The following is a 57,671-nucleotide window of genomic DNA, read 5'->3' on the forward strand; positions in this document are numbered from 1 at the left end:
GGTCGAGCAGGACGAGGCACGGATCACCGGCAGCCGCCGGTCCAGCCAGTCGCTGGGCGAGGTCTTCGTCGAGTTCTGGCGGCACCCGTCGCCGTACCTGCTCGCGGTGCCGCTGATCGCCGCGATCGTCGGCCGGGTGCTGGTCGGCCCGGGCGAGTGGTGGGAGCTGCTGATCCCGGTCGGGCTGGTCGCGATCATGCCGGTCGTGGAGTGGCTGATCCACGTCTGCATCCTGCACTGGCGTCCGCGCCGGGTCGCGGGCCTGAGGATCGACCCGCTGCTCTCGCGCAAGCACCGGGCTCACCACCGCGACCCGCGGGCGATCCCGCTGGTGTTCATCCCCTGGCAGGTCGAGCTCGCGCTCGGTCCGTTCGCGTTCCTGATCGCCTGGGCGGTCACGCCGACCTGGTCGTCGCTGTTCACCCTGCTGGTGGCGAACTTCGTGCTGCTGGCGGCGTACGAGTGGACCCACTACCTCCTGCACAGCGACTACCGGCCGAAGTCGAAGTGGTTCCGGCTGGTCTGGCGCAACCACCGGCTGCACCACTACAAGAGCGAGCACTACTGGTTCACGGTCACGACGGCCGCGACCGCGGACCGCCTGTTCGGCACCTACCCCGACCCCGCGACCGTCAAGACCTCGCCCACAGCGCGGAACCTCCACGGTCTGGCGGAGTGACCTGACACGATGGGGCGCGTGCGGGTCCACCACCTCAACTGCGCCACGATGCGGCCGCGCCTGTCGCCCACGATGGTCGCCCACGTCCTCCTCGTCGAACGCGACGAGGGTCTGCTCCTCGTCGACACCGGCTTCGGCACCGGCGACCTGGCCGACCCGAAGCGGCTGCCGGGTCCGTTCCACTTCCTGGTCCGGCCGGCCCTCGACCCCGGCGAGACGGCGCTCGCGCAGGTGAAGGCGCTCGGCTTCTCCGCCGACGACGTCACCGACATCGCGCTCACCCACATGGACCTCGACCACGCTGGCGGGCTGGGCGACTTCCCCGCAGCGCGGGTCCACATCCACCAGCCCGAGCACGACGCGATGACGCACCCGACGATGCGCGAGAAGCAGCGCTACATCCCGGCGCAGTGGGCGCACGGGCCGCAGTGGGTCCAGCACGCCGAGCCCGGCGACGACTGGTTCGGCTTCCCGTCGGTGACCGCGCTGTCCGACGACGTGCTGATCATCCCGCTGCTCGGCCACACCCGCGGTCACGCCGGGGTGGCCGTCCGCGACGACTCGGGCCACTGGCTGCTGCACGCGGGCGACGCGTTCTTCGACGGCAACCAGGTGCAGACACCGCCGTCCTGCAACCGCAGCCTCGCGGGGTTCCAGGTGGTGATGGCGGTCTCCAACAAGCTGCGCCGCGACAACACCGAACGGCTGCGTGAGCTGGTCGCCGGCCACGGCGACGAGGTCACCGTGTTCTGCGCTCACGACAAGGCGCAGTACGACGCGCTCGCCGGGCGCGGCTGAGCCCTTCGGACTCGACGGTCCGGCAGCGCTGACGGTCCGGCAGCCCTGGCGGCTCAGTCGCCGCAGACCGCGAACGGCAGGTGCCGGTCCTGGACCAGCTCGGCGACGGCGGCGGGCCGCTGCACGTCGTACCCCAGCCGGCCGGTGGACGGGTCGGCGACGCCGCGGGCGAATCCGGCGCCGAACTCGGGTCGGATCGCCGGCATCACCTCGGCGAGCCGCAGGCGGTCGAACGCGTCGGACCGCTCCTCGCCCAGTCGCACGGTGACCAGCTCGGCCCCGATCGCGACCGAGAACCCCTCGAGCGGGTCGAGCGCGATGAGCGCCGCGCGGGGCGCCTCCGCGAGCTGCGCCGCCATGCCGTCGCCGAACACCGTGTCGAACGACAGGCACGACCGCTGGACGAACGTCGAGTTCGCCGACTGCCCGACGAGGCCGACGACCTCGTCCATCGCGGCCCAGCTGTCCTCGCCCTCGGGCGGCTCGCCCGAGGTGACCACCGCACGCTCGAGGTCGAGGACGGCACCGGACAGCACGCCGACGTCGGCCCGGATCGCCTGCTGGACGTCGCCGAGGGCGACGTCGTCGTGGAACGCGATCACCCAGCCGTCGGCGCCGTCGCTGTACGTCGCCTCCCAGGCGACGTCGTCGGGCCCGAAGCCGTAGGGCTCCAGCTCCGCCTCGTCCGGCCGGAGCAGGCCCTGCGAGAGGGTCGCCGCGTTCTCGAGCACCCGCCAGAAGCGGGCCCGCTCGGGGGCCGGCGAGCGCCCGTCGAGCGAGCCGAAGCCCAGCGTCAGCCGCAGCTGGTCGAAGTCGGTGACCTCCAGCGTGGTCGCGTCGGCCGGCACCAGGGACAGCACCGCGGCGGACGGCTCGAGCGTGGGGTCGTAGTCGGTCGAGATCGCCGACGTGTCCGGATCGGGTGGGTAGACCAGGTCGTCGGAGCCGCTGCATCCCGACGCCAGCAGCGCCACGAGCGACACCGCCCAGCGAACCCCAGATCTCACGGCGCTGAGTCTGCCATGACCTAGCAGGTTCTCAGGTTCCAGCGGCGCCGAGGGCGGCGACCGTTGTCCACGATGTGGTGCGGATCTCATCCCCGGAATTCGCGCTCGGTGGAATTCCGCTTATGGTCCTTGGAGCCACAAACCAGGAGGGGTCTCCTTGATTCGCACCATCAGCACGTTCCTCGTCGCGCTCGTCGCCGGCCTTGCCGTGGGCATCAGCCCCGCTTCGGCCGACCACCCGCCGCTCATGCTCGGCCCGGGCGACGCCGGCGTCAGCGACCTCGGCGGGGCCGCGATCATCCGCTACTCGAAGTACGGTCCGGTCTACATCTCCGGCCAGCACAACCAGCACCTCCGGGTGACGTACGTCGACAAGCTCAACTCGATCCGCTTCCGCGACACCCGCACCGGCCGGTTCAAGACCGCGCTGCCGGACCGCTGCTTCAAGGAGCAGGTCAAGGTCGGCGTGTCGGCGGTCTGCAAGGTTCCGCCGCGCTTCGCCAAGAAGCGCATGTTCATCCAGGTGTGGCCGCGCCTCGGTCACGACTACACCGACGGCCGCACCCTCGGTGCCCGGTTCCGGCTCTGGGTGCTGACCGACGCCGGCAACGACGTGGTCTACGGCGGCGACGGCGCCGACTTCGTCAACGGCGCCAAGGGCAACGACCGCATCTACGGCGGCAAGGGTTCCGACTGGCTGCGCGGCGGCCCCGGTGCCGACAGCATCGTCGGCGGCGACGGCAGCGACCGCGTCTCCCACGGCTGACCCGCACCGACACCGCACCGCATCGCGAAGCCCGAGCCGAACGGCTCGGGCTTCGCTGCGTTCGGCGGGAGTCGGCGTCCCCTGCCGCCGCGGGACCTTCGCCTACCGCCCCGGCAGGCTTTCGCCTCTGGGTCCGGGGCCGCTCGCCACGGAGAGTAGGAGGCAGCGATCCATCGGAGGGGTGGGTCCCTAGGGGAGGGGTCACCATGAGGGGACCGAGCAGCAGAACCAGCCGGGTCGCGACCGTCGTCGCCACGCCCGTGGCGATCCTGGCAGCGTCGGCACTGATCTGGCAGTCGTCGTACGCCGCATTCACGAGCACGACGCGCAACTCCGGCAACGACTGGGCCACCGGCTCGGTCGCCCTGACCGACGACGACGCGGGTTCGGCGCGGTTCCAGGTCACGAACATGACGCCCGGCGACACCCAGACCAAGTGCATCTCGGTCACGGCGACGACGAGCGGCTCCGGCACGGTGAAGGGTTACGCCGTCAACCCGGTCACGTCTGCGCAGGGTCTCGAGGACCACATCATGGTGCAGGTCAACGAGGGCACCGGCGGCGGCTTCGGATCGTGCGACAACTTCGTGTCCGCGGGCGAGGTCATCCCGACCATGTCCCTGACCACGCTGGCCACCTTCGACAGCTATGAGGACGGCGCAGGCGGTTGGACGGTGACCGCCGGCACGCACTCCCGGACCTACCAGGTCACCTGGACGTTCGACACGACCGGCTTGTCGCAGAACGAGGTCGACCAGCTGCAGGGTGCCCACACCGGGATCGACTTCCAGTGGGAGCTCCGCACCGACTGAGGCGGTTCGCCACGGTCGGGGAGGAGGTCCGTCGTGACCCTTGAGCTAGCGGTCGCCCCGGACACGGGTGACTCCGGAGCGCCCTCCCCCGCACCCGCCGCCCGGGCCGGCGCCGGGCGCGCCTGGCTCGCGCTGTTCGTGACGATCCTGACCCGTGGCTACCGGGCGTTCCTGCTGACGTTGCTGGTGGCCGCCCTGCTCCCCACGCTGTGGAGCTGGTCGAGCTACGTCGTTCGCAGCGGTTCGATGGCGCCTGCGCTCGCGGTCGGCGACGTGGTGGTCGCGCAGCCCTTCCCGAGCTCCGATCCCGTGCCCGTCGGCCGGGTGATGGTGTTCGAGAACCCGGCGCCGTCAGCCGGCAACACCCTCCTGGTGCACCGGGTGGTCGAGTACCTGGGCCGCGGGGAGTACGTCACCGCCGGCGATGCGAACCGGGACCCGGACGTCACGCCGGTCCCGAGCGAGAGCTTCCGGGCCCGCGCGCGGATCCTGGTGCCGTACGTCGGACTGCCGCTGGTGTGGCTGCGCGGCGGCGACTACCTGCTGCTCGGTGGCTGGCTGCTCCTCACCGTCGCCGCGTTCGTGCGCGCCTGCTTCCGGGGCCGCACCGACGAGGACCGGCAGAGCAGGAAGAGCAAGAAGCACAAGGGCACCGTGGTCGGCCGCGCCACGTCGGTCACCGCGCTGGTCGGCCTGGTCGGCCTGATCGGCGTCGCGCTCGGCGCTGGGATCGGGAACGGGATCGTCCCCGCCGGCGCGGCCTTCACGGCGAGCACCGGGAGCTCCGCCAACAGCTGGACGGTCGGGCAGTTCGTGGCGACGTACAACGAGACGGTGCTGGCTGACGACCCCTACGTCTTCTACCTCGTCGACGAGGCGAGCGGGCCGGCCGCGCTCGACGCGGCGCCCGGCCACCGCACCGGCACGTTCGCCTCGATCGCGGCGTACCGCCAAGCCGACGCCCTGCCCAACAACCCCGGCTACTCCGTGCGCCTCGGCTCGACGACCGGACGGCTCGTGAGCGGCGGGAGCGCGGTCGCCGATCCGGACCGGTTCTCCCTGGAGCTGTGGTTCCGCACCACCACCACCGCCGGCGGGAAGCTGATCGGGTTCGAGTCCACCCGCAACGCCTCGTCGCTGCTCTACGACCGGCACGTCCTGATGGACCCGAACGGCCGGCTCGTCTACGGCGGCTGGACGGCGAACACGGTCCGGAGGATCACCTCCCCGCAGGCCTACAACGACGGCGCCTGGCACCACCTCGTCCTGACCGCCGTTCCGCGCGGCAACCAGCAGGACTCCGTCATGTACGTCGACGGTGATCTCGTCACCTTTGGCACCACGACCCGGATCTCCGCCTACAACGGCTGGTGGCGGGTGGGCTACGGAAGTCTCCCGATCGGCCCCGGCTACCCGGCCACGGCCGGCTTCGCCGGCAGCATCGACCAGGTGGCCGTCTACCCCACTGCGCTGGGCCCGGGCCGGGTGGCGGCCCACTACGACGCACGCTGAGGGGCCGCCTGTCGGGCCGTCGAACGATGGAGCGCGGAGCCCGGCTCTCACTCCACGTAGTTCGCGGAGGTCTCCTGGCAGCTGCTCCAGCCCTTGTGGTCACCCTCGTCGTGACCGCCCGGGCCGTTGCTGGCCTTGACGTGCGCGGCGAAGTCGGAGTTGCCCGGACCGCCGTTGTCGGCGCAGTGTCCTGCCGATGCCCCGCCGGCAGACCCCAGCGAGATGCCACCGGCGATGGCGATGACGGCGAACGAACGAGCGAGGTTCCTGCGCATGACTGCTCCTTTGGGAAGGGATTGGTAGTCATGGTTCGTTGCCGGTCGCCCCATCGGATTGCCCGCAGCTGCACCGTCGGTCCCGTCGGTGCCGTGCGTCCGGTTCCTGATGGACCGCTACCACCCGGCTCGCAAGGCCGCCGGCCGCGAGGACCTGACGATCCACGGTCTGCGGCACACCGCACTCACGATCGCCGGCCAGCATGGTGCGACGGGTGCCGAACTTCAGGCCCGCGCCGGCCACGCCTCCCAGGCAGCGATGGCGCTCGACCAGCACGCCACCCTCGACCGCGACAGGGCCTTGGCCGAGAAGATCGGCCAGACGTACGCCGACTGGCAAGCCTCCCGGAGGCCGAAGTGACCGGAGTGTCGGGGCCCTGCGGCAGATTGTCGCCCCAGCGGCGCACAGATGTTTCCGACTCGGAGGAACACGATGAGTGAGCTCGTACCTGGCGACGACATTCCGCAGGACGAAGATGCCCTGCTCCCCTACGTGGTCGACCTCGTCGAGCGCGGCCAGCGTGTCGCAGCCACCCAGGTCAACGCCACGCTCACCATGACGTATTGGCTCGTCGGCCGCGCGATCTCGATCAACACCCTCCGCGACGGACGCGCGGGCTACGGCAAGAAGATTCTTGGGACGCTGTCCCAAGAGTTGAGCGCCCGGTTCGGTGCGGGCTTCGACAAGACCAACCTCAGCCGGATGGTCCAGTTTGCGCGCCAGTTCCCCGACTACGCGGAAGTCGCCGAACTGGTCACGCGCCTCTCCTGGTCGCATGTCTACACCCTGCTAGCAATCAAGTCCGACGACGCCCGCGACTTCTACGCCGCGGAGGCGGTCACCAAGCGGCTGAGCGTGCGCGAACTCAAGAAGGCGATCTCTCGCAAGGCATACGAGCGACGCGAGATCGCGAACTCCCGGATCCCCGAGGGGTCGGCCGTCCCGCGCGACACCTTCCGCGACCCCCTGATCCTCGATGCGCTTGGCCTCCACGACAGCTATCTCGAGAAGGATCTGGAGGCCGCGATCCTGCGTGACGTCCAGGCCTTCCTGCTCGAGGTCGGCCACGGCTTCGCCTTCGTCGCCAGCCAGAAGCGGATGACGATCGACGGCGACGACTTCTACCTCGATCTCCTCTTCTTCAGCCGGCCGCTGCGACGCCTGGTCGCTGTCGAGCTCAAGATCGGGAAGTTCGACGCTCGGTTCGAGGGCCAGATGAAGCTGTACCTGAAGTGGCTCGACCGCTACGAGCGCCAAGAGGGTGAGGACGAACCCGTTGGCCTCATCCTGTGCACCGCGGTCAGCCGCGAGCAGGTCGAGCTGCTCGAGATGCACAGGGACGGCATCGTCGTCGCGGAGTACTGGACTGCACTTCCTCCCAAGGCCGAGCTCGAGGCCAAGCTCGCCGAGATCGTGCGTGACGCCCAGGAGCGCCTCGCGCGCCGCGGTCTCGCCGCCGTTCCCGAGAGCGAGGACGACAACGACCGCAGGGCGGCAGCCGATGAGCTGACTCAGCTCAACCAGGACATGGGACTCATCTAAGGCCAGGCACCGGCAGGCGCGTCCCGTGGCCGCGCCGCCGGCGGGGCCGTCTGGCTGCACGTCCCGGGCCGCGTCACTGTACTTCCGAGGCGCGTCACCGTGCTCAGTGAGGCTTCAGTGACGTTCACTGACGTCACGCGCCAGCAACGAGCAGGGTGCCCACCTAGGATCACCCCGTGCCTGCAGGTGACGCCGACGACCTCCGCCGTCAGTTCGACGCTCTGATCTCGGGCGCCGAGTTGGGCGACCTGCGCACGCTCGCCGACCAGATGTCGGTGGTCTCAGGCAATGTCTTCGCGAAGCGGACGAGCAACCCGAACCTGCGCCACCCCAAGCGGGACGAGCCCGCAATCTTCCGTGTGCGGGTCGACCTCAATGACGCGCACCCGCCGATCTGGCGGCGACTCGACCTGCGCTCCGACCTCACGCTCGCCGCGGTCCACCAGGCGTTGCAGGCGGCGTACGAGTGGACCGACTCCCACCTGCATCGGTTCTCCATCGGCGGCGACACGTTCGACATGGGTGCTGAATGGTTCCTCTGCGAGTACGACGTCGAGGAGGGCGAGGACGAAGGCACGCCTGACGCCGAGGTGACACTCGACGAGACCCTGGTCGAACCGGGCGACGTCTTGCACTACGTCTACGACTATGGCGACAACTGGGATCTGACGATTCGCCTCGAAGAGGTCCTCCCGCTGACGAACGACGCGCCCCGAGCGAGGTGCGTCGACGGACAACGGGCCGCACCGCCGGACGACTGCGGCGGACTGCGCGATGCCGAAGACCTCGCCCAGGTCGTCGACGACCCCGCTGCGTTCGATGTCGCCGAGCTCAACGAACGCCTCGTCTCACCTGCCGGCGGACTCACCGACTGGGGAGTGCGCCCGGACCTCGTTCTCCTGCTGAACCAGCTCCAACGGACGCCGGTCGGCGACGACTTCATCGCCCGCACCCTCGCCATCGGCACTCCCGAGCAACCCGACGTGCCGACCCTGAGGGCCAACCTCCGCGCGTACCAGTGGTTCCTCGATCGTGCAGCCGGCGACGGCATCCCACTGACTGCAGCCGGCTATCTCAGGCCCGCCGACGTCGAGGCCGCGTCGGAGGTTGTTCCCGTGGTCGGGGACTGGATCGGGAAGCGCAACCGTGAAGACCTCACGATCCCGATGCTCGAGTTCCGCCAGTCGCTCCAACAGATCGGGCTGCTGCGGAAGTACAAGGGCAAGCTCCTGCTCACCAAGCTCGGTAAGGCCGCTCACACCGACCCGGTCATCTTGTGGCGCCACCTCGCCGACCGTCTCGTCGACGGCAACGAGGACAGCTTCACGACCCAGGCTCGACTGCTCGCCCAGCTGTGCCTTGCGTCTGAACCTGAGGGAAAGCACGACGAGCGATTGGCCGAAGCTCTGACCTACCTCGGCTGGCGACAGCGCGATGGACGACCCGTCAGTGTCGACCAGTCCCGATGGGCCATCAGGGAAGCCACCCACGCGCTGGCCAACATCGCGTCGGAGCAACGTGATCGTGGGCTCCCTCGACTCGATCGTCGGGCACTCACGCCACTCGCCGTGCTGATGGCACGGACCGCCCTCTCGACCCAGGCCACGATCGGCGGAACACGCTCGAGCGGCTAGTCGCATCGGCTCCCAGTCGCCCTATGTCATCCCGCCCACTATGGGCGGCGCGGACGAGCAGGCGCTCGCACACCAGAGAAATGCGGTGGGCCGGGGCCGGTATCGCACCCGCCGCTCCCCGCGAAACGACGCGAGCCGCTCCCCGCGGAACGACGCGAGCGGTGGGATGCCGCACAGAGCCTGCTCTTTAGGACCGCAGGCTGACCTGCGGTTTCATCGGGTGGAGCCTAGGGGACTCGAACCCCTAACCCCCTGCTTGCAAAGCGGGGTGGCAGCCGGTCCCGCGCTCGGGCGATGGGACGCTGACCTGCGGTTTTGCGGTCATAGATGGACACCAGTGGTCGTCCATCTGGCACCAATCTGGCACCACTTGAGGTAGTCTGGCACCACCGAGACGGGTGGTGGTGACCCATGGCAGGCAAGGCCGCTGCGGGCAACGTGCGCAAGATCCACCTGCGCTCCTGCCACCACAGACAGTCGTGCACCTGCGGCGGCCGCGGCTCCCACGTGAGGCCTTGCCCGAAGGCGATCCGCTGTCGCTGTGAGGGCCGCTGGCAGGCCCGCGTGACCGCGCCCAACGGCGCCGTGATCAAGGCTCCGTCGACCTTCAGGGCGAAGATCGACGCCGAGGAGTGGGTCAAGGCTGAGCGGGCGCTTATGGAGGACCCGTCGTCGTACGTCACCGCCCAAGCGAGGCTGGACGCCGCGAAAGAGCAGGCACGACGCGACGCCGCCAACACATTCGCCCTGTACGCCGACCGGTACCTCACCTCGCGCGACCTGCGCCCGAAGACGATCCGCGAGTACCGAGGTCTGCTCGACCGGGTGTTGCTTCCCACCTTCGGCGACGTGCCGTTGAAGCAGATCACCCGCGATGCGGTGCGGACCTGGCACGCGGCGTTGCCGACGGAGACGCCGGCTGCCAACGCCGCGGCGTACCGCTTCCTGCGCTCCGTCATGGGCGCGGCAGAGGACGACGAGCTGATCGACCGCAACCCGGTGCGCATCCAGAAGGCCTCGACCGCTCGCGTGCGGAATCCACAGCGGCCCTCCCCCGTCGATGAGATGGCGACCATCGTCGACAACATGCCGGAGCGGCTGCGCCTCTTCATCGTGCTCGCCGCCTTCGCCGGCATGCGCGAAGGCGAGATCTTCGAGCTCCGCCGCAGCGATATCGAGCCGACCTCGGGCTCGATCTCGGTGACCCGCAAGATCGAGAAGGACGCCGACCCGAAGGCCGATGGCGCCTGCGCCGAGTGCGGCCGGGTGATCGGGCCGCCCAAGACCGAGAAGGGCATCCGCGTCGTCCACCTGCCGCCGACATTCCTCCCGCTGCTCCGCGCGCACCTGCTCGCCCACACGGCGCCCGGGTCCAACGGACTGCTCTTCCCCGGCGAGCGCAAGGACCATATGAGCGCCCGTTACCTGCTCGACCGCTACAAGGTCGCCCGCGAAGCCGCCGGCCGCCCCGACCTCACCATCCACGGCCTGCGCCATTCCGCGCTCACCCTCGCCGGCCAGCACGGTGCCACCGCTGCCGAGCTCCAGGCCCGCGCGGGCCACGCGTCCCAAGCGGCCATGGCGATCTACCAGCACGCCACCGTCGATCGCGACCGCCAACTCGCCGAGAGGATCGGTGACACGGTCGCGACCTCGTCGGCATGGCTACAAATGCTCAGCGACAGATAGAGCGAGGCGAGTCCCCACGGGGGCGACGCGCAGAGCTCGCCGCCCGCAGCGTCACGTCCACCTGGTCTGCCGCCCATTCGTCGGTCCGTCTCCTCGTCCTTCGCCTGACCTGAGTTGGGCCAGTCGGCTTAGTGCCTTGCGCGATGGCTGAGCCAGCTTGCGAGCACCACGTTCTTGCTGGTCAGGACCATGGCGGCGCCGGCGGGCTGACGGGCGTGGCCAACGACAGCGCGACCGAGCTGCGCCTCGTCGGCTCGTGGGGCCTCCACGTCCTCCAGGTCAAGGCCGACGCGCCGTCTGTCGACGTCCGTACCCGCCTGGACCTCGTCCTTGACGCGCTTGGCAGGTGTCAATCCCGTCGGATTCAGTGACGAACGTCGGCAGTAGCGACCCCTGGATCCCGATTTAGTGCCTTGGTGACGCACTAAACGCACGCATCACCGCAGGTCACAGCGTTCCGGCCTCTCGGAATCGGTGCAAGTGACCCAAGTCAGGCCTGATCTGCCGCACGCCGCCGGCGCACACGCTCCGTGACCTCGCCGGAGAGCCGGGTCGTAGCCGGATCGTGCCCGAGCCACTACTCCCCCGGTGTGGGAAAGACGGCGGCGATGAACGGTGAGCCGCGTCGCAGATCCCCGGCCAGTCAGTACTCGCTGACGAGCTCGTTGATGCGCCACTCACCGTCTTCAACAACGAGATTGATCTCGGTCGACTCGTAATCGTCGGGATTGAGGTCGGGCGCCTTTCCGCTCTGACATCCGTACACCTCGGTAATGCCCACCGTCGCGAACTCCCCGTCGATCTCCGTCTCGCCGACCTCAACGAACCCTGACGGGCATTCGAACGCGGCGGTCTCATCAACCTCGCAAAGCAAGCCATCCCCTCGTTGAGTCTTAGTTACCCTCTCGACCATGCCGTCGCACTCTTGCGCGTCCTCTGCAGCGAAGTAGGCCTCAACCACGGCGGCAGGGGACTGAGGGGGAGTCGCGCGGGCCTGGCTCGCCGCGCCAGCCGAGCCGTCGTCGCCCGACCGATCTGCGCGTTCCGCTCCGCATGACGCCAGCAACGGCAGTGCCACGAGTAGCCCGACCAGGCCCGCCAACGCTGGCGTGCGGCCGCGCGAGTCGCTCACGACACCCATAGCTTCCATGACCCGTCGTCCTTGACCACCGTGGTCTCGAACGTTGTGCCGTCTCCGGTCTCGATGACTGCATCTGCGGTGTCAGGGCCGGTGACACCACCGCCGACCAGTTTGTACGCGTCGTCCAGCGACCCTGTTGAGCAGTCAGAGATCAGGTCAGCCATGAGGTCTGAGGCAGTCGAGTAGACCTCTGCGAGGCGGTCACATGTTCCATCCGTGATGAACTCGTTGCGCAACCAGATTTGATTGTCGATGACGTCTTCGTTTTCGCCCTGCCCGGACGAGCTGAACTCCTCGGTGTAGACGCCGTCGCAGTTCTCTTCCCAATATTCGCGGAGCCCGCGCTCCGGATCGTCGTAGGGACTCGGAGCGGCCGCGTCTTCAACGGGGTCGAGATCGTCCGGGCGAGCCTGATTTCCCAACTTCTCGATCTCTCCAACCAGCGTCGTGATCGCTCTGTGAACCTCGTCGGGGGCGCCGTCACCGGTTTCCTTAAGAAGCGCGATACGTTCCTGAACCAAGTCGCCTCGCGCCTCACCGAATGATCCATCGAACCCATAACTCTCAATGCCGCTCACTGAGTAGCAGAAATCAGCGAGCGAAGCGTTCGAAGGTATGGACTCAGTTGAGCCGCCGTCTAAGTCTGCGTCTCGGTCTGGGTCCGACGACTGCCCGCACGCTCCCAGCATGATTGCGACGGACGCGACCGCGAGCGGTGCGACGATCGGTCTGACTAAGCCTAGCGAGCTGGGGCTGTGAGTACGCAGCCACATCCTGAAGCTGACTCGGCCGGCGCCGCGACGTCGCTGAATCACGCGTACTCCTTGGTCTCGCACGCCGACCAATCGTCCGCTGTGCTGGGTTCGCTGCCGATGGGGCGTCAGAACGCAAGATACTGGCTCGACTGCTCGGATGTCGTCGGGTTGGCCCACACCACACTGCCGGACCCCACTGTCGCTCGCCACTCCGCGAAGGTTCTGGTCGGACACTGCACTGGTTTCGCAGTCGGGGGCGCGAGCTCCGAACGGACGCGGTCCGTGTCAACGCTGGCCGAGGATTGACCCCCTTTCCGCCGGGCGGGTCCTCCAGGGTCAGTCTTCAACGGGGCGCTGACAGTCTGGGCAGGTCGCCGACGGCGGGCGAGGTCCATTCCATGGCAGCCTCGATTTGATTCTGAATCGCGACAGAGGAGTGGTGCAAAGTCACGCAGCACGGACGCATCGTTTCCTGAAGACGGGCGAGAAGCGACTTCCCCCGCTGCGGGGCCCTAGCACTACCACCCGACACACGCCCGCCCAGCCTGTCGGCCACGGACCTCGTGCGCGGAGGTACGGGTCTCGGGCGCGTGCTCCCGCGCGTGGTCGAGTTCGGCCTCAACGGAGGCGGTCAGCATAGTGACCGCTCCCCCTCTGTTCGCATCGATTGTGCATCGGCCCGTGGCGCACTGCCGCTACGATCCCGGGCGAAGGCCGTTCGGGCGAGCCTGACCCTGGACAGGAGGACCTGAGCGTGAATGCTCCCAAAGTTGTCGTAGCTGTGGCCGCCGGCCTTGTCGCCGCTGTCGTGGTGTGGCTCCTTCCCGGGGCCGGCGCGTTCTCGCTAATCCTGTCCGCCATCGTCGGGGTGGGCATCGGCCTGGTCGTTGCGTTTGCAATGGGACAAGGCAGTTTCGGTGAACCTCGCATCATGCCCGTAGTGCCGGGCGATTTCTTCCTCCAGAGGATGGGACGCGAGGAGGGACCCGTGCCGTATACGACGCTGGTGACCCGCGCCCGAACCGGGTCACTCACGGGCGACACAATGGTGAGGACCCCCGAATCCGACTGGTTCCCGGCCCGTGAGATGAGCCCGGCGATCTTCTCGAAGCGCACCTGGATAGCCACCTTGCTGCTTTCTGTGTTCGCGGGTGGCTTCGGCATTGATCGCTTCTACCTGGGCAAGGTGCCCAGCGGGATCCTCAAACTCGTGACCCTCGGTGGCCTCGGATTGTGGTCTCTCATCGACGTCATTCTCATCGCCACGAACCGGATGACCGACCGGGACGGACTGCCTCTCGCGCGATGAAGGTTGCGTAGGCGTGGCCCTCGCCGTGGGCCAAGGGAAGCCGTGTACATCGACCGCTACTAGCGGGCGGGCCGGGCGAGCGGGCGCCGAGCCGGAGAGCGGGTGGAAGGTCGCGGTTCAGTTCAGCAGTCGTCGTACTTCCACTCTCCGTCTTCTTTGATCCACGCGCCGGGGTGGTCGTCGTCGTAGACGTCGGGCTCGGCCTCGATTCGCACGTACTCGGACTTGGCTGTGTCAACCGGAAGTGGCCCCAGGGTGACGGTGTCACGGCCATCGGACTTGTCCCCGTCGATCTTCACTTTGACGGAGATGATCTTGAGGTCTTCCCAGCCCTTGAGGTTCGCCTCCAACTGCTCATCGCTGAGTGCGCAGCGTTCCGAGTACAAGTCGCTGACCGCATCGGCGTCACCGTCGTTGTAGGCATCGAAGAGTGCACGCACGGACTCCTCGAGGTCGTCCTCATCTGAGCTACACCCCGCTCGTCAGTGCCCCCACGGTGAGAACCAGCGCTGCCTATCCAAGTAGTTTCATGGCGGCAGCGTAGAGGTGGCGCGGACTTCGATGCGACGCGCGAGGACGGACGTCACCAGTCATGTTCGTTGGTTGGATGAAGCTCGCACTCGACGGAGTCGGTGGGGCCAGAGTCCAGTTCGTTGTGGCCGCTCAGGTGCGTGTATCCATCTCCGGAGTACCAGGGTCGGTCGAGATGGTGCACCGGAAGTTTCCGTCGGTGTCGGGTCGACGGACGACGCGCAACTTGTACGGCCCGTCCTTGAAGCGTCCCTTGGCCCGGGCACCTCACGGGAAGCAGAGTCTGCGGTCACGGACGCCCATTGCACAGAAGCCGAGCGTCTCCCCAACCCGAGTCTGCGTCAGTCCCCGGACCCTCGTTGCTAGCCGCGATGACGAACCGGAAGACTCCCCGCAGATCGGTGGTGACCTTGGACCCGGTGCCCGTCGGCACCGTTGCGAGCTCGATGTCGTCACCGCCCAGGTTGATGGTGAACCGCCCATTCGTGGTTCCCGAGTCGTCGGTCAGGCCAACGGTTGCGTCGAAGGAGCGGCACTTCCTCGAGGCGTTCCAGGTCGAGGTGCTGCGGTCCCCGTCGTCATCAAGCCGCATCACCCAGCTTCGGGGATAGCTCCGGCCCGCGATGTCGATGCTGTCGTCATGGAAGCCCGTGCACCCGCCGGTGCACCCGCCGGGGCGTCCCTCGATCTCGGTCTCGATGGGCGTCAGGTCTGCGAGGTAGAACCACCGATAGACGACGACGGTAGCGATGTTCGAGGTGGCGTCGCGCAATGCGAGCCGGTAGAACTCTTTCCCGATACCGACCGCGCGTTGGCGGAAGGTGAGGGTGCCGTCCGCCGCCACGCGCGTGCTGCCAACCGCGTGCCATGGGCCGGTGGGCCGACTCCTGTGCTGAATCGTCGCCCGTTCTCCGCGCCACGCTCGCGGTGCTGTTCCAGTGAACCGAATCCATGCGCCGGCGCGCACTGTGTGAGTCTTCGCCTGGATCGTTGCGGTTCGCTCGGCGGCGGACGGAGGTGCGGCGGCTCCCGACACCGGCAGTCCGTACATCAGACCAGCTACCGACGCGATCACGACGGATGCGATCCGCAGACGAAGGCTCATGAGTGTTGTCACCCCCAGTGTCGATGGTTCCAAGAAACGATGGCCAGGCTATTCGGCGCCCGAACGGACCAAGGGACTTGGAGCCTAGCGGCCGCGAGGGCGGATGAAGCACGGATCGGATGGAATCAATCGCCGGTGAGGAGCTTCCGCACGCCGCCGAACGCGAGCGCGGCGGTCAGGATCCACCCGGGCCAGAAGGTCACCTGCATCAGGAGATCGAGAACGGCGCTGTCCGGCTCCACGTACGAGGCCGAGAACATGCTTGAGTCGCCGGCCGCCTGTACGACCGAGCAGACGATGAAGACCACGACTGCACCGACCAGCAGCACCGCACCAATCGCGCGCCCGCCGGCCGTGCCTTGTTTCTGAGATTCCACCTCGGATGCTCCTTCTCCTGTCGACCCGAGAGAAAACACCGCGCAGATCGGCTCCATTTGATGTCTCCGACCCGCGCCGCATTCAAGCCGAGAACGGACAGCATGGCGATGGGTCGATCGCCCCATCGGTCATCGACGGGGTGGTCGCCCCATCGACGAGCGACTGCCCTACGTCGATCCTGTCGCTCTAGGTGCTCGGGCTGCATCCGCCATTTACCACTCTTGAGGAGGCATCAATGTCCGAGCCCACCACCAACCACGGATCCGACGAATCGATCGGCAGATTGCTCGGCGAGGGCGTCCTGGTCGTCGTCGGCGGCATCGTCGGCGGGGTTCTCGACGTCCTCGGCTACTGGTTCTTCATCGGCATCCAGATCGCGGCAATCATCGGCGCCTACATGGTCGACCCGACCCTCGGCGCCGTCGTGATGGTCCTCATCATTGGGGGCTGGACCCTCTTCGCCGTCGTCCGCTTCGTCGGCGCCATCGTCAGTGGCATCGGGGCGCTCTCGAAGCGCTCACAGAGCGACTCCAGCACGAACTGAGAAGACGCCCGATGGACCGAGGTCGAAGGAATCAATACGTGTCCCACTCCTATATCCCCACTGCTGTCGCAGTTGCCGCGCTGCTCTTCGGCGTAGCCGGTTGCGATCAATTGGGCGGCTCCGACGTCAGCCAAACCACGTGCAAGGAGTTCGCCGAACTCGGCCCGAACACCGGCCTGGACGAGGCGTTCACCGACGAGCAGGAAGACGTCCTTAGCGACTTGCTCTCGGAGAACAACCGCGTCGCGGGCCAGGAAATGCAGGCCGGCCTGCAGGTCATCGCGTACTGCAACATCTACGGAGGGCACGCAGGGAGCCACGAGAATGATCCCATCGGCAACATCCCAGGCCTGCAGGACTGAGCGTGAGCTGCGCAGACCCCCGGGAGGTGGTCGGGATTGTCGTGAAAGCACAGGCGGGCGGCGTCCACGCCTGCCATTCTTCAGCCAGGTTCGGCGGTCCTAGCACCGCCATTGTTGTGCGGCGAGGAGCTCGGCCTCCGAAGTCTGAGGAGATTCTCGATGGTTGACGGTGGGAATGAGGGCGCCGGACCTGCCGCTCCGGCGGGGTGGTACCCGGATGGCCACGGCGGGCAACGGTGGTGGGACGGTACCCAGTGGACGAATCACGTACAACGGCCCTCAACTCCACCCCCGCCGACTCCAGCGTCCCCGCCTCCGGCGAGTCATCCGGCCCCGCCGGCCGTACCTCCGATTGCCGGTCCCGCTCAGCCCGGAGGTCCAACCCCCGGCCAGATGCGACTGCTTGTCATCGTTGGTGCGTCCCTTGTCGTGCTCGTCGTGGTGGCCGTTTCGGCGCTGGCCATCACGGGGGTGATCGGCGGGAAGAGTGCGGAGGAGACGGCCGAGGCGGTTGCAGATGCATACTCCGACGGAGACTGGGCGGAGGTCTGCGAGTTCTTCAGCGACGAAGCGCGGGAGCGGGCGTTCGACGAGGCCGGTGTTGACGACTGCGACGGCTACGCGGAGTCCGCCGCCGAGGAAGCCGAGGGACTCGTTGCGACGATGAAGATCGTCAGTGTCAAGGAGGACGGCGATGAGGCCACAGCCAAGGTGCGGATCTCGGTCGGCGTGTTCAGCGAGACCGACGAGCTCTACTTCATCCGCGATGGTGGCGACTGGAAGCTCGACGACGACCGCGACCCCGAACCTGAAGAGATTGCGGGCGCTCTCGAGGACTCCGGGGGACTCAGCGAGGAGGACGCTGAGTGCGCTGCTGTCGAGATCCTCGACGCTGATCTCTCCGACGAACAGCTCGAGGCCATAGTGGAGGACGACGAGTCCGGACTAGACGAGGAGGAGCTCGAAGAAGTGACCGAGGCGATCACCGACGCAGTGGCCGACTGCGCTGGCTGAGCTTCGCGGACTTCATGCGGACACCCGGCCTCGGTGTGGTGCTCGGCGCCCGGGTGCTCGCCGAGTTCGGCGACGACAAGGACCGCTACGCCGACGCCAAAGCCAGGCGCAACTACGCCGGCACGAGCCCGATCACCAAGACCTCCGGCAAGAGCAAAGTCGTGCTCGATCGCTACGCGCGCAACAAGCGACTCGCCGACGCCCTGCACCAGCAGGCCTTCGCCGCCCTCACCGCATCGCCCGGCGCCAGGGCGTTCTACGACCAGCACCGAGCCCGTGGCGCGACCCACAACCAAGCACTCCGTGCGCTGTCCAACCGCCTCGTCGGCATCCTCGACGGCTGCCTGCGCCACCGAACCACCTACGACGAAGCCATCGCATGGGCACACCGCCAACCTGAACCGCCCCGGCATGTCCGGAGAGTCGATTCGTTGGAAGGATCACTCTTATGGCACGACCCAGCAGGTACCCGACCGAGTTGCGTGAGCGCGCGGTGCGGATGGTGATCGAGTCTCGCCAGGACCATCCGCACGAGGCGGCGGCGATCCGGTCGGTTGCGGCGAAGCTTGGCATCTCCTCGACCGAGTCGTTGCGTAAGTGGCTGCGGCAGGCCGAGATCGACGGCGGCGCTCGCTCGGGCAAGACCACCGAGGAGCTCGCCGAGATCAAAGCGCTGAAGGCCGAGGTCGCCGAGTTGCGTCGCGCGAACGCGATCTTGAAGTCCTCGGCGGCTTTTTTCGCGGCGGAGCTCGACCGCCCCTCCCGGTTCTGATCGACTACGTCCGCCTGCACAAGGACGAGTTCGGGGTCGAGCCGATCTGTCGCGTGCTGTCCGAGCACGGGATCAAGATCGCCCCATCCACTTACTACGAGAACGTGGCCCGACGGCCCTCGAAACGGGCGCTTCGCGACGCCGAGATCGTCGCGCTGATCGTGGCCGAGCGGGCCCGGCAAAAACTGCTCGCGCGGTTCGGGGCGCGCAAGATGTGGCTCCACCTGCGCGGCAAGGGCCATGACGTCGCCCGGTGCACGATCGAGCGGCTCTACGCCGAGCAGGGCTGGGTCGGGGCGCTGCGACTGAAGAAGGTTCGCACCACGATCCCCGACGAGTCGGCGGACAGGCCGGCCGATCTGGTTGATCGGCAGTTCTTCGCCAACCGTCCCAACCAACTGTGGGTTGCTGACTTCACCTACGTCGCGACCTGGTCCGGCACGGTCTACGTCGCGTTCATCTTCGACGTCTTCTTCCGCCGCATCGTCGGCTGGCGAGCAGCCACCCGGATGACCACGGACCTCGTGCTGGACACCCTCGAGCACGCGATCTGGACTCGCCGCCAAGCCGGTGTCGACGACCTCTCGGGGCTCATCCATCACACGGACGCGGGCAGTCAGTACGTCAGTTTTGCCTTCACCCAACGACTGATCGACGAAGGCGTCGACCCGTCCGTCGGGTCGGTGGGCGATGCCTACGACAACGCGCTAGCGGAGTCCCAGATCGGGCTCTACAAGGCCGAGCTCATCCGGCCCGAAGGTCCCTGGCGCGGAGTCGAGCACGTCGAACTCGAGACCCTGAACTGGGTCGACTTCTTCAACTCCGAGCGACCCCACGAAGCACTCGACGACCTCACACCTGTGGCCGCCGAGGAACTTCACTACGCTGCAAGAAACGAGCTCACGCCGACCGGCTGAGCCACCAAATCCGGCCTCCGGACACGCCGGGGCGGTTCAACCTGCAGCCGCTTGACGACTTACGCCCCTGGGATATCTAGGCTGCCCGTCACTGCAGCTGTTCGAATATCACATCGAAGGTTCGTCCGGCGGAAGCACGAGGCGCTCGGCTCGGGAAACACCGCCGTTGGCTGCCGTCGCTCCTCGCGCAACTCCTGGATGGCCTCGTAGGTCCAGCCTCCCTCTCGCCTCGGCAGCTCTATCGTTGGGATGTCCGGGTCCCACTCGTCGAAGATCTTGTCATCGGCGTCGCCTCTCCATGTGTCCTCCATCTATCGCCCGACGCGGGGCTACGTGCCACGTCCGACATGAATGACCCGCCGCTCGGAGTCTCGGGCTGTTCCAGTGTTAGGCGCAAGCGGCTCCGACTGTGGGGCTCCGAGCGTCCATTGACGGGCTCCGAGCCCTGCATGTCTTTGCCACGGCTGCATTACGCGCCGCATCGCCCCGTTGATCCGGCGTTCGAACCCGCTCTGCACAGGTAGGGGTTGCCGAGGCTGTTGCCGCCGGAGATGCCTTCGCTGCTGTCGTCGTTGTGCAACTCAGTCTCTGCGAGACCGTCGATGTCGGTTAGCCACATCAGGTAGTACGACCCCGTTGACGCCTGGGGTGGGTAAGCGAAGCCGACCTCGACGCCGTCGCTCTCCACCCACACTCGGGTGACCGTGAGTTTGATGCCGTCGGCGGTGGGCGTGACGTTGAACGTCATGAACTGCGTGCACCACGCCGTGTACGGCAGGCCGTCGGGGCATGTGGTTCCGCCGAACGACTCCGCGGTGCCATCGTCGTGGATGGTCAGCCCGCCTCCGTGGACGCTCCATTCGCCCAGGAACTCGGCTGGGACTCCCTGCGGCGGCGAGATCCGAATCTGATAGCCGTCGCTGTCGAACGCCGTCTCGACAGCTGCGACGATCCCGTTAGCGGCAGTGGCCAAGCCGGAAATCACCCACAGGATCGGTTGCACGAGGACGGTGTTGATGACACCGAGCCCCGCTTCTCCGACAGCCTCTCCGGCACAGCTGAAGGCACCCGACAGCGCGTCTCCGAAGAACTTTTTCGTGTCGGCGGGCGACGTGAGCTCGGTACTTGCCATGCTCGACATTGCCTGGAGGCAACTGAGTCCGTCCAGTGATTGCCGGACCTTGTTCAGCGCACCTCGCGCGCCAACCTTGTCCATAAGGAACGCAACCGTGTCCAAGGCGAAGCTGAACGCTGAGAGCAGATAGGCGCCAGGGTCAGGGGCGAACCTGACGGCCGTCTCAGTCGCGCCTTCGACAGAGAACGAGATCCAGTCACCTGAGCCGATGAGCTCGACCTTGTTGACCGCCCGGGAGGGCGGTGACTTGAACAGGTTCGCGAGCATTCCTTCGAGGTCGTCGCGGCTCGTCCCGGTCACGCCCAGGCCGGGGGTGAACTCGGCTGTGATTCCGTATCCGCGGGCGTTCACTGTTTTCAAGGCCGGCTGCCCGTTCGTCAAGCCGAGGCACCAGTAGATCCGACGACCGGAGTCGCTGCTGATCTGGTATCCGAGGCCGCGGACGGAGTCTTCTCCTTCACACTGCGGATGCTTGCCCTCTCCCGCTTGGCTCAGCGCCCGATCGAGGCGATCCGCCAGCCACCTCTTGGCGCTGTCGAGGACATCGTTCCACCAGTCAACCACCCAGATCGAGAAGTGTGTGGTCGTGACGACAACGGTGTCCTCATCTTCGAACTCGACGTTCTTGGCTGTCCGGTACTTCCCGCCGGCGTGTGAGGCCCAACGGATCAATGGTGCGGGCTCATCCCCCTGAAGGTCGGGCACGGAGAAGCGGAGTGTGGCCTCACCTGTGAGCTTCGCGTCTCCGGCGAGAACGATCGACCATGCGGACGCGCCGTCGGGAGCTGCTGCCGGAGCCACGGCTAGGGTGCCTTCGCCTTCGACGGCGTGACCAGGAACGGTGACGCGCAACTTGCCGTCCTCGGACACTACCTCGCCGCCGCGACCCGTGGAGACCTCAGCTTCCTGCTCGACCGGCGACACATCCCGCTCTGGTTCGGCGGCTGGACCGGAACTGCACGCGGCGAGCGCCAGCGCGATGACGAGCGCAAACGCGAGCATGCGCACCTGGGAGCGCCCGACGGCTCCCGCTGCAACCTGTATGCATCCGCGCGTGCGCACTAGTTGACCTCCTCCTCGATCCATTCCCTGAGGGTGGACACGACGGCGTTCCGCAACCGCTCCTGCGTGTAGTCAGTGCCGATCCTCTTCACGCCAACTACGAGTTGCCGGCCGTCGGGCAAATCGGTGTAGGCCCACACCTCGGTGAGATTGTTGATGACCTCGAGAGGGTTCACGTCCACATGTATCGGGCCCGCCGGCCCGTCCAGCTGGGTAGTTGCAGCGCCAAGTGGTGCGCGGCGGAATGTCGGGACCGCGGAGTTGTCGGGTTGATTGACTTGGACGGCGATCGCGTCGACCTGGAAGACGGTGCCTGCGGCCTCGACGACATCGGCTGGAAGTTGAGTGGCTGCCCATTCCTCGTCGTAGCGGGCGCCGCACGCGGCCGCGAGGGGAACTTCGTAGTACTCCGAAGCCAGGAGCGGCTGGCCGTCAAAGAGACCGAGGAGGTCCACGACGCGAGCACGCTGCTCGTCTGGGCAGGTTTCAAGGAGATCGGCGTCTTCCAACTCTGGCTCGCTGGGCGGGGTCGGTGTGGACTTAGCCTCGCCGTCTGAGCGACCGCGCTCTGGCGTAGTACCGGACTCGGTGGAAGCGCTCGGCTGGTCGCTCGCCCTGGCCCCCTTGTCGGGTGTGCCACATCCGCCAAGGACGAGCACGAGCGCTGTTGCTACACCGACGAGGCAGCCACTGCCACCCCGCGGACGTCCGTCACTGGTCCTAATTCGCCCAATCATCGACATCGATGACATGCCGTCCACCTCCGCATCCCCATCTGCAGTGGGTGCCAGGATCCAGTACTCGACCATGACCGTGCAGCAAATCCACCAGACCTGTCAGCCCCCCCCCCCCGCGAGATCTGCCGCTGGCGTCAAGCGCAACAACGAGTGCTCAACCTGGCCGTCAACAGGATCTCGTCTGCCCGACCAATGGTCGCGAGGGCTCAGAGTTTCCCCGTGCGGGCCGAGCACACTGCGGACCCGTTGACGTAGACGTCCCTCGTGGTTACGCCGGCGTCGACGACGCGAACCCTGAAGTACTTGCCGACCTTGAGCCGGAACGAACCCGTCGTGATCTCGTTGTTCGGCGCAATGATGACCTCGGTAGGCAGGCCTGCCCTGACCACCTGAATATTGGCGTACACACTGTCCTTCACCCCGACCTTGAGTTCCATCCACCGGCACGACGACTCGTTCCGCTTGATAACGGTCTTCCCGCGAACTGTCCATTAGTAGTTCCAGGCGTACTTGAACGCCTCGCCATGGATCGCGGTCGTCCGGACCGGCTGGGAGATGAGAGTCGCCAGTGAACGGTTCTTGTACGTGGTCGCCGTTGACGAGGTGGCGGCTACCGGCGGCGGTTCAGGAGCTCGATCTGCACTTGGAATGGGCGGTCTGCTGAGACGCGCCAGACTCTCGAGTCCATCGTTGACGGTTCCGACCGGCGTGGGTACTCCTGGTTGAACACTGGAGCGGCTCCGCCGCACTGTCACCCGGGCTCTGCTCCAGCGGCGTCCATGGGGTGATCGCCCAGAAACGCTGGAGGCGGACAAGTGACCGGCAACGAGCTCGTCTGACCAACCACTGCGAGCAATCGGACTAAAGGCGCCCCGGCGGGGTCGCGAGTCGCTAGCGTTTGCCCCTCAACAGCGAGAGGACCTGGGTGCCGCGCACAACAGCCACGAGCAAACGTGGAAGCGACTCGCTGGTGGCCGCCACAGCCGCCCCTACGGCGGAACTGGGTGCTCGCCGGACCCGACGAACCAGCCGCCGGTGCCGGCTCCGTGACTTGGCTCGCCTGCGAGGCCGCTGCAACGACGAGGAGGGCTGCCTACCAGCGCAGCCGTTCGCGGGCCCAGCTCAAGGAGCAAGTCCAGTAGCCCGCAAGCGGCGGCGCGAAACGAAGGGTGTAGTAATGCGAGGTTCTTCGATGCTCCCGACGCGGCAGCTGCTTCTCGGGGTGCTCGTCACCCTGCTCCTGCTGAGCGGTCAAGCAGCACCGGCGCAAGCTGAGACTCGCCCCTTGCGGGACCCGCGCGACCGCAGCATCGCGGCGCGCTATGACATGCGTTCTGTGACCCTCAACAGCAGAGAGACCCGGCTGGTCACCCGAGTGCGAGTTCGCGCACTACGTATCAAGGACGTGCTGCTTGTCGTCAGATTCCGTGACGGTCGCGGAGCTCCACATCGCGCCTTCGTCTACGCCGACGGCTCAACTCGGTTCAGCGAGGTGGCAGTGCAGGTCAACGTCGGCGATCCGTGGACAGTGGTGCCGTGCGATGGTCTGCGGCAACGCTGGTCTCGAAAGTCGGACCAGATCGTCCTGTCGCTCCCGCACTCCTGCGGAGGGGCGGCGTTTAATCGGTTCCGCATCACGACCGGCAAGTGGGGTGCCGCCCATCCAAGCGACGTGGTGCGCAGTCGCGCGACGCTCCTCCCTGGCGCGGCGCGTGTCTTGGAATGAGCTGCGTACCCACGGGGAGCCGCACCACACGACGGAGTGTGTCTGTCGCTTGCCAGGGTGATGGGACCACCGTGTTGCCAGGAGGATGGGACCACCTGGTCGTGTGAGTGAGCATCACCGTTGGCCTCCTTCGGATCTCCTTCTGGCCCGCCTACTCGGGCAACCGCGGTCCACTCCGGCTCACTACAACGGATAAGGCTCGGGTCAAGACGAACGAATCCACCAGCCAGGTGAGGTTGGCGGCGGATGGAGAGGACCCGCCTCGCCTGGTCACCGCCGGGACCTCGGCGCGGTCGCGAGTGGGCACGTGTCCGGGCTCCACACCACAGTCCCTAGGCGACAGGCGGAGGGTCTCGTCGGAGCCGATCCACGATCTCCAAGGTTCGATCGGACGGGTCGAGCGGCGGACGGTCATCGTCGCTGCGGTTGAACACCTCGTAGCGAAGGCAATGGTCCGCCTCAGCGTCGCCGCCCATTGCCTTCCTCGCCCGCGCGAGATCAAGCCGCGGCTTGTCCTCGTACGGAGCTGCGAGGATTGCCTGCTCGGCGGCCCATAGCGCCTCGCGCGGGCGGCCCTCGGCGAGTGAGTGTGTGGCGTACACGTGCGCTACGTCGACGATGGCTGCAGTCGCATATTGGTCGACGGGAGTGTCGACCAGCCAGCCGTAGCCGTTCGGTCGCTGTTGGTCGTACGGCGGACCGCCTACCAACTCCAGCGCCCTGCGTAGATCGTCGATCCCTGCAGGCCCTCGAGCTTCCCCGCGAGCTCGTAGTCGACGGAACAGGTCGGCGTCCATCAGCACTCCCGACAACTGGTAGCCTGCTGGCCGCGAACGCGCTGTGCGGCGGGGGAGGTGCCAGTCCTCCGTTCCCGGCTTCTTCCCCAGCCACTTCCGCAGCTGGCCCAGGCGGGTGTGCAGCGTGTTGTTCTGGATGCCGAAGTCGGCGGCAACCCGGTTCGGAGTCACCCCTTCGGGGTCACAGGAGAGGTATGCGGCCAGTTCGGCGAAATAGGCGGGTCGGCCCTCCACCTCTTTTGTCTTCTCCCCTGGAGTGCGAAGCTCGACCGGCCCGAGCACGCGGAGTTTCGGGTCGCTGACTCTCGGGATCGGCCCAGTCGGCAAGGTCGTGGTCGAGCTTTGGGTCCGCGGCAACGTCGGCCATAGCGGCGCTCGGTGCCACGGCATGCGCCAGGCCGGCCAGATCCTCCGTCGTCGATCGTCGTCACCACGGAGTTGTCCGGGATCGGGACAGGAGCCGGCGACGAGCGACAGGCTGACGTGCTGGTCTTTGTCGACCAGAAGAGCGACACCGCAGCTCACAAACCGAGAGAGCTGCGGATGTGGGCCACCGTGTCGACGGTCCGTGACGGCGACGAGTGGCTCATCTCTGGCGTCGAGACCGAGAGCTGATCGGGCGACCGAGACCGCGACCGATCCCGGACGCAGGCCTTGGGGTGAACGCCCCATCGACACGACACCCCGCCGGCCCTAACGTTTCGCCCAGATCTCGGGGACAACGCACATCAAGGAGATCGACATGGCAATGGTGGGGATGGATGTCGAGCAGGTACGCGGCCTCGGGAGCCAGCTGCTTGCTCAGGCGGACCAGGTCGGCGGAGTGATCACCGCGATCGAGGGGATCGTGGGGAGCCTCACGGCGGCGTGGACCGGGCAGGACGCCACCCAGTTCGCCGACTGGTGGAACTCCCAGCACCGCCCGGCGCTGCAGGCCGCCCAGGACGCCATCGCTGGCCTCGGCCAGTCGGCGCTCAACAACGCGGACGCACAGGAGCAGGTCTCGGGCGCCTGACCGGCGGCTGCTCTCGGGCCCTGTGCCGGCGTGGGGTTGCCGGCGCAGGGCCTTCCGTGTCGATGGGTCCCGAATCTGATTGAGGTGTGTGATGGCGTTCTGGGGGATGGATCTTGAACAGGTTCGCGGCCACGCCGACGGCCTGGCAGCACAGGCGCAACAACTGCAGAGCCTGATCGCTCAAGTCGACGGTGTCGTCGACCAGGCGTCGTGGGTGTGGCCTGGGCCTGACAGCGACGCGTTCAGGGACGGGTGGCACTCGACCTACCGGCCCGCGCTTGACGGTGCTGCGACCCAGCTCATCGACGCGGTGACCGTTCTGTATCGCCAGATCGAGGAGCAGGCGCTCGTCAGTGGCGAGCCCGTGCCCGCGGGCACCCTCGGCCCGGGTGGGTCTGCCGACATGTCGTGGCTCGATCGCTTCAGCGACGTCCTGCCGTGGCTTCAAGGGACCACCGGCGTGGCGGGCTTCTTGACGGCGCTCGGGGCGAACCGGGCACTGGCCGGTCGCTACTCCAACTCATACCTGCGGTTTGCCGAACTGTTGCGCCGGTCGTCTGGCGGCCTGCTCAGCGAGGGCTTCTTCCGCTACAAGGGCCCCCACAACGGGATCTTCAACGTTAACGGCCCGATCGCGCGGCTCGCGTCGTCGCCCACCTTCAGCCGGTTCAACCTGCTCAGCGGTGTGACCGGTCTCGGGCAGAGCCTGTTCGGCGCGTTCGGCCCGAACGGTTCGACCGGTGACCGGATCTACCAGGGGGTTGACGCCTTCGGTGACGGGCTGAAGTTGTCGAAGAACCCGGTCGCATACCTCAGTGGCGTGATCGTCTCCACCGGCAGTCACATCGGGCGGACCGCGCAGGAGGTCGACTGGTCGCCAGAGGGCTTCCAGATGGCATGGCAGTACGCATCGCAGAATCCTGGTGAGACTGCCGAGGAGTTCTTCACCTCGATTCCCAAGGTGCTGGGAGACGTGCTGTGACCGACCGTGCAGACTCCAACGTGATCCTCACCGACGACGAGGTCGCCGCGGTCGCGTCCACGACGGGGCGACCGTGGCGCCGACCACTGCTCACGATCGAGGACTCCGAGCGCGCGCTCACCAGTGCTATCGCCCGCGGTTTCCGGTCACTCGGACTTCGCGGCCTGGTGTCCGAAGCCGGGTTCACCGAGCCGCTGCTCGCTGCTGTTGCAGCGCAAGCGGGGCACAAACCGGTGCTTGCGGCTGTCGCAGTCGAGGACGACCTCTCGTGGAGCACCGATGCCGAGCGATGGGAACTGTTCGCCGCGCGAGACGGCGACTCGGCGGCGCTCAGCTGCATCTCTACGGCCGCCGGGATCCACGTCTTCGCCCCGTGCGGGTTCAGAGAGGCTGCCGAAGCGTTCGGCGAACTCCTCAAGCCAGCCCCTCCAGTCGACGGCCGGGAAGCGGCGATCTCCGTACTGGTCCGTGGCATCAACGGCGAGCACCTCGACAGTTACCTCATGCGCGCCGGTGTGCTATCGGTGATGCGACCAGGAAGCGAGGGTCGGCTCCCTCCAGAACCGACCGAGCCGGTCGACTGGCCCGGCGTCCTCGCCGCGATCAGCACTGCCGACCGAGCGAGTGCCGCGGAAGGCCAGTGATGACCTTCGTCGGCATGGATCTGGTAGCCGTCCAACGGGGTGCGACCGCGATGGCGGCCCAGGGTGACCGGCTGACTGACCTGCTGTCTCAGCTCGATGGCGCGGTTGCGAACCTGACCGTCTTGTGGCCGGGACCGGACTGTGACGCGTTCCAGACTGCGTGGTTCGACCAGCATCGCTCGTCGTTCCAGGCGGCTGCAGATGAGCTGTCGACCCGGGCGCAGTGGCTGCAGCGCCAGCTCGAGGACCAGGCCGAGGTCAGCGGCATGACGATGGATCAGGTTAGTGCGCTGGTGCTCGAGCCGTGTGTGGAGCCGGGTGACACCTCGACGCAAACGTTGCTCGACCTGTCGCAGGCCGCGTACCCCGACAGCGGTGACGTGGGTGGCTGGCATCGGCTCTCCGACGACGAGCTGCTCGTCCTGGGCATCGACCCGGGGATGGTTCGCGATCCGGCGTCCGGGTTCTCGGCGTCGGTCTTCCGGAACGCCGAGGGCCAGATCGTGGTCGCCTACCGTGGCACCACCGAGTGGTTCAGCGGGTTCGCCGTCGGCCCGGACCTGCTCGCCGACGTCGAGGGATCGGTTTATCTCTCCCAGCAGAGCGAACAGGCAGTCGCTCTCGCGCTCGCACTGCGCAACGCAGTGGGCGTGGAGAACCTCACTTTCACGGGCCATTCCCTGGGTGGCCGGCTGGCCGCCGTCTCCTCCATCGCCACTGGGGCGCACGCCGACACGTTCAACGCGGCCGGTGTGAGCCCGAGCGAGATGATGTACGCCCATATCGCTGGTGGCGGCGAAGGCCCGAACTTCTTCCAGTGGCTCGGGACGCACAACCCGCTCATGGACGACCGCTTCGATGCCGCCGTGCTGGGGATCGACACCAGCAACATCGTGAACCATCAAGCGCCCAACGACATCCTCGGCAGCCTGCAAGTCGCGACACCGGTCCCTGACGCGGTGGGCACCCAGCAATACACACCCATCGAGACCCTGAACCCGATCGACGCCCACGGCCTCGACAGCCTGGACGAGTCGATCTGATGACTCCACGACTCATCGACGACGCGTGCCGGCAAGGCCTGGGAGAGATCCTCGGGCCGCGCGGAAGGGAGGTAACCCAATGGCACAGCCCACGCCGCCACCACCTCCACCCCCTCCCCCGACCTCGCCAGCCGCTGTCGCAGCAGACTCGCGCGGGCTGCGGCGCCGATGGCGGCTGCTGATCCTCGTTGTTGCTGGCGTTCTCGCAGCGACAGCGGGCGTAACCGCGGTGCTGGTCCTGAACGACGACGACGGAGGCGGGCTTCCGACAGTCGCTGAGATGGACGCCGTGACGTTCGACGACCCGGGTGGTCCGCCACCGGACGCGTGGGCCGACTCGATGAAGGCGTGGCTGCGCATCGGGGATGACTCCGAGTGCCGGATCGGAAGCGTCCACGACTTCACCCAGGGGCCGCGGACCGACGAGTTCGGCCCAGGCTTCGACTATGTTCTCTTGGACGGCGCCGAGGGCGATGAGCCCCTCCGGGCGTTTTACACGGTGCCGGTACGTGGCGAGGAGGACCGACGGGCGTTCGCACTGTCGTTGGAACTGTTCGTCGACGTCGATGCCGCCCTTGCCGAGTGGGACGCGTCGGTGTCCGGTGACAACGACGAGGGCGAGCGCCTCGAGTACCGACGCCGATCCGACCCTCAGCCCTTCCTTGGTGGCCAAGCGTGGGTGGACTGCTGGCTGGGCTTCGATCGTCCTGATGGAGACCGTAACTGCGACGCTTTCTTCTTCTACGACGGCGGCTGCTGCAGGGTGAACTGTCGGGAGGCCTGGACCCCGACCCGACCCCGCAGGAGGCCGCGGACTGGTTCACTGCGGCACTCCCCGGGGTGGTCGGCTCGCAAGGTTGATCGGTCGGGGTGTGATCGGTGGGGGGCTCTTTGACGTCGTCCCCGGCACGACGGGCAGTCAGGTGTCGACCTGAGGAACTCAACTGGTCGTGCGGCCCAGGGCCCGGACGCCGTCGATGAGGCCGTTTGTCAGGTCGCCGGCCCCGAACGTGCGCTGCATCGAGGCGGCCACCCGCGCCACATAGGGGTCGGGCAACTGGGGCCTCAACTGATCGCCGGTCACGATCTCGAAGACGCGTGCGTCGGGATCGATCATGAGGAGCACGGTCCGCCTGGGTTCCTCAAGCGTCGCGTGGAGGCGGAGCGCGTAGGAGCGCGGTGGCGTGGCGGCGGCGCCAATGTACACCGAGATGCTCGTTCCAGTGGACGCGCGCACGTCGGCGATCGCCCGCTCGATCCGGCGGGTGTCGCGGGCGGTGAAGCGCACCTGCGGAGCCGCGGGACGAGCTTTCGCGTCGTCGCCTGACATCGTTCGGGCTGGCGGCGGCACAATCGTGGTGTGCGCGCCGAACATCGTGACCTCACCGGCCCACGCCGACACGACGGTGGCGTCGAGCAGGGTGTCGTCCTCGTATTCGGCGACGATGACGGGCGAGGCGTCGGCCAGTGGAACGAGGGCTCGTAGGTCGGCGGCGAGCTCTTCGACGGAGGCATGTCGGTCGGCCGTCTGCTTGGCGAGTGCCCGCGCGAGGAGCCGGTTGACACCCAGGATGACTTCGGAGGTTACGGCGAGCCGCGGCAAGGGGTCTTCCCGGTGCCGGCGGGCGATCTCGAGCGGGGTGCCGGCGTAGGGCGGGCGGCCGACGAGGAGGGCCCACAGCACGCAGCCGAGGGAGTAGATGTCGCCGCTGACGTCCGGGCGGGCACCGGTGTGCCGCTCGGGCGCCATGTAGGCGGGGCTTCCGATTACCCCTCCGGCACGAGTGTGCTCGCTCTCTGCGGTCGCCGCGATCCCGAAGTCGCACAAGAAGACCTGGAGCCGTTGGCCGCGTTGCCGCACGAGGACGTTGCTGGGCTTGACGTCGCGGTGGATGACGCCGACGTCGTGGGCGCTGCCGAGGCCTTCACACAGCTGCAGCACGACGTCGAAGGCATGAGGCAGGTCGAGCGGCCCGCGCTCGCGCAAGGTCTGGGCGAGGTCGCCACCTTCGATCAGCTGGGTGGCCATGAACAGCGTCCCGTCGACCTCGCCGAAGTCGTAGATGTGGACGACGTTGGGTGAGTCGAGCTTGGCCAGCAAGGCCGCCTCGCGGCCGAACCGGTCGCGGAAGTCGCGGTCGCCCGACAGCTCCGCGCTCAGGAGCTTGAGTGCGACCGGGCGTCCGAGGACGGTGTCCTCTGCTCGATGCACGACACCCATGCCGCCGCTGCCGAGGAGTCCGGTGACCTGGTAGCGGCCGAAGGCCTGCGTGGAGCTGGCTGGTCCGGGCACGGTCTACTCCTCCACGAGCGGCAGCTGCACCTTGGCGACGGCACCGCCTTTGACCCAGAACCCGCGTCCGGGCGGGAAGTCGGTGCGTCGGGTGCGCGGCAGCGTCGTCCGCAGCAGTCCTTCGCCGTCGGCCTGGTCGGGCTGCAGGAGCAGGCCGGTCCGGCCGTTGCGGATCTCCATCGTCAGCGGCCAGGAGCTGGTCCATGCGGGGGTCTCGGCCTCGGCGATGACCGGGCACCCGGCGCGCCGCATGGCCTGGATCCTCTTCAGAAGCGCCTGTTCGACTGTGCTGCCGACGAAGTCGGGCAGGTACTCCACGACGAGCGCCAACGGTGGTGGGTCGTCCGGTGTCGCCGGCGGCTGGACCGGGCCCTGCTGGTCGAGGCGCTCGAGCACGGACCGGACCTCCTCCTCGTGGTCGGCGCACATCTCCCACAGGTCGAGGCCCGACAGTGGGGTTCGGCGGGTGCTGAGGTGAACGATCGGCAGCTCGGGCCATCTGCGCCGCAGCGACGTGGCCAGCCACCGGACGGCGTTGGTGCGCCCCGACTGGGGTGGCCCGGCGACCATGATCACGCCGGTCGGGTCGAACGCCATCGGCGCGAGCGTTGTGTCGGCGACCCCGAGGGTCGGTCGTCCACGCACCTCGACGGGGAGGCTGCCCGTGGTGACCAGCGAGTCGAGCGCGCGGATCGTCGGTGGTTTCGTGTGGTGCGGTGCGAGCCGGACGGCAAGGTTGTCCAGCGCGGCCGCTTGGGCTGCGGCTGAGGCGATGGACGCCTTCACGTGCTCCTCGGAGATGAGGACGGCGAGCTGCATCTCCTGCCCGGTCTCGCTCCAGATCGCCCGCCCGGGATGGCTCGAGGGGGTCAGGATGTCCCGGGGCACACCCAGGGCCAGGTACGCCTCCTCGTCGGCCTGTCGGAGCACGATGCGCCGTTGGAAGGCCGACATCACCGACCCGGGTACGGCGGCCGGCCGGTCGGCCGTCATGGCGACGTGGACGCCGACAGCGCGGCCGTCGAGGAGGATGCGCTGGAACCGCTGGTAGAGCCACGCCCCGGCCGTCGTCTCGTAGGCCGTGCGGAAGTTGCTGAACCCGTCGAGGAGCACCAGCAGTCGCGGCTCCTGGGGCCGGTCGGCCTGGTTGCGGTAGTCGTCGATGTTCGCGGTGCCGGCGCCGTAGCGGGCCGCTCGTTCCTCGATCACCTGGCCGAGGTAGGTGATCAGGCGTTGCACCCGCTCCTCGTCCTCGCCGGCGATGATGCTGCCGACGTTGGGCAGCACGTTGAGCGAGGCGAGGGCGCCGGTGGCGAAGTCGAGCCCGTAGACGTGGACGAGACCGCCGCCGGGTGTGATGGCGGATGCGGCGGCCAGGGTCCGCAGCGCCGTGGTCTTCCCGGAGCCGCCGGTGCCGACGAGCAGCAGGTTGCCGTCGGTGTCGGGTCGGTAGAACGCGACGTCCTGCCGCTGGTCACCCGGAGCGTCGACGACGCCGAGCGGGATCGCGGTGTCGCGGCGCGGCTTCAACGCCTCGCGGCCGAGTCCGTAGATCGGGGCGAGGGGGTCGAGCCAAGGCCGTCGTGGTGGCGGGACCGCCGCGCGGGTGGACGCGATGCGGATCGTGGTGACGACTCGGTCGATGTCCTTGGCGATCGACTGGTCGGTGTGGGGTGGTTCGGGGAGCTTCCACGCACGCCCCGTGCCGAAGTCGAGATCGTTGACCTCGATCGGTGGGGTCTCCGGTTCCGGTGCTGTGCGGGCGCCCGGGAACGCGGACTGGAACGTCGTGATCCGGCCAGGTCCGGTCTTGGCGGCACCGCGCCCGGGGATGGAGGTCGGGAAGTGCGCGGCCACGGCGTCGCCGAGGACGTCGAGGGAGTGGCTCTCGTCCGCCATCCGCAATGCGATCCGCAGGTTGGTGTTGGCGCGGATATTGTCCTTGATGACGCCGCCCGGGTGTTGGGTGGCGAGCACGAGGTGCAGGCCCAGTGAGCGTCCGCGTTGGGCGACGTCGACGACGCCTTCGACGAAGTCGGGCACTTCGGTGGCGAGCGCGGCGAACTCGTCGACGACGATGATCAGGCTCGGTGGGCAGTCCGGGTCGCCGGTCTTCTCCAGGTCGATGAGGTCCTTCTTACCCTTCTTGTTGAGCAGGTGCTCGCGGTGCTGGAGCTCGGCCTTCAGGCTGCGCAGCGCGCGACGGACGAGGTAGGGCGACAGGTCGGTCACCATGCCGACGCAGTGCGGGAGCGCCACGCAATTCGCGAACGCCGAGCCGCCCTTGTAGTCGACGAAGAGGAAGGTGACCCGGTCCGGGCTGTAGGCGTGGGCGAGTCCGAGGACCCATGCCTGCAGGAACTCCGACTTGCCTGCGCCGGTGGTCCCGCCGACCAGGGCGTGCGGTCCTTGGGCGCGCAGGTCGATCGCGAACGGCTCGGAGCCGGCGTGGCCGACAACGGCCCGCAGGTCGGCGGCATGTTCCCGCGCGACCGGCGCTGACCCGTCTCGGACCGCGAGCGACTGGTTCTCTCGCCAGCGGGTGACCACGACGTCTGCGTCGTCGCTGGCGTCGTGGCCGAGCAGGGTCACGACCGAGACCGACCGCGGGAGGTCGGACTCGTCCTCCACTGGGCGGCCGGCGTCCACGAGGGGAGCGAGACGGCGGCCGATCCGCGTGGCCTCGGCCGCGTCGAGGCCTTCCATCGCGACGGCATCGACCTGCACCTCCTCCCGCACCATGCCGACCGTGCCGGATCCGCCGTCGACCCAGGCGAAGGTGCGGCACGATGCCGGCAGGCTCGAGACGGCGTCGGCGATCCACAGCACGAACACCCCGACGTCGGGGCCGAGCTCGGCGATCCGGGTGAGCCGGGCGAGATCGGCGGCGGTGTCGTCGACGATGACGACCACCGACGGCACCCGCGGCGGGTCCGGCTGCTCGGCTTCTTCCAGCGGTCCGCGGAGGCGTGCGCCAGCGCCGTCGGAGCGGGTATCGATCAGCTCCTCGAGCTCGTTGAGCACCACGGTCCCGGTGCCGGGGTCGGCAGACAGGTGGTGCCGCAGCGGCGAGTGCGGGGAGGCGGTGTGTGGGAGCCATTCGATCCACTCCCACGTCCCGCGGTTGGTTGAGGAGGTCAAGCACGTCATCACCACCTCGGCGGGTGAGTGCAGGACCGCGATCTGGGCGGCCGCCGCGCGGGCCACGGCCTCGCGTCGCTGGGGTGGGCCGGCGATGCCGAGCCCGCCGACGACCCGGAGGTTGCCCACGACCGGTGCGTCGCGGAGCAGGGCGAACTCCGCTGCGAGCTCTTCGGAGCGGCGTCGGAAGTCGGGCAGTCCGCCTGCCCGCGGCAGCTCGGCGACGTGGTGCGGCGGGATCGCGCCGAGGCCGAACCGGACATTGAGGAATTCTGGGTGCTCGGTGCGGCGGCACCACAGCACGCCGGAGTGCCGGTCGACGGAGTCGACGCACGCCGACATGGACGGGTGCAGTTCGGCGAGCTGAGCCCGCTCGTGGTCGTGGCCGTCGGACAGTTGGCGGCGGCAGGTGTCCAGGGCACTGTCGAACTCGGCAATCTCCTCCCGCAGCGCGAGTGCTCGCTGCCGACGCTGGTCGATGAAGTTGGCGAGCATGAGCAGCGGGGTCATGCAGATGAAGATGAGCGAGAAGGTGCTGCCGGAGCTGCTGTTTTGCGAGGACTGGATGCGCCAAAACAGCAGGCCACCCATCAGCAGCGGCACCATCAGCATCAGCCACGGGAACCGCACCAGCTGCCGCGGCCGGGGCGGTTGCGGCAGCTCGACCGGCGTGGGCGAGGGTCGGGCCACCACCCGAGGGGAGCGGATGAAGCCGGTGTCGGTGGTGGCACTCGGGCCGGTGGGGGCGAGTGAGACCACCGAGACCGTCGAGTCCCCCAGCTCGATCATGTCGCCGACCGCGACCGCGATCCGCGAGACCCGGACCCCACCGACGATGACACCGTTGGAGGAACCGAGGTCGACCACCTCGACCTTCGACCCGACGATGACGCGGGCATGCTGCTTGGACACCGACGGGTCCTTCAAGCGGACCTCGCATTCGGCCGAGCGGCCGATGGTCGAGCTGCCGAGCCGCAGATGGAACTCCTCGCCCTCATCCCGGCCGCGCAGCACGCGGAGCACGGCGACCGTCGGCGTTCCGGCCCGGGTGGCCTCGAACGAGTCGGCATAGGTGATCGCGAGGCTGCTTCCAGACTGGATGCCCGAATCGATCAGGGTCTGCTCGGGGTCGATCGGGTCCGGCACGCTCCCCCGTCCGGCGCGTGCCAACGTGACCGAGCGTTCGGGCTGGAACTGGCCACCGCGGCGGTCAGATGCCGCAAGTGCGGTTGCGACGTCGCCGACGGTGGCCGTCGCGTCCGCGGTGATCTGCACCTGGTCCTCCCCCTGGCCGCCGTGCGGCTGGGCGAGGGTGACCTTGACCTTCATTCGTCCTCCTCCGCCGAGGTGGTCTGCGGAAGGTCGAGCAAGGCCAGGTCGTCGGGGGTGACCAACAGCGTCGAGACGGCGTACTCGACGAGGTGGAGCCGACGGTTCGACGCCATCCGAACGCCGGCTCCGCGCAGCCCGCGGACCCCGGCTGCGGTGAGCTTGTCGCAGACGTTCTCGATCTTCTTGTCGAACCGCTTGGTCGACCAGCCGAGCCGGCCGGCGGCCTGACCGGTGCTGGGGATCTCGCCGGCGCCCGAGCCCGAGCGGCGCAGCACCGGTTCGGCCAGCGCCAGGATCGCCAGTAGCTGCGACTCGGTGAACTGGCCGGGGATGATGGTTGTCGTACCGGCGCCGGAGGTTGGCCGCCGGACCGGGTCGTACGGGGTGTCGGCGACGTCGACGATCAGCTCATAGAGCGTCTCGCCGGCGGCGAAGGTGATCAGGGTGCGGGGAAACACCAGTGGAAGCTGCGCGCCCGGGGCGAGGGTGCTGCGCATCAGCCCGTTGGCGTCGGTGAGGTACGCAGCGAGCCGGCCGCCGACGTTGGCCACCCACCACATGGCGTCGCGGTGGCTGAATCGCAGGAAGTCGCGGTGCAGGTAGGGGTTGTCGTCGATCTCCAGATCACCGGAGCGGCCCACGGTCAGGTCCCGGCCGGGTTCGGCGGTCAGGATCTCGCCGGCGAAGTCGAGGGAGATGGACGGCTTGTCTTGGTCGGTCATGTCCCGCACGCCCTAGCCCAGCGCGAGGCAGGCCCACGCGGGCTCCGAGCGCGTGTTCCCGCGGATCGTCCACACTGCCGCGCACGCCTCGTCGGTGGCGAGCACCGTCCCGGATCCGGTGACAGGGCTGGACTGGCCCGGGATCAACGCGGCGTCCGGGTCGGCCTGGTCGGTTCGGTCATAGGGCTGCACGAGGAACTGGTCTCCTTCTTGACGCTCGGGCACGGTCCAGGACACGCGGAGCCGGTCCTGGCCGTCGGGACGCACGGTCACCCCGGTCGGCGTCGGCGGGCCGCCGCTGTCGAACGGATCGCGCGGCTGGGTCGTGGGCTTGTCGGCCTGGTCGCCGCTGGTGGCGTCTGGCGACCGCTGACCGAGCCAGACCCCGACGGCCACGACGATGAGGATGACCAGGGCGCCGCCGAGGAGGGCGGGGTTGAGGGAGCGGCGCGGCGGCGCATCGGCCGGCGGCGCTTCGGCCGGCGCGGCGGCGGTCGGGGCCGACCGGGCCGCGCTGGTGGCGGGCATGGCGGTGTAGTCGCTGGGTGGCTGGTGGAGCACGACATCGGGCGCGGTCTTGGGTTGCACCGCCCCGCCGACCGCGGTGGCTTCGAGCGGTGGCGGTGCTGCGACAGGCGGCGGGCTCCACGCCGGCGCGGGGGGTGCGGGCGCGCGTGCGGGAACGGGGGCGGGTTCGGGGTCGATGGAGACGAAGCCGCTGACCCGGGTTCCTCCGCCGTCGTCGCCGGGGGCGATGTCGATGACCTGCTCGTCCAGTACGTCGATCGTGGTGACCGGTAAGTGCAGCTCGGCCTGGATGCTTTGGAGTGCGCGCGCGAACTCGTGTGCGCTGTCGTAGCGTTCGTGTGGCGCCTTGGCCATCGCGGTGCGCAGGGTCCGCTCGAGCGATTCGGGCACGTCGGGTCGGCGCGTTGGTGGCAACGGCATGGTGCGCACCCGGGGCGCAAGGGCGACGGCGTCGTTGGCTCCGCCTTGGACGTGGAACGGGGACCGGCCGACGAGGGCGGTCCACAAGGTGGCGCCGAGCGAGTACACGTCGCCGCTGGGTCCCATCGGTGCGCCAACCGTGAGCTGTTCGGGCGGTGCCCACGGCACGCTCATCCCGAAACCCTCGCCGGACTGTGCGCTGGCGGTGGTGACCGAGATCCCGAAGTCGGTCAGCGCGGCCCGACCGAACTCGGTGAACAGGATGTTGGCGGGCTTGATGTCGCGGTGCAGGATCCCCAGCCGGTGGGCGGTCTCGACCGCGCCGCTGAGCTGAATCACGACTTCGAGCGCCTTGGTGACGGTGAGTGGCCTGGCTCGGATCCGGAGCGCGAGGTGGGGTGGTGGGCAGTACTCCATCACCAAGAACGGCCGGCCGTCGGGCGTAATTCCGGCCTGGTAGATGCTGACGATCGAGGGGTGGTTGGACAGCTTGGCCATCACGTTCGACTCGACCTCGAACGATGCTTGGACGTCGGCGTCGATGTCGCTGAGAAGCACCTTGACGGCGACCTTGCGGCCGAGCATCTGTTGCTCGTACTGGAAGACGTCGGCGAAGCCGCCGGTGCCGAGCAGCTCGAGGAACTGGAACCCAGGGAGGTCAGGCGGGGGTCCGGGTTGGCGGGCGTTCACGGCAGCTCCTCGAAACGCAGGTGCACGCCATGCCCAAGGTCGATCACGTCGCCCGGGACGAGCAGGTGGGGCTTCTCGAGGAGACGGAACGGCGGTTCGCCGTTGCGTCGCAGAAACGTTCCGTTCGTAGAGTTGAGGTCCACCGCCAGCAGGCTCCAGCCCTCGACCCGCAGAGCGACGTGGCTTGCGGAGACGTGCGGGTGTTGGAGGGTCATCAGGCGCGGGATCGCGGTGCCTTGGAACCTCGACGCGCGCGGCGCCCGCCCGATGATGACGGGCCCGTCGAGATCCGCCCGTTCGCCGGTGCTGACCAGGACCCGCCCAAGGGCAGGCTGAGCGATCCGGGTCGGGGACGCGTTCAGTCCGCTCCCGCACACCCGGCACTGGGCCCGCTGCGGAGGATTGGCGTGGCCGGCCGTGCACAGCACCGCCAGCACTCCCCCATCGGCGCCAGGCGCCGCGACCGGTCCAGGCGGGCTGGGGTCGGGAAGTGCGGCGATCGTGTGGCCGTCGTGGTCGCCGAGTCCCACAGAGGGCGCCAGTTGGCTGGCGGGCTGGCTCGATGGCGGCGAAGCAACCGGTGGCGCCGCAAGTGCCGGTGGCCTCGCCGCGGGATTCGGCGCCTCTGCCATGCCCGGCACCGCGCTGATGAAGTCGGGCGGCAGGTTCAACGTCGGCGGCTTGCCGTCTGCCTGGTCGCTGCCTGCCGCCGACGGCGCACTGGACGGCTCCTCCGCCTCAGCGGACTCGGCCGGCTCTGCCTCCCCCGCCTCGTCCTGGTCCTCGTCCTGGTCCTCGTCTTCCAGCCAGGTGACCTCCGAGGGCGGCGCGGGCCGGCTCTCGACTGGCGCTTCAACCGCCGGAGTGGCGTCCGGGCGCACGGCTGCGCCCTCGACAGAGCCCGCCACGGTGTGGTCGGCCCAGATGTCGTCGAACCCGTCCCCTGCTGGTGCTGGCAGGTCGATTGGCTCACCAGCGGCCGCCTCAGAACCGTCCTTCAGCTCGGGCTCGGCGTCCTCGGGCTCCACGTCAACCTCGGGCGCATCAGCCTCCGGCGCAGCGTCGAGCTCCGCGGTCCCGGCGGGTTCAGATGCTGCCGGGTTCGGATCGGCTTCGGGCTCCGATTCGACCGCGACGTCCGGGACGTCGCGGTTGCCCGGTTCGTCCGATGCCTTGGCGGCCTCAGGCTCGCTCTCGCTTCCCGGTTCTGGCTCGAGCTCGGGCTCGGGCTCGGGCTCGGGCTCGCCGAGCATGGCAGCGACGGCGGCCTGACTCACGCCGGCATGTGTTGTCTGGGCGAGATGGACCCTCACGGCCGCCACCCCGACAACGCCGGACTCGATCGGCATCTGCTCGCCATCAGGGTGCTCGTCGGCCCGCCCGAACCGCAGTGTCGTGACCGTCGTTAGTCGACGCTCGGTCCACGTGGCCACGTCCTGGCCGCTGACCGTGGTGGCGGCGCCGTCGTCGCCAGTGGCGACGATCTCGAACGAGCCGCGGACCGCGAGATGAGCCTCCTCGGGGCCCGAGAAGACGGCGATTGCGAACGGCGGTAGGTCGAGCAGACGCGAGCCGGTGGCTTCTCCGATCTCGGTGAGGACCGCGCCGACGGTCGTCGGGGTCGGCAGTGCGCGCAGCCGTTCCCACGTGGCGCTGGCGACGGCGGCCTCGATTCCGGCGGCGAGCACGACGACGCCACCGGACCAGACAATGGCGGGATGATTGCCGGCGACGTACAGCACCTCGGGTGTCGTCACGGCACGACCTCCAGGTCCGGCCGGGTGTCGCCGCTGAGCTCGATCCCGGACTCGTCGACGGTGTCGTCAGCGCCCGGAAGGTCGGCCGGGACGGGTGTGCCGGATACGTGCCCGGCGTCCACGACGAGGGCGGTGATGTTGTCGCGGCCGGCACCGGCGATCGCGGCCGCGACGAGTGCGGTCGCAGCCTTCTGTGGGTTCGGGGCGGCCTGCAAAGTGGCGCCGATCAGCTGGTCGCTGACCTCGCCGGTCAGGCCGTCGGAACACAGCAGGATCCGGTCGCCGGCGCGCGCCGGCAGCAGCCACTGGTCGAGCACCGGGGCTTGGGGCAGGCCACCGCCGATGGCCTGCGTGATGACGTTGCTGCGTCGGTCCGTCGGCGTGGCGTCGGACCGCATCCCGAGGTCGACCAGGGCCTGGTGGTGCGAATGATCGACCGTGACCTGCTCGAGGACATCGTCGCGCATCAGGTAGGTGCGTGAGTCGCCAATGTTGAAGATCAGCCAGCACGGCTCGTCGTCGTGAACGGCGAGGCCCACGCCGGTCAGGGTCGATCCGGGGGCGCCTCCGACCTGACGGCCCAGCTCACGCACCAGCCGGTTGGCGGTGGCGGTGGCGTCCTTGAGCGACTGTGGGGTCACCCAGGTGCCCCAGGACGTGTCCTGGAATGCCTGGACGACGAGCTCGGCGGCCTCCCGCCCGGACGCGTGGCCACCCATGCCGTCGGCAACCACGAAGACCGGCGGATTGGCCAGGTGGGCGTCCTGGTTCTCCTCGCGGTGGTTGCCGGTGTGCGAGTAGGCGCCCCAACGGACGTCGAGCAGAATGCCTGTCATCCGAGAACCACGATCGTGCGTTCGCCGTACCCGATGGTTGCGCTCGCGGGCACCACGGCCGTCTCCCCCGGGACCAGGCGAACCGTGGCCCCGTCGGCTTCCTGGATGGTCACCCCGTTGGTGGAGTGGAGATCTACCACCCATGCCCCCGACTCGGCCGGGCCGACCGCCAGGTGCGTCTTGGAGACCGACTTGGTGGCGTCGACGACCGGGAACGGCACGGCGTCCGGGTGCGTAGCCGGTGCGACCGGGTCGCGACCGATCACCCAGGTGCGGTCCAGCCGCAGCTCGGAACCCTGGTCGAGCCGCAGCACCGGTACGCCGCCCGAGCCCGGCAGCGGCCCGGGCATCGTCAGGTCCGCCGGCACCGGTGCCGACACGTGCGAGTTCGGGGCAGCCGGTGGTGGCGGCGGAGGCGGTGCGGGTGCGGCCGGAGGGGGCGGTGTAGCCGACGGTGCGAGGAACGCCGAGGACGGGGGAAGCATCACCGGGGCGGCCGCAGATGGCGGCTGGGCGGGCTGGCCCGGTCGGCGGGAACGTCCGCGGAACCAGCTCACCGGCTACCCCCTGACGTTGCGCTCAACCCGCCCCGACCCAGCCAACGCGGTCGCCTGAGCAGGGACCGCACGGAGAATCGTTGCCGAATCCTGTCGCGCACGGAGGCGGTTTTGCGGAACTCGGTGCGCAGTGCGTCGACCGCGGTCCACACCGTCTCGACGTCGACATCGGTCGGCTCGGCCGCACCGAACACGTGCGCGTCCACGCGGTGCGCGATCGGGATGCTCGTCGTCGGCGGAACGAGCTCCTGCAGCAGGACGGCGGACTCGAACCGGGTCGCCGGAGGCGGAACCCGGACGCCGACATCGGTCGCCAGGTCGACGATCTCGGCCCATCCGCCGCTGATTCGGTCCGACGGGCGGCCGGTGGTCCGGCGACGCCGCCGGCGGCGGGCCTTCCGGGCCGCGATCAGCGCGAACGGTCCGACCAGCACCGTTGCCGCACCGACGGCGATCGCAGCGATCTTGACGAGCCGCCAGATCCCGCCTCCGGTCTCCTCGTCCTTGTCGACGTCGGAGTCCGCGGGCGGCGGTGCTTGGGGGTCGCGGTCCTCGGGGATGTCGGGCGGCGGCAGGACCTGCGGGTCGCGTCGTTTCTCCGGTTCGGGCTGCTGCTGGTCGGGGCGTTGGTCGTCTTCTGGGGTCGGGTCAAACGGCACCCATCCCAGGTCCTCGAACTTCACCTCGATCCACACGTGCGCGTCGTCGCCGGTGATCGCGATCTCATCGCCCGTGGCGGCTGCCTCGGGGTCGGGGTAGAACCCCATCACCACCCGGGCGGGGAGTCCCAGGTCGCGGGCCATGAGCGCGGCAGCCACGGCGTACTGCTCATCGTCGCCGACCATCGGGCCGCCGTTCTCGTCCGCGAGCAGCCGCTCGATCCGGCGACTGGTGTGCCCCGGCAGCGACGGGTCGGGATCACCGTCGGCATAGAACCCGTCGGTGCGCAACGCGGTCTCGATGGCACGCAGCTGGTCCATCGGCGTGGCCGCGTCGCCCTGGAGATCGGGCAGCATGGCTCCGACGGCGTCGACGGTCGCGGAGTTGGGTCCGATCGGGAACGACTGGTCTGGTTGCGCGTCCGAGGGCAGGTCGGCCTTCTGCTCGGTGCTGTAGCTCGGTGCGAGGGCCACCTGCACGGAGTAGTCGGTGCCTTCGCCGAGGCCGCCGGTCGCGAGCGCGGTGCCGGTCGCGGCGTTGTAGTAGACGTCCCCGAGATTGTCGGTGGCGTCGAGGCGACGCAGGTCGCCGCCCCCGGGCAGCCAGACGCCGTCGTATGCCTCGATGTGGAACGAAAGATCGGTCAGCGCGGCGTCGGGCTCGGAGTACTCCGACGGCTCGACCGAGGAGCCGACCCGCGCGAACTCCGCGGAGGTCTCGGTGACGTTGTAGACGTCACCGTCGTACACGTCCATCGCGGCGAGCCTGATCCGGGCGCCGTCGGGAAGCCCGCTCACGGTGAACAGCACCTCGTCCTCGAGGTCGGACTCCAGGTAGCGGAACTTGGTCAGCGGGCTCGGGTAGGCGTCGGGGTCGAACGGTGGGTCGATCTGGTCCCGGAGCACGTGGCGGTCCGGCTCGGGCGCGAGCAGCAGCCAGCCGCCGACCCCCAGCCCGGCCGCCAATAGGAGAGAGACGCCGGCCGTCGCCGTCTGTCGAGCGCGAGGGCCGCGGCGGGTGGTGGCGGAGCGGAGGAAGACGACATGGGTGTCGACCGAGCCGAGCTGGGAGCGCCACGACGTCCAGCCGAGCGCAGCGAGGACGAAGAGCGCGCCCTGGAGGGCTGCGCTCGGCGCCTCGTGCGAGCCCCACAGGATGCCGGCGACGAGGAAGGTCGCGGCCGGGAGCAGCGTCAGGGCAACGACCCAGCCGCGACGCCGTACCCGGAGCACGCCACCGGCCGCGAGGGTCGAGCTGACGAGCGCGACCAGGAACGGCAGCACCGCGGGGCCGTCGAAGTCACCCGCGGGAAGCGGCACAGTGAGCACGTCGCGCCACGACTGCCACGACAACAGCGTGAGCCGCTCGATGGTCTCCAGGGTGGGCGCCAGGCCGCCAACGGTGGTGTCGGGCAGCGCCAGCGGACCTCCGAACGCGAGGTAGACCACGATGGCGGCAAGCAGGGTCCCGAGCTTGGTCCAGCCGCGCCACGACGAGACGACCGCGAGGCTCAGGCCCAGCAGCGCTCCGGCGGCTGCGGCGGTGTAGCCGACCGCTCCTCCGAACACCGGGCCGAACGCCAGCACGCCGGTGGACAACAAGACGCTAACGGCGGCGAGGTCGACTGCGCCGCGGCGCACGGCGGGTGACTGCCACAGCCCGGCGCGTCTGGTGGTGCTGCCCGAGGTCGCGGCTTTGGCTCGGGCCACGCCGGGGACCGGTGTAGCGGTCATCGGATGCTCCTCAACGCGCGCGGAAGGGCATGGACGTCGGGCAGGTCGACCAGGGTGAGGTCCCCGATCCGCCGCTGCGCCAGCGTGAGTGTTGCGTCGCACCGCAGGCCCAGGCAGGTGAGGGAGACGGGCACCGCCTTGTGGGCGCCGCGCAGGTCGCGGGGATCCGCGGCGCCGCCGGCGATCAGCATCGCGACCGAGGCGTTCGGAACGGCGGCGACCGCCTTGGTTGCCAGATCGCGCAGCGTGAGCTGGGTCGTGGCGGGAGTGAGCTCGGCCAGTCGGTCGAGCAGCAGCGGTGCGGTCGATGCGTGGAGCTCGCCCGTAGAGGTGTAGATACTCACCTGACGGTCGAGGCTGAACGCGTGGCGGGCCAGCGACCCGGCGATGGAGACCGCGGACTCGAAGTCCTGCTCGCTGGCGTAGTCCTCGGCATGGGTTGGCAGCACGACGAGCAGGTGCGCGCGGCGGGTCTCCTCGAACTGCCGCACCATCAGCCGCCCGGTCCGCGCCGTGGTCCGCCAGTGGATGGATCGCCGGTCGTCACCGGGCTGGTACTCCCGCAGAGCGTGGAAGGACACGTCGTTGGAGGAGAGGTCCTGGGTCGTGACGCCCTCGAGGTCGCGGATGAACCCGGTGCTGTCGTTGGCCAGCGGCACCGTGACCGGGTGGACGAACAGGTCGATCGAGTCGGCCCACTGCTGGGTCCGGCGCAACAACCCGAGCGCGTCGGAGCGGACAGAGCTGATCGGGCCGATCGTGATCACGCCGCGCCGGCGGGTGGGCACGTCAAAGAGCTGCTCGTGCTCCTCGTCGTGCGCCAGGCTCGGCAGCGTGAAGTGAGCGCGGCCGCGTCCGACGTTGAGCTCGATCCGGGTCGCGAATAACGACCGCCGCGCCCGGTTGCGGATCAAGAGCCGCCCGCTTGCGGTCTCCCCGGCCACCACCCGGGTGCGAGGCAGGTCGAAGGTCACCGCATACGACGTGCGGCCGAGCAGCCACGCCACCGCGACCAGCAGGAGCAGCAGGCACGCCAGCCCGATCACGCGCAGCTCCGTCCAGCCGGCAGGAACGCCGAAGGCAAGGCCGCCGAGCGTCCCGGCGGCCGCGACCCAGCCGGTCGGGGTCACCCAGTCTCCTGCACGGGCCGCGCGCTCGCCGTACGGCGTCAACCGCTGCCGGACAGCCTGGACGGTGCGCTCCACGCGGGGGCCGAGTCCCGGTCGGATGGAGCGCGGGACCCGGCGGACCCAGCCGAGGACGGGGGCGGCGAAGCTCACGGTCGGGCGTCCCTCAGCTCACGCCGCGCAGCTGCGGGGCCGGGATCGAGGAGACGACGCGGCCCATCACCTGGGTCGGCGTCGAGCCGGCGAACTCGGCCTCCGGTGAGAGCACCAGCCGGTGCGCCCACACCGGCGTGGCCAGCGCCTTGACGTCATCAGGCGTCACGTAGTTGCGGCCCTGGGCCGCCGCAAGCACCCGGGCTGCGCGCACCAAGGCGATCGAGCCACGTGTAGAGACACCCAGAGACGTCTCTGCGTCGTCACGGGTCGCCTCGGTGAGCTGCTGGACGTACTCCAGGACCGCGTCGTCGACGTGGTTCTCCTTGACCAGGTCGATCATCTGCGCCACCGCGGCCGATGCGACGACCGCGCGGAGCTGCTGGGTGCGGTCGGGGTTCGCAGACCCGGCGAGGATGAGGCGAGCCGCGGCACGGTCGGGGTAGCCCACCGACGCCTTTATGAGGAACCGGTCCAGCTGGGCCTCGGGCAGCTTGTAGGTGCCCGCCTGCTCGACCGGGTTCTGGGTCGCGATCACCATGAACGGGCGGCCGACATCGTGGCGGACTCCGTCGACGGTGACGCGCGACTCCTCCATCACCTCAAGCAGCGCGGACTGGGTCTTCGGCGAAGCCCGGTTGATCTCATCGGCGAGCACGATCGAGGCGAACACTGGGCCCTTGTGGAAGTCCCAGGTGCTGGTGCGCTGGTCGTACATCGTGATGCCGGTGATGTCGGAGGGCAGCAGGTCCGGGGTGAACTGGATCCGGCTATGCGTGCCGTCCACCGTCGCGGCCATCGCCCGCGCGAGCGCGGTCTTCCCGGTGCCCGGCGCATCCTCGAGGAGGAGATGCCCCTCGGCCAGCATGCAGACCAGCGCCAGGCGGATCACGTCGGTTTTGCCCAGGAGGGCCTGGCCGATGTTGTCGGTCAGCTTCGTGAACGTCTGGGCAAACCAGGTGGCGTTCTCAGGGGTCATCGACATCGGGCTTCCGTTCTCCTCGTCCTAGTTCTGACTGCAGTTGAAATCGCCGCCATCTCCGTCAAACGTGCCGTCGCTGAATCGGGCACCTGCAGAGTCGTAAAGGCGACCGGGAGGTCCTTGGTTGATCCAGCCGCTGTCGCCGCCGCCGTCGGTCCCGATCGTCGCGTACCAGTCGACCTCTCCTGAGCCGGCGACCCAGCAGTAGACGCTGCTGTTAGGCGCCCAGTTGTGCAGCTGGATGTACACGTACTTGCAGTCTGCGAAGTTGCACGGCGACTTGGCGCCTTCGTGCTTGACCGAGTAGGTGTGCTTGGGCCACGCCGCGCCGGTCGCACTCGCCGGGGGCGTGCTCACGGTGGGATCGTCGCCGGACGTACTCGTGCGCACAGTGACGGTCAGGCTCGTCGTGCCGCCGGCAGGCGCACTCTTCGTGACCTGTCCGCTGCCGGAGTTCCCGCTGCCCTGTGGCGCACTGCCCGGACCATCGCCGCTCCAGCTACAGGATCGGCCGTTGGAGGTGACTGACCAGTTGAACGTGTGGCTCTGATAGCCGGCCGTACCCGGGGAGACGCTGACCGCGCACGGCGCGAAGGCATTGACCCCGTCGCTCTGTTCGGGGCCTGGAGCCGATTGCTGGCCGTTCGCCGTGGTGACGGCCCAGACGAACACGTTGACGGTGGAACCATTTGGGAGCCCGCCGATCACAGCAGGTGAGGTGATCTCGTGAGGTGCGCCGCCGCCGAGCCGGTAGTAGTAGGTCACCGATTGCGCGCCGTGCAGGTCTGCGCCGCTGAAGGTCACCCTTGCCTGCTGGGACGAACCGGTCGGCGTGACGGTCAGGTTGCGCACGGGGCCGGGCTCTTTTGCGCCTCGCACTGGCGTGGTTGCGTCCGACCAGGGGCCCCAGCCGTCGATGGCCCCGCTGTCCGGGTTGTCGCGATTGAAGAGCTGCACCTGGAAGCTGTCGTCCTTGCCTTCGCGAAGGTCGACACGGCAGGAGGTCGCCGAGACCTTTCGACACTCGACCGTCGCGCCGCCCGCGCGCTGCACCCTGTACTGGTCGACCGAATGGCCGTGGTCGTCGTAGGTCCAGCTGATGAGGGCGGACGGATCGGCATCTGGACCGTCGGCGACGATCGTCGGAGTTCCGGTGACGGTCGGCTCGCCGTTGGGGTGCTCCGCAGTCTCGGTGGACCAGGCGCTCGCGCCCTGCTTGCCGTCGGTGATCGGTTCGGAGTCGTTGATGCCGCGCACCTTGATTCGGTAGTCGGTGCCGTTGGTGAGTCCCTTGATCGTGGTCTTGAGGCCGCCGGTCGTCGTGATCCGCCCGTTGTAGCTGATCTCGTAGGTGTGGACGTCGCTTCCCTCGTATGCGGGCTGGGTCCAACTGACCTCGAGGTTTCCGTCACCGAACGACGCCTTGACGTTGGCCGGCGGGAGCGGCACCTGATCCGGGATCGCTTCACGCGACCACTCCGAGCGTTCGGAGTCGCCGACCTCGTTGGTCGCGAGCACCCGGAACTGGTATGGCTCGGCATTGGTCAGGCCTGTGACCGTGTGGCTGGTGGTGGCGCCGTCGAGCTTGACGCTGTCGGATCCGCCGGCGCCACGCCACTCCAGGGTGTAGCCCGTGATCGGTGCGCCGTTGTTGTCCCCGGCCTGCCAGTCGACCTGGACGGTCTTGGATTCGGTCGGGTCGGCGGTGGGCGCGCTGGGGGCGTCCGGCTTCCCGCGGACGTGGAGCAGGATCTCGCCCTGCGCTTCTCGGGACTCCAGGTCGGTCGCGTCGCGCAGCACGTAGGTGACGACCATGGTGCCGCTGTAGTCCTCGCCCGGGGTGATCTTGACGGTGGTGCCCGAGCTGCTGATGTCGGCGTCGTCCGGCACGGCGGTGGGTTCTCCGACCACCCTGAGGTCCTCGCCCTCCTCCTCGAACGGGTTCGTCGCGTACTCGGCTAGGTCGACCTCGGTGGTCTCGCCGGCGGCCGCGTCGAGCTCGACGGGTCGCGTTGTGATGGGCGGCCGGGTGGTTTCGAGCACTTGGACGACCGTTGCGCGGCGCACGTCGCCGGTGGTCCCGTCGGTGACGATGAGGTCAAAATGCAGCTGGGTGCCGGGCTCTGCTCCGCCGCCGAGGGCGACGGTCAGCGTGTCGTCATTCAGGCTGACGTCGAGACCGGAGTCCTCGTTGTCGATCTCGAAGTCCAGTCGCTCCTGGTCACCCGGGTCGGGGTCGGTGGCCAGGCTCGAGAGGTCGCCGACCCAGGGCTCCTCCTTCGAGACCGTGATCTCGGGGATCCGCAGCTGCGGTTTGGTGCTGCCGCCGGGCTTGACCCAGATCGGGAACGTGATCACCGACGACTGCGCGTCCGCGTCATCCTCGCCGGTGCTGTCAGCGACGGTCGCGGTCACCGATGTCGGGCCGTAGTAGTGCGGGTTGGCTCCAAACACGATGACGTCCTCGTCGTCGGGCTTCAGCTCCGATCCGTCGTGCCCGGGCCCAGGGTGGATGTTCTCCGCGAACGGCACCGTCGGTTCCCGGCCCTCACGCACCGCGACGTACTTGGCCAGCGGGATCCGCACAGTCTCCCCCGCAGTCACCTCGATCGGGAGATCCGCGTCCGGCGCAAGAACAGGCCTCTTCGCGGCCGGAGAGTTGGTACCCGGAACGAGCACGACCGCGCGCCCGACCTCGCCGTCGGCATCCGTGAGGGAGTAGACGACGACCTGACGCTCCTCGCGCAGCGGGATGCGGAGCCGGCCGTCGGCGTCCGCCTCGACGCCGTCGACCTCGGTGACCGGGTCGAGCGAGGAGATGGCGCCGTCGGGGTCCTCGTCATTGGCGAGGACGTCGACGATGACCTCCTGGCGGCCGACGACCGCCGAGAGCGGGACCCGGTCATCGCGAGCGATCGGCGGAAGCGCCGGTGCGTCCGGGTCGACAGTCACGACCAGCTGGCCGTCGGTCGCCGCGCCGACCTTGTCCTCAATCGTGTAGCCGATCCGGAGTGTGCCTGGTTCGGCGGGGGTGCGGAGCTCGAGCCGCCCGTTGACGATCTCGACCTCGGCGTCGCCCTCGAGCGTGGTCGCGTCGGTGAGTGTGAGGGGTTCTCCTTCGGGGTCGATGTCGTTGACGGTGACAGGGACGGCGACGAGCCGGTCGGTGCGGACCATGCGTTCGTCGGTGATGGCGACCGGCGGCTTGTTGGTCGCGGGCGGTTGCGCGATGCCGACCCGGACCTGGCCCTCGCCGATCGCGCCGTCGGGGTCCTCGACGAGGTAGGTGAAGGTGTCGGTGCCCAAGTAGTTGGACTCGACCTCCGAGCTGCCGGGCAGGGTGGCGGTGTATGTGAGCGTGTCGCCGTCGACCTCAACCGAGCCCTTGGTGGGTGCCTCCTGCAGGCCCACCAGCGTGGCGGAGTCGCCGTCGGGGTCGATCCCGGCCAACGGCACCTGGATCTCCACGTGGCCGCCCTGGAACAGGCGTGCGGTAAGTGGCTTGGGTTCTGGCGCGGAGTTCGGGCCCTTCGGGCGGATCGAGATCCGCACGATGCCGCTGTCGACGTTGCCGAGCGGGTCGGTCACGTCATACCGGACACGGACCTCGCCCTCCTGGTCGTTGGCGACGAACCGGACCTTGTCCTCGGACACGAACGCCTGGCCGAGTTCTTGGCCTTGGGTGATCTCGACCTTGGGCTTGACACGGAGCCGGCGGTCCGCGGGTGAGACGTCGTTGTTGAGCACATTGACGGTCACGATGTCGCCGGCGCGGACCACGCCCGTGTCATCGCCGGCGACGGGTGCACCGGAGCGCTCGCGGTTGTCGGGGACGACGGTGACACTGCCGGTCTCGGTCAGCGTGCCGTTGCTGACCACGTAGGGCACGGTCGCGGTCTGGTTGCCCAGGCCGCGGCCGCGGATCCGGAGCAGCTCGTGGTCGACCACCTCGGCGGTGACCCCGTGGACACGGTCAAGGTTGACCGACTCGAGTACCAAGATGCCGCCGGCGGGATCGGTGTCGTTGGCCAGCACCGGCACCAGAACCTCGCCGCCTGCCGGGAGCACGGCCAGGTCGTCGTCCGGGATCGGTCGAGCGGAGTTGTCCGCCGGCATCACGTCGACACGGATCACGGCAGTGGCGGTGCCGCCGCCGTTGCTGACGGAGTACTCGATGTAGTGCGTGCCGGCCTTCTGCCCGGTGATGGTGAGGGAGTCGTCGTTGTTCTGGGTGACGTCGAGCTCGCGCGGGATCTCGCGGTCCAGCTCGAGATAGAGGTCCCCGCCGCCGGGGTCGACGTCGTTGCGCAACGGGCGGACATCGACCTCTTGGCCGGCGAGAACGGTGACGAAGTCGGCCTGGGCGATCGGCTCGGTGCGGCCGTCGGCGGGCTTGACGGTCACCATGAGATCGACTGGTATCGTGCCGGTCTCCCGACCGTCGGTCAGCGTAACGGTGACGGGGCGATCGCCGGGGCGCTCGCGGCCGTCGTCGACGACGCGGATGTAGCCGTCGGGGCGGAAGGTGCCGGTCATGCCCTTGGGGAACTCGACGTTGTCGACCCAGAACGGGTCGCCGTCCTGGTCGACCCACTCCTGCAGGATGTGGTGCTCACCCGCACCGCGCGACCGGATCGTCATCTTGCTCGGCCGCTTCGGCGTCACCAGCCGCACGCCCTCGTTGAGCTCCTGGGGGCGCACCGTGACCGACACGGCTGCAGGCGCAGTGCCGTTCGGGCGGCCGTCGTCGGCGGTGTAGTCGAACTGGTGGGTACCGGTGGCGTCGTCGTCGACGACAAGCCGCACCGCGCGGCCGTCGCGTACCAACTGAAGCTCACCCAGCCCGGGCACCTTCTCCGCGCCGTCAGCCAGGGACAGGGTCAGGACGTCACCATCGGGGTCGGTGTCGTTGCCGAGCACGGGAAGCGTCACCGGCCGGCCGGCGCGGACCCCGAACTCATCGTCGGTGGGCTGGGGCGGCTCGTTCTTCTTGTTCCGCCGGAACTCGATCGTCTCCTGGTTCCGGTCGTCCTGCTCGTCCTGCTCGATCTCCTGGCGGATCGTCTCCCACGGGTCGTCGAGCAGCAGCATGTTCTCGTTGACCAAGATGATGTCGCCGTTGCCGACGTCGTTGAGGGTGACCTTGTCGCGGTTGGTGCGAAACACCAGTCGCGAGTTCGGCACCCCGCGACGGGAGAGCTGCTCGGGGTAGGCCTGGCTGATGTCGGCGGAGTCGTCGTCGCAGTCGCGCACGTACCAGCCGGTGCCGGCCCAGGCGGCATAGGTGCAGGTCCCGACGACCACGGGTGCGGCGGGGCGCCCACCGGCGGGAGTGGTGATCGGGTCGCCGGGGTCGTCTCCGTCGAGCGGCACCTGCCACAGGCCCGATGGGCCGGCGAGGGTGATGACGTCGGCGTCGTCGCCGGGCTGCTGCAGCTCGAGTGACTCCGCGCCGTCCACGTCGGTGCGGTGGTCGGTCCAGGCTACCCAGCCGGCGGTCTTGTTCAGCACGACGCCGGTGTCACCGACCGCGCTCAGCACCACCTCGTCGCCTTCGCCGATGGTAGGCGTTGCGCCGACCTCCTCGACGGTCCACCCCTCCTCGACTCGGGTGAGGTCGCGCAGGGTGCCGTCGGGCGTGACGGTGTGGATCACGTCGTCCTTGCCGACGACGGCACGCACCCCGACGTTCCCTTCCAGCACGGGTGCGAGCGATGCCGGGTCGAAGGTGCTGGTCTCCTCCACCGGGAGCGCCCAGACCGATCCGGCGGTCGGGTCGGCGACGGCAACGATGTCGCGGCCTTGGGTGGCCCCGGCGATCTTGGGGAGCTTCGCGGTTGAGGAGGGGTCCCAGGTGGCGGTGTCGACGGACTGGATGCCGTGGCCGCGCAGGTCGTGCAGGACGACCTCGTTGGCCTCCTGGCTCACGTCGGAGTCGGTCGAGGCGAGCTCGGTGTAGCTGTCCAGCTCGCGCGACTCGTAGTTGAGGTGCGCGGCCATCGGGACGCCGTCGAGGTCAAGGTTGGTCACCCACACGCCGCCGTCGTGCAGGTCGAGGTCGCTGACCTCGACCCCGTCGTGCAGGACCGCCAGCGTCGCCAGGGCGAGCGTCAGCGCGGTGAACGCCCCGACGGTCCGGGTGCGTTGGCTGGGGATCGCCGCCGCGACCCGACTCTTCAGACTCATCACTCAGACCCGGCTCACTGCTGCGTGCAGCTGAACTCGCCGCTGTCGCCGTCGAAGGTGCCGTCCGCCAACCGGGTGCCGGCGGAGTCGTAGAGCCGCCCGGCGGGGCCCTCGTTGACCCAGCCGCTGTCGCCACCGCCGTCGGTGTGGATGTCTGCGTACCAGTCGGGCGCGCCGGCGCCGGCCACCGAGCATCTGACGATGCTGTTCGGCTTCCAGTCGTGGACCTGGATGTGGACGTACCGGCAATCCTCGAAGTCACACGGCGACTTCATGCCCTCGTGCTTGATCGCGTAGGTGTGCTTGAGCCACGCCGGGCCGGCCGCATTGTCGGATACCGACGCGATGGAAGGGTCGTCGCCGGAGGTAGCTGTTGCGGCGATGACGGTCAGAGTGGTGGCGCCGCCGGCGGGCGCGGCCTTCGTGACCTGGCCGTTGCTCGAGACACCGCTGCCCTGCGGCGCGCCACCGGGGCCGTCGCCACTCCAACTGCAGGGCCGGCCGTGGGAGGTGATCGACCAGTGGAACGTGTGGCTCTGGTAGCCAGCGGTCCCCGGTGAGACGTTGACCGTGCATGGGCCGAATGTGTTGACGGTGTCGCTCGCCTCGGGGCCTGGCGCGGACTGCTGACCGTTGGCCGTGGTGACGGCCCAGACGGACACGTTGACGTTGGACCCGTTCGGGAGGCCGCCGATCACCGCCGGCGACGTGATCGGGTGGGCTGCGCTGCCGCTGACCCGGTAGTAGTACTGCACGGACTGAGCGCCGTGGAGGTCCGCGCCGCCGAAGGTCACCCGCGCCTGCTGCGACCGGCCGGTCGGCGCGACGGTCAGGTTGCGCACCGGGCCGGGCTGGGTTGCACCACGTGCGGCGCTTGTCGCCGGCGACCAGGGGCCCCAACCGTCGATCGCCCTGACCCTCGGGTTGTCGCGGTTGAAGAGCCGCACCTGGAAGGTGTCATCCCGGCCCTCGCGGAGAGCGACCCGGCAGGCGGTGTCCGGCGCCGCGCGACAGGCAACGGTGCGGCCGCCCGTGCGGCGCACCTCGTACCTGGTGACCGGGTGCCCGTTGTCGTCGTACGTCCAGCTGATCAGCGCCGACGGATCTGCATCCGGACCGTCGGCAACGATCGCCGGCGCTCGCGCAACCACTGGTTCGCCGTTCGGGTGATCGACCACGGCCGCCGACCACGGCCCCGCGCCACGCCGGTTGATGCCACGGACACTGATCCGGTAGTCCGTGCCGTTGACGAGACCGGTCAGCCGCACGCGCCTGTCAGCCGTCCGCGTCACCCGCCCGTTGAACCGGACCTCGTAGTGCTGAACCCGGGGTCCGCGGAAGTCGGGCTGCCGCCACGACACGACGGTCGCGGCGTCGCGGGACGAGGCGTGAATGTGGGTGGGCGCTACGGGGGCCCGGCCGGCGCGGGCGACNACCCGGCCGGCGCGGGCGACGGCCGGCGACGCAGTCGGGCCAAACCCGACCACGCTGACGATCAAGAGCACGGCTGCCACGGCGCGTGGCGCCGCGCCGCGGAAGGACCTGGGACTCATCCAATCCCCCCTGGTTGAACTTCGTGGGTTCGCCCGAGTCGCGGCACCACGATCGAGGAAGGGATGCGTTCCTGTCGATGGGGAGCCCACCCCATCGTGACGCGGTGCGAGCCGCACCGTAGCGGCTGCCGAAAAGCGACGCGCGGAGGATTCGAGAATTCCTCGAACTTCCTCTGACGGCGCCGGGGTGCGGACTACAGTTCCGCAACCATGGAATGCTCGCTGTGTGGGACGCCCAGCGTCCGTGAGGACCAGCGCTTCTGCGCGCGGTGCGGCAGTGAGCTGGTGACGGCGACCGAGTCGGGTCCTGCCGCGGATCCCACGCTGCATGGCGCTCCGCCGCCGGCTCCGGCGGCAGATACCTTGCCAGGCGTGCCGACCACCCCGATCGAGGCCCCGCCTGCGTACCACCCGCCGGCACCGACGAGCGGCCCGATCTTTACAGACGACGCACCCACCGAGCGTTCGGCGCCGACTTCGACCCCGCTCCCGTCCTATGCAGGGCCGCCGCCGGTCGCGCCCGCCCCGCCCATCCCGCCCGCCGAACTGCCGGTGGCCCAGAGCCAACCCGCGCCCCGTCGCGGGACGGTGCTGGTCCTGGTGATCGCCGCAGTGCTGGCCGCTCTCATCGGCGCTGTTGGCGTCGTGTTCGTCCTCGGTGGCGAGAAGGACGAGGGTGCCGATGATACGGCCGCCGACGACCGTCCGGTCGACCCCGGCGACCGTCCGGACGCGGCCGAGGCGTCCGACGCAGGAGCGACAGCCTCCGCACCTGCGGCCGATCCAACCACCGCCGTGCCGAGGACGTTTCGGTGCTGGGACGGCGGCGCCGCGGTGACCGAGCTCGCGAGCTGCGCGCGTCCGACCGGAGTGGACGGGATGGCATGGGTGTTCCCCTCCTCTGCCGGGTCGGGCTGCTACTCAGGCGTCGGCGTGCGGCGGCCGACGGAGGTCGACTGCGCGCCGACCATCGGCGGCGCTGCGGTGCGGTTCCACTACAGCGAGTGGCGCACCCGCGGCGCGCTTGAGCGCTACTACGGTGGCATCACCCTTGCCCCGATCGCCGCGCCCGACGGCAGGACCGATCTCGAGGCGCTGCAGGTGGTCTCACGGGACTCCGATGTCGGATACAAGGTCGCCATCTATCATGCTGCGCCCACCGGATTGTGGTCGGTGACGATCTACGCTACCGACCGGGCGCAGTACGACGCCGCGCTTCGCGAGTTGCAGGTTCGGCCCATCGCCCAGCTCCGCGGCAAGCGGTCCTGACTGCCGTGCTACTCGACGACGGCGAGGTCCTGACGCGCATCGAACTGGCTTCCCGGCACCGGGCCGACGTCGAGCAGGTCGGTCACCAGGTTGGCAATGTCGCCGTTGCGGACGGGCTGCGGGCCGTCGTACCCGGGCTGAGTCGTGCCGGGGTCGCGGTACCCGGGGTTGCGGTCGTAGAGGTCGCCCGGCTCGATTCCGGCGCCCCAGACCAAGAGGGGAACGGTGTAGTTCTCCGGGCGAAACCGATCGCCGTGCGTTGAGGTGCCGGGCAGCCCCCCGTGGTCGGCAGTCAGGACCACGATCACCTCGCCAGCCAACTCGGGGTCGGCAGTGATGGCGGACACGACGCGGTCGACGTCGGCGTCGGTTTCTGCGACCGCTTCGTCGTATGGCGCACTGTCCCAACCGGCGTCGTGGCCGGCGGAGTCGGGGCTCGCCATGTGGAGGAACACGAGGTCATGGTCGTCGGTGCGGAGGTCTCGGATCGCGGCCTTGACGAGCGCCGACTGGCGTGGCTTGATGACGAGCCGGTCTATGGCCCCTGGCCATGCGCGACCCCACATCTCGAACTTCGTCTTGCCGGCGAACACCGCGCTCGATCCGTCCGCGGCTGCGATGGTCGTGAAGACCGACTCGGTACCAGGGACGACGGACTTCGCCGACGTGTGGTTCCAGGTGACGCCGTGGCCGCCCTGTGCCGCGTCGACCCGGCGCGGCAGTGACCATGCCGGTGTGGTTGGGGAGAGTCACCGTCTTCTCGACCGAGGTGCGGGCGTTGAGCGTGCCCACCCCCTCGGACAGCAGGTGGACGATGGTCGGGGTGGACGTCTCGTTCACCCACGTCGACCCCAGCCCGTCGATCGAGATGACCACGATCCGGGGATCGTCCGGCAACTCCTGCGCTGCGATCTGCTCGGCTTGGTCGCTGAGGTCTGCGCTCGAGCCCTCACCAGGTGCATTCTCGGGACTGTCGTCGGGGCTGCCACCTTGGGTTGCGGAGGCTGCGTCCGATTCGGGCGGCGGGGCAGAGCTCGCGCCGTCTCCGTCGGGCTCGTTCTGCCCGAGCGCCCACCACAGCCCGCCACCTGTGAGTGCGACCAAGAGCGCGATCACGACCGCTGAGACTGCCGTCCGACTGGATCTGGGCGGCGACAGATGAGACATGAGCGCTCACCCTAGCGGCTGGGGCACGCTGGCTCTGGTTGTCGCGCCAGCGAAGAGGCAAGTACTGAAGACAACGGCCGCAGCGGCAAGAACCGGAGGGGCGCTGGTCAGTAATCTGAAACAAACTCGTTGATCTTCCATTCACCGTTCTCGACGAGGAGCACGACGTCCACCTCAATGCTGTCGATCTCGCCGTAATCGAATTTGCGCAGTTCGTTGACGGTGACGGTCGCCGAGGCTTCACGCACCACGGAGTCGACGATCTCCACCGTCATCGGGGGCCCGTCGAAGGCAGCCAGCTCGTCTTCTTCGCACAGCACACCTCGCTCCCGCGCACTGGTGCTGAGGTTGGCCACGATCCCAGCACAATCCTTGGCTTCGTCAGCGGCGTAGTAGGCGAGTACCACCTCCTCGGGGGCGGTCGGCGGCGGGCCGGCGTCGGTGGTCTGCGCCGGGTCGGCGCTGGTTTCGGTGTCGTCGCTGGTCCCGCTGCCGCACGCGGTCAGTACTAGGAGCACGGCTCCGAGAAGCGCGGCTGTTCCTGCGTGCGCCGTGCTCAGTATGCGGTGAGTTTCCATGTGCCGTCCTCTCGCACAGCACCGTCAATCGACCACCGTTCGCCGCCTGCGGTCTCGACCAGGAGATCGGCGCTGTCGGGTCCGGTCACGCCGCCTCCGACCAGCTCGTAGGTCGTCTCCGTCCCCGCGTAGCATGACTCGGCATCGATCGCTGAGTCGGCGGTGTACAGCTCCGGCAGACGATCGCATTCGCCAGACTCGATGTATTGGTTGCGTTCCCACAAGATGTTGTCGATCGTGTCCTCGTCCGTGCTTTGGCCTTCGGTGCTGAAGTCATCGACGTAGACGCCGTCGCAGTTGTCCTCCCGGTACTCGGTCAGCGCCCGATCGGGATCGTCGTAGGGGCTGGGCGCGTTCCGTGCGTCCTCGTGGTCGGAGGCGGCGTCCAGGTCGGACACGATCACCTGGTCGCCGCGTTCGCGCGCCCACTCGACCAACCAGACAACGTCGCGGCGGAGGTCGTCGGGCGCATCGGCAGTCGTCCCGGTCTCAGCGAGGAGGTCGATCCGTTCTTGGATCAGATCCGGCGGCGCACCGTCCTCGAGGGAGTCGATGCCCTGGATTGCATAACAGAAGTCGGCGAGCGAGGCGTCCGTCGGCGGATCGGACGTCCCGGATTCAGTCGAGGCGTCGGCGTCTTCGCCGGAGTCTGTTGAAGTCTCGCCGCACGCCGTCAACGCGATAACCGACACCAACAGCATCGCCGACCACGTCAGCAGCGATTCCCTTGCTCTCGACTCCATCTTGCTGCCTCCATATCGGGTGGTTGACAATTCCGAGTCCGCGGATGGTCAGTTGTTCCTTGCGTCGGCTGGCGCGTGGTCGACGTTGCGTGCGGGCTTGCCGGTGCGGCGTACCCGCACTGCCCAGCAGTCGCCCTCGCCGCGGCCAGTCGAGGAGCACCAGTCCAGCACCGGGCGGGTGGTGAGCTCCGAGTCGCCGCTGAGCGTCACCCAGTAGTTCCGGCTGGATGGACCGTAGGTGCCGCGCCACTCGGAGCTGAAGACGAGGAGCGAGGCTGGGTACTGGGCACGCAACTGGAGGTGTAGCGCCAGGATGTCGTCATAACTGTCGTAGACGATGCCGTCGTCGTACGTACCGGGCTGCTTCGAGGACAGTTGCGCCGTCCAGTCGAGCGCCTCCACAGCAGCCTCGTCCTCGGCCGCGATGCGTTCTAGCGCCTCCAACGCGGACTCATCGCGGTCCTCGGGACTGGCGCTCTGGTCAGGTGCGCCGGCGGCCAGGTTGGGATCCGAGGGGTCGGCACCGTACTCAGGACCCGGAGGTACGGCGCCGTCGATGT

Annotated in this window: 49 protein-coding genes, 3 pseudogenes and 1 other annotated feature (1 of these 53 running past the window's edge); of the genes and pseudogenes, 24 read left to right on the plus strand and 28 right to left on the minus strand. The window is 68.7% G+C overall.

Annotated elements, in window-relative coordinates:
* Nucleotides 1-679 (plus strand): sterol desaturase family protein (locus H0488_RS02750; RefSeq protein WP_246371376.1); only part of this gene is annotated, 679 nt, incomplete at its 5' end.
* Nucleotides 680-697: 18 nt separating this feature from the next.
* Nucleotides 698-1,477, plus strand: coding sequence for an MBL fold metallo-hydrolase (locus tag H0488_RS02755; RefSeq protein ID WP_183097753.1), 780 nt, complete (start codon nt 698-700; stop codon nt 1,475-1,477).
* 53 nt (nt 1,478-1,530) lie between these two features.
* On the opposite strand, the gene H0488_RS02760 is transcribed toward H0488_RS02755, so the two are convergent.
* Nucleotides 1,531-2,484: a hypothetical protein gene (locus H0488_RS02760; RefSeq protein ID WP_183097754.1), complete on the minus strand. Its 954-nt coding sequence runs from the start codon at nt 2,482-2,484 to the stop codon at nt 1,531-1,533.
* 157 nt (nt 2,485-2,641) lie between these two features.
* Here H0488_RS02760 and H0488_RS02765 point away from each other — a divergent pair, with 157 nt between their 5' ends.
* From H0488_RS02765 to H0488_RS02775, 3 genes are all read left to right on the plus strand, one after another.
* Complete coding sequence (locus tag H0488_RS02765; RefSeq protein ID WP_183097755.1) at nt 2,642-3,250, plus strand: calcium-binding protein; 609 nt, start codon at nt 2,642-2,644, stop codon at nt 3,248-3,250.
* A gap of 206 nt (nt 3,251-3,456) precedes the next feature.
* A complete protein-coding gene (locus H0488_RS02770; protein ID WP_183097756.1) occupies nt 3,457-4,062 on the plus strand; it encodes a M73 family metallopeptidase in 606 nt (201 codons plus the stop codon).
* A gap of 33 nt (nt 4,063-4,095) precedes the next feature.
* Entirely contained in the window at nt 4,096-5,574 is a 1,479-nt protein-coding gene (locus H0488_RS02775; protein WP_183097757.1) for a signal peptidase I, read from the plus strand.
* Between the two features lie 47 nt (nt 5,575-5,621).
* On the opposite strand, the gene H0488_RS02780 is transcribed toward H0488_RS02775, so the two are convergent.
* Entirely contained in the window at nt 5,622-5,849 is a 228-nt protein-coding gene (locus H0488_RS02780) for a hypothetical protein (protein ID WP_183097758.1), read from the minus strand.
* Nucleotides 5,850-5,937: 88 nt separating this feature from the next.
* Here H0488_RS02780 and H0488_RS02785 point away from each other — a divergent pair, with 88 nt between their 5' ends.
* From H0488_RS02785 to H0488_RS02800, 4 genes are all read left to right on the plus strand, one after another.
* The gene (locus H0488_RS02785) at nt 5,938-6,210 is read left to right on the plus strand and encodes a site-specific integrase (RefSeq protein ID WP_183097759.1); all 273 of its coding nucleotides are present in this window, start codon (nt 5,938-5,940) and stop codon (nt 6,208-6,210) included.
* A gap of 72 nt (nt 6,211-6,282) precedes the next feature.
* Nucleotides 6,283-7,392: a PDDEXK nuclease domain-containing protein gene (locus H0488_RS02790; protein ID WP_183097760.1), complete on the plus strand. Its 1,110-nt coding sequence runs from the start codon at nt 6,283-6,285 to the stop codon at nt 7,390-7,392.
* Between the two features lie 176 nt (nt 7,393-7,568).
* On the plus strand, nt 7,569-9,026 hold the full coding sequence (locus H0488_RS02795; protein WP_183097761.1) for a plasmid pRiA4b ORF-3 family protein: 1,458 nt from the start codon (nt 7,569-7,571) through the stop codon (nt 9,024-9,026).
* 411 nt (nt 9,027-9,437) lie between these two features.
* On the plus strand, nt 9,438-10,715 hold the full coding sequence (locus H0488_RS02800) for a tyrosine-type recombinase/integrase (RefSeq protein ID WP_512698534.1): 1,278 nt from the start codon (nt 9,438-9,440) through the stop codon (nt 10,713-10,715).
* Nucleotides 10,716-11,358: 643 nt separating this feature from the next.
* On the opposite strand, the gene H0488_RS02805 is transcribed toward H0488_RS02800, so the two are convergent.
* The gene (locus tag H0488_RS02805; protein ID WP_183097763.1) at nt 11,359-11,676 is read right to left on the minus strand and encodes a hypothetical protein; all 318 of its coding nucleotides are present in this window, start codon (nt 11,674-11,676) and stop codon (nt 11,359-11,361) included.
* Nucleotides 11,677-11,843: 167 nt separating this feature from the next.
* The gene (locus tag H0488_RS02810; protein ID WP_183097764.1) at nt 11,844-12,434 is read right to left on the minus strand and encodes a hypothetical protein; all 591 of its coding nucleotides are present in this window, start codon (nt 12,432-12,434) and stop codon (nt 11,844-11,846) included.
* A 931-nt stretch (nt 12,435-13,365) separates the two neighbouring features.
* On the opposite strand from H0488_RS02810, the gene H0488_RS24860 reads away from it, so the two are divergent.
* Nucleotides 13,366-13,920 carry an NINE protein gene (locus H0488_RS24860; RefSeq protein ID WP_220794133.1) on the plus strand — a complete coding sequence of 185 codons (555 nt, stop codon included), beginning with the start codon at nt 13,366-13,368 and terminating at the stop codon, nt 13,918-13,920.
* Nucleotides 13,921-14,042: 122 nt separating this feature from the next.
* On the opposite strand, the gene H0488_RS02820 is transcribed toward H0488_RS24860, so the two are convergent.
* The 3 genes from H0488_RS02820 to H0488_RS02830 all read right to left on the minus strand — a co-directional run bounded on the left by H0488_RS02820 (nt 14,043) and on the right by H0488_RS02830 (nt 15,990).
* Nucleotides 14,043-14,360 carry a nuclear transport factor 2 family protein gene (locus H0488_RS02820; protein ID WP_183097765.1) on the minus strand — a complete coding sequence of 106 codons (318 nt, stop codon included), beginning with the start codon at nt 14,358-14,360 and terminating at the stop codon, nt 14,043-14,045.
* 380 nt (nt 14,361-14,740) lie between these two features.
* Nucleotides 14,741-15,295 carry an NPCBM/NEW2 domain-containing protein gene (locus tag H0488_RS24865; protein WP_183097766.1) on the minus strand — a complete coding sequence of 185 codons (555 nt, stop codon included), beginning with the start codon at nt 15,293-15,295 and terminating at the stop codon, nt 14,741-14,743.
* A 386-nt stretch (nt 15,296-15,681) separates the two neighbouring features.
* Nucleotides 15,682-15,990 carry a hypothetical protein gene (locus tag H0488_RS02830; protein ID WP_183097767.1) on the minus strand — a complete coding sequence of 103 codons (309 nt, stop codon included), beginning with the start codon at nt 15,988-15,990 and terminating at the stop codon, nt 15,682-15,684.
* Between the two features lie 179 nt (nt 15,991-16,169).
* Between H0488_RS02830 and H0488_RS02835 the strand changes: the two genes are divergently transcribed.
* From H0488_RS02835 to H0488_RS02855, 6 genes and pseudogenes are all read left to right on the plus strand, one after another.
* Nucleotides 16,170-16,478, plus strand: coding sequence for a hypothetical protein (locus H0488_RS02835; protein ID WP_183097768.1), 309 nt, complete (start codon nt 16,170-16,172; stop codon nt 16,476-16,478).
* A gap of 38 nt (nt 16,479-16,516) precedes the next feature.
* The gene (locus tag H0488_RS02840; protein ID WP_183097769.1) at nt 16,517-16,840 is read left to right on the plus strand and encodes a hypothetical protein; all 324 of its coding nucleotides are present in this window, start codon (nt 16,517-16,519) and stop codon (nt 16,838-16,840) included.
* A gap of 159 nt (nt 16,841-16,999) precedes the next feature.
* Nucleotides 17,000-17,122: pseudogene (locus H0488_RS25215) on the plus strand (DUF2510 domain-containing protein); the annotation flags it as partial.
* Nucleotides 17,123-17,233: 111 nt separating this feature from the next.
* Nucleotides 17,234-17,854: an Rv0361 family membrane protein gene (locus H0488_RS02845; protein WP_246371377.1), complete on the plus strand. Its 621-nt coding sequence runs from the start codon at nt 17,234-17,236 to the stop codon at nt 17,852-17,854.
* 5 nt (nt 17,855-17,859) lie between these two features.
* A pseudogene (locus H0488_RS02850) lies at nt 17,860-18,258 on the plus strand (transposase); the annotation flags it as partial.
* A gap of 44 nt (nt 18,259-18,302) precedes the next feature.
* A protein-coding gene (locus H0488_RS02855; RefSeq protein WP_183097771.1) for an IS3 family transposase occupies nt 18,303-19,543 on the plus strand; the annotation gives its coding sequence in 2 pieces (ribosomal slippage) (nt 18,303-18,585 and nt 18,585-19,543; 1,242 coding nt in all).
* Nucleotides 18,584-18,712, plus strand: a sequence feature (AL1L pseudoknot). Its footprint overlaps the gene before it by 129 nt.
* Nucleotides 19,544-20,012: 469 nt before the next feature.
* Here H0488_RS02855 and H0488_RS02860 read toward each other — a convergent pair.
* The 3 genes from H0488_RS02860 to H0488_RS02870 form a co-directional block, all read right to left on the minus strand.
* Complete coding sequence (locus tag H0488_RS02860; RefSeq protein ID WP_183097772.1) at nt 20,013-21,680, minus strand: hypothetical protein; 1,668 nt, start codon at nt 21,678-21,680, stop codon at nt 20,013-20,015.
* Between the two features lie 59 nt (nt 21,681-21,739).
* Nucleotides 21,740-22,549 carry a hypothetical protein gene (locus tag H0488_RS02865; protein ID WP_183097773.1) on the minus strand — a complete coding sequence of 270 codons (810 nt, stop codon included), beginning with the start codon at nt 22,547-22,549 and terminating at the stop codon, nt 21,740-21,742.
* A 134-nt stretch (nt 22,550-22,683) separates the two neighbouring features.
* Nucleotides 22,684-22,914, minus strand: coding sequence for a hypothetical protein (locus H0488_RS02870; RefSeq protein WP_183097774.1), 231 nt, complete (start codon nt 22,912-22,914; stop codon nt 22,684-22,686).
* A gap of 755 nt (nt 22,915-23,669) precedes the next feature.
* On the opposite strand from H0488_RS02870, the gene H0488_RS02875 reads away from it, so the two are divergent.
* Entirely contained in the window at nt 23,670-24,203 is a 534-nt protein-coding gene (locus H0488_RS02875; protein WP_183097775.1) for a hypothetical protein, read from the plus strand.
* Between the two features lie 332 nt (nt 24,204-24,535).
* Here the strand turns inward: H0488_RS02875 and H0488_RS02880 are convergent, their stop codons facing one another.
* Entirely contained in the window at nt 24,536-25,282 is a 747-nt protein-coding gene (locus tag H0488_RS02880; protein ID WP_183097776.1) for an AfsR/SARP family transcriptional regulator, read from the minus strand.
* A gap of 96 nt (nt 25,283-25,378) precedes the next feature.
* Here H0488_RS02880 and H0488_RS02885 point away from each other — a divergent pair, with 96 nt between their 5' ends.
* The 6 genes from H0488_RS02885 to H0488_RS02910 all read left to right on the plus strand — a co-directional run bounded on the left by H0488_RS02885 (nt 25,379) and on the right by H0488_RS02910 (nt 29,579).
* Entirely contained in the window at nt 25,379-25,615 is a 237-nt protein-coding gene (locus H0488_RS02885; protein WP_183097777.1) for a hypothetical protein, read from the plus strand.
* A 127-nt stretch (nt 25,616-25,742) separates the two neighbouring features.
* Nucleotides 25,743-26,015, plus strand: coding sequence for a WXG100 family type VII secretion target (locus H0488_RS02890; protein WP_220794135.1), 273 nt, complete (start codon nt 25,743-25,745; stop codon nt 26,013-26,015).
* A gap of 91 nt (nt 26,016-26,106) precedes the next feature.
* Nucleotides 26,107-26,997 (plus strand): WXG100 family type VII secretion target, encoded by an 891-nt coding sequence (locus tag H0488_RS02895; protein WP_183097778.1) that lies wholly within the window; start codon nt 26,107-26,109, stop codon nt 26,995-26,997.
* Complete coding sequence (locus H0488_RS02900) at nt 26,994-27,641, plus strand: hypothetical protein (RefSeq protein ID WP_183097779.1); 648 nt, start codon at nt 26,994-26,996, stop codon at nt 27,639-27,641. Before H0488_RS02895 ends, H0488_RS02900 begins: the two co-directional genes overlap by 4 nt.
* Entirely contained in the window at nt 27,641-28,684 is a 1,044-nt protein-coding gene (locus tag H0488_RS02905) for a Tle-like phospholipase domain-containing protein (RefSeq protein WP_183097780.1), read from the plus strand. Before H0488_RS02900 ends, H0488_RS02905 begins: the two co-directional genes overlap by 1 nt.
* Nucleotides 28,685-28,913: 229 nt before the next feature.
* A complete protein-coding gene (locus tag H0488_RS02910; RefSeq protein ID WP_183097781.1) occupies nt 28,914-29,579 on the plus strand; it encodes a hypothetical protein in 666 nt (221 codons plus the stop codon).
* Between the two features lie 45 nt (nt 29,580-29,624).
* Here H0488_RS02910 and H0488_RS24870 read toward each other — a convergent pair whose 3' ends face one another.
* From H0488_RS24870 to H0488_RS02970, 12 genes are all read right to left on the minus strand, one after another.
* Nucleotides 29,625-30,977: a serine/threonine-protein kinase gene (locus tag H0488_RS24870; RefSeq protein WP_183097782.1), complete on the minus strand. Its 1,353-nt coding sequence runs from the start codon at nt 30,975-30,977 to the stop codon at nt 29,625-29,627.
* A gap of 3 nt (nt 30,978-30,980) precedes the next feature.
* A complete protein-coding gene (locus H0488_RS02920) occupies nt 30,981-35,447 on the minus strand; it encodes a type VII secretion EssC family protein (protein WP_183097783.1) in 4,467 nt (1,488 codons plus the stop codon).
* Entirely contained in the window at nt 35,444-36,172 is a 729-nt protein-coding gene (locus H0488_RS02925) for a hypothetical protein (protein ID WP_183097784.1), read from the minus strand. The genes H0488_RS02920 and H0488_RS02925 overlap by 4 nt, the downstream gene beginning before the upstream one ends.
* Nucleotides 36,173-36,184: 12 nt before the next feature.
* Nucleotides 36,185-37,810 carry a serine/threonine-protein kinase gene (locus H0488_RS02930; RefSeq protein WP_183097785.1) on the minus strand — a complete coding sequence of 542 codons (1,626 nt, stop codon included), beginning with the start codon at nt 37,808-37,810 and terminating at the stop codon, nt 36,185-36,187.
* Complete coding sequence (locus tag H0488_RS24875; RefSeq protein ID WP_183097786.1) at nt 37,807-39,567, minus strand: FHA domain-containing protein; 1,761 nt, start codon at nt 39,565-39,567, stop codon at nt 37,807-37,809. Before H0488_RS24875 ends, H0488_RS02930 begins: the two co-directional genes overlap by 4 nt.
* Nucleotides 39,564-40,403 carry a PP2C family protein-serine/threonine phosphatase gene (locus tag H0488_RS02940; RefSeq protein ID WP_183097787.1) on the minus strand — a complete coding sequence of 280 codons (840 nt, stop codon included), beginning with the start codon at nt 40,401-40,403 and terminating at the stop codon, nt 39,564-39,566. The genes H0488_RS24875 and H0488_RS02940 overlap by 4 nt, the downstream gene beginning before the upstream one ends.
* A complete protein-coding gene (locus H0488_RS24525; protein ID WP_183097788.1) occupies nt 40,400-40,753 on the minus strand; it encodes an FHA domain-containing protein in 354 nt (117 codons plus the stop codon). The genes H0488_RS02940 and H0488_RS24525 overlap by 4 nt, the downstream gene beginning before the upstream one ends.
* A gap of 203 nt (nt 40,754-40,956) precedes the next feature.
* Nucleotides 40,957-43,353: a transglutaminase-like domain-containing protein gene (locus H0488_RS02950; protein WP_183097789.1), complete on the minus strand. Its 2,397-nt coding sequence runs from the start codon at nt 43,351-43,353 to the stop codon at nt 40,957-40,959.
* Complete coding sequence (locus H0488_RS24880) at nt 43,350-44,633, minus strand: DUF58 domain-containing protein (protein ID WP_183097790.1); 1,284 nt, start codon at nt 44,631-44,633, stop codon at nt 43,350-43,352. The genes H0488_RS02950 and H0488_RS24880 overlap by 4 nt, the downstream gene beginning before the upstream one ends.
* A gap of 13 nt (nt 44,634-44,646) precedes the next feature.
* Entirely contained in the window at nt 44,647-45,618 is a 972-nt protein-coding gene (locus H0488_RS02960; protein WP_183097791.1) for an AAA family ATPase, read from the minus strand.
* Between the two features lie 21 nt (nt 45,619-45,639).
* The gene (locus H0488_RS02965) at nt 45,640-51,801 is read right to left on the minus strand and encodes an Ig-like domain-containing protein (RefSeq protein ID WP_183097792.1); all 6,162 of its coding nucleotides are present in this window, start codon (nt 51,799-51,801) and stop codon (nt 45,640-45,642) included.
* Between the two features lie 14 nt (nt 51,802-51,815).
* Nucleotides 51,816-53,684: a fibronectin type III domain-containing protein gene (locus tag H0488_RS02970; RefSeq protein WP_446685600.1), complete on the minus strand. Its 1,869-nt coding sequence runs from the start codon at nt 53,682-53,684 to the stop codon at nt 51,816-51,818.
* A gap of 42 nt (nt 53,685-53,726) precedes the next feature.
* Here H0488_RS02970 and H0488_RS02975 point away from each other — a divergent pair, with 42 nt between their 5' ends.
* A complete protein-coding gene (locus H0488_RS02975; protein ID WP_183097794.1) occupies nt 53,727-54,623 on the plus strand; it encodes a hypothetical protein in 897 nt (298 codons plus the stop codon).
* An 8-nt stretch (nt 54,624-54,631) separates the two neighbouring features.
* Here the strand turns inward: H0488_RS02975 and H0488_RS24530 are convergent, their stop codons facing one another.
* From H0488_RS24530 to H0488_RS02995, 5 genes and pseudogenes are all read right to left on the minus strand, one after another.
* Nucleotides 54,632-55,345 (minus strand): alkaline phosphatase family protein, encoded by a 714-nt coding sequence (locus H0488_RS24530; RefSeq protein WP_183097812.1) that lies wholly within the window; start codon nt 55,343-55,345, stop codon nt 54,632-54,634.
* Between the two features lie 4 nt (nt 55,346-55,349).
* Nucleotides 55,350-55,790 (minus strand): annotated as a pseudogene (locus tag H0488_RS25220) (hypothetical protein); the annotation flags it as partial.
* A gap of 107 nt (nt 55,791-55,897) precedes the next feature.
* Entirely contained in the window at nt 55,898-56,368 is a 471-nt protein-coding gene (locus tag H0488_RS02985) for a nuclear transport factor 2 family protein (RefSeq protein ID WP_183097795.1), read from the minus strand.
* The gene (locus H0488_RS02990) at nt 56,347-57,111 is read right to left on the minus strand and encodes a hypothetical protein (protein WP_183097796.1); all 765 of its coding nucleotides are present in this window, start codon (nt 57,109-57,111) and stop codon (nt 56,347-56,349) included. Before H0488_RS02990 ends, H0488_RS02985 begins: the two co-directional genes overlap by 22 nt.
* 48 nt (nt 57,112-57,159) lie before the next feature.
* Nucleotides 57,160-57,671 carry the 3' end of a PQQ-binding-like beta-propeller repeat protein gene (locus H0488_RS02995; protein ID WP_183097797.1) on the minus strand. Its footprint extends 1,840 nt past the window's final position, so the window shows 512 of its 2,352 coding nt (coding positions 1,841-2,352); its start codon lies beyond the right edge, outside the window; it ends in the stop codon at nt 57,160-57,162.

The sequence above is a fragment of the Nocardioides pelophilus genome (assembly GCF_014180685.1).
Lineage (GTDB): Bacteria > Actinomycetota > Actinomycetes > Propionibacteriales > Nocardioidaceae > Nocardioides > Nocardioides pelophilus.

Coding starts and splice junctions, on each gene's coding strand:
- H0488_RS02950 (WP_183097789.1), bottom strand. CDS start 43,353: ATGACCGCTACACCGGTCCCCGGCGTGGCCCGAGCCAAAGCCGCGACC.
- H0488_RS02990 (WP_183097796.1), bottom strand. CDS start 57,111: ATGGAGTCGAGAGCAAGGGAATCGCTGCTGACGTGGTCGGCGATGCTG.
- H0488_RS02860 (WP_183097772.1), bottom strand. CDS start 21,680: ATGCTCGCGTTTGCGCTCGTCATCGCGCTGGCGCTCGCCGCGTGCAGT.
- H0488_RS02865 (WP_183097773.1), bottom strand. CDS start 22,549: ATGGTCGAGTACTGGATCCTGGCACCCACTGCAGATGGGGATGCGGAG.
- H0488_RS02905 (WP_183097780.1), top strand. CDS start 27,641: ATGACCTTCGTCGGCATGGATCTGGTAGCCGTCCAACGGGGTGCGACC.
- H0488_RS24525 (WP_183097788.1), bottom strand. CDS start 40,753: ATGCCCGGGCCGCTGCCGGGCTCGGGCGGCGTACCGGTGCTGCGGCTC.
- H0488_RS02920 (WP_183097783.1), bottom strand. CDS start 35,447: ATGAAGGTCAAGGTCACCCTCGCCCAGCCGCACGGCGGCCAGGGGGAG.
- H0488_RS02830 (WP_183097767.1), bottom strand. CDS start 15,990: ATGGAGCCGATCTGCGCGGTGTTTTCTCTCGGGTCGACAGGAGAAGGA.
- H0488_RS02845 (WP_246371377.1), top strand. CDS start 17,234: ATGCGACTGCTTGTCATCGTTGGTGCGTCCCTTGTCGTGCTCGTCGTG.
- H0488_RS02875 (WP_183097775.1), top strand. CDS start 23,670: ATGCTCCCGACGCGGCAGCTGCTTCTCGGGGTGCTCGTCACCCTGCTC.
- H0488_RS02965 (WP_183097792.1), bottom strand. CDS start 51,801: ATGAGTCTGAAGAGTCGGGTCGCGGCGGCGATCCCCAGCCAACGCACC.
- H0488_RS02870 (WP_183097774.1), bottom strand. CDS start 22,914: ATGGAACTCAAGGTCGGGGTGAAGGACAGTGTGTACGCCAATATTCAG.
- H0488_RS02800 (WP_512698534.1), top strand. CDS start 9,438: ATGGCAGGCAAGGCCGCTGCGGGCAACGTGCGCAAGATCCACCTGCGC.
- H0488_RS02985 (WP_183097795.1), bottom strand. CDS start 56,368: ATGGAAACTCACCGCATACTGAGCACGGCGCACGCAGGAACAGCCGCG.
- H0488_RS02890 (WP_220794135.1), top strand. CDS start 25,743: ATGGCAATGGTGGGGATGGATGTCGAGCAGGTACGCGGCCTCGGGAGC.
- H0488_RS02780 (WP_183097758.1), bottom strand. CDS start 5,849: ATGCGCAGGAACCTCGCTCGTTCGTTCGCCGTCATCGCCATCGCCGGT.
- H0488_RS02770 (WP_183097756.1), top strand. CDS start 3,457: ATGAGGGGACCGAGCAGCAGAACCAGCCGGGTCGCGACCGTCGTCGCC.
- H0488_RS02835 (WP_183097768.1), top strand. CDS start 16,170: ATGTCCGAGCCCACCACCAACCACGGATCCGACGAATCGATCGGCAGA.
- H0488_RS02960 (WP_183097791.1), bottom strand. CDS start 45,618: ATGTCGATGACCCCTGAGAACGCCACCTGGTTTGCCCAGACGTTCACG.
- H0488_RS02925 (WP_183097784.1), bottom strand. CDS start 36,172: ATGACCGACCAAGACAAGCCGTCCATCTCCCTCGACTTCGCCGGCGAG.
- H0488_RS02940 (WP_183097787.1), bottom strand. CDS start 40,403: ATGACAGGCATTCTGCTCGACGTCCGTTGGGGCGCCTACTCGCACACC.
- H0488_RS02895 (WP_183097778.1), top strand. CDS start 26,107: ATGGCGTTCTGGGGGATGGATCTTGAACAGGTTCGCGGCCACGCCGAC.
- H0488_RS02790 (WP_183097760.1), top strand. CDS start 6,283: ATGAGTGAGCTCGTACCTGGCGACGACATTCCGCAGGACGAAGATGCC.